The 57,095-nt window shown below is 62.5% G+C and carries 53 protein-coding genes and 1 pseudogene (2 of these 54 only partly in view); 25 read left to right on the top strand and 29 right to left on the bottom strand.

The features are described from left to right. From THIVI_RS19285 to cysC, 8 genes are all read left to right on the top strand, one after another. A protein-coding gene (locus THIVI_RS19285; protein WP_014780212.1) for a sensor domain-containing protein crosses the window boundary here: on the top strand, window positions 1–2,087 show its 3' portion. Its footprint begins 1,255 nt before the window's first position; 2,087 of the gene's 3,342 nt are visible here — the last part of the coding sequence; its start codon lies beyond the left edge, outside the window; its stop codon occupies window positions 2,085–2,087. Between the two features lie 96 nt (window positions 2,088–2,183). Continuing rightward, window positions 2,184–2,789 (top strand): V-type ATP synthase subunit D, encoded by a 606-nt coding sequence (locus THIVI_RS19280; protein ID WP_014780211.1) that lies wholly within the window; start codon window positions 2,184–2,186, stop codon window positions 2,787–2,789. Then, window positions 2,786–4,591 (top strand): V-type ATP synthase subunit I, encoded by a 1,806-nt coding sequence (locus tag THIVI_RS19275; protein ID WP_014780210.1) that lies wholly within the window; start codon window positions 2,786–2,788, stop codon window positions 4,589–4,591. Before THIVI_RS19280 ends, THIVI_RS19275 begins: the two co-directional genes overlap by 4 nt. Further along, window positions 4,588–5,034 (top strand): ATP synthase subunit C, encoded by a 447-nt coding sequence (locus tag THIVI_RS19270; RefSeq protein ID WP_014780209.1) that lies wholly within the window; start codon window positions 4,588–4,590, stop codon window positions 5,032–5,034. The genes THIVI_RS19275 and THIVI_RS19270 overlap by 4 nt, the downstream gene beginning before the upstream one ends. Window positions 5,035–5,052: 18 nt before the next feature. After that, window positions 5,053–5,757: a hypothetical protein gene (locus THIVI_RS19265; protein WP_245537313.1), complete on the top strand. Its 705-nt coding sequence runs from the start codon at window positions 5,053–5,055 to the stop codon at window positions 5,755–5,757. A gap of 13 nt (window positions 5,758–5,770) precedes the next feature. Next, window positions 5,771–6,466 carry a DUF2764 family protein gene (locus THIVI_RS19260; RefSeq protein ID WP_014780207.1) on the top strand — a complete coding sequence of 232 codons (696 nt, stop codon included), beginning with the start codon at window positions 5,771–5,773 and terminating at the stop codon, window positions 6,464–6,466. Beyond that, window positions 6,463–8,292, top strand: a complete 1,830-nt coding sequence (locus THIVI_RS19255) for a V-type ATP synthase subunit A (protein ID WP_014780206.1) — start codon at window positions 6,463–6,465, stop codon at window positions 8,290–8,292. Before THIVI_RS19260 ends, THIVI_RS19255 begins: the two co-directional genes overlap by 4 nt. A 41-nt stretch (window positions 8,293–8,333) precedes the next feature. Then, the gene (gene cysC, locus THIVI_RS19250) at window positions 8,334–9,002 is read left to right on the top strand and encodes an adenylyl-sulfate kinase (protein ID WP_014780205.1); all 669 of its coding nucleotides are present in this window, start codon (window positions 8,334–8,336) and stop codon (window positions 9,000–9,002) included. 104 nt (window positions 9,003–9,106) lie between these two features. Here cysC and THIVI_RS19245 read toward each other — a convergent pair whose 3' ends face one another. The 3 genes from THIVI_RS19245 to THIVI_RS19235 all read right to left on the bottom strand — a co-directional run bounded on the left by THIVI_RS19245 (window position 9,107) and on the right by THIVI_RS19235 (window position 13,215). Further along, entirely contained in the window at window positions 9,107–10,180 is a 1,074-nt protein-coding gene (locus tag THIVI_RS19245) for a DUF2333 family protein (RefSeq protein ID WP_014780204.1), read from the bottom strand. A 181-nt stretch (window positions 10,181–10,361) separates the two neighbouring features. After that, complete coding sequence (locus THIVI_RS19240; RefSeq protein ID WP_014780203.1) at window positions 10,362–11,828, bottom strand: hypothetical protein; 1,467 nt, start codon at window positions 11,826–11,828, stop codon at window positions 10,362–10,364. Window positions 11,829–11,859: 31 nt separating this feature from the next. Then, window positions 11,860–13,215: a polysaccharide deacetylase family protein gene (locus THIVI_RS19235; protein ID WP_014780202.1), complete on the bottom strand. Its 1,356-nt coding sequence runs from the start codon at window positions 13,213–13,215 to the stop codon at window positions 11,860–11,862. Window positions 13,216–13,539: 324 nt separating this feature from the next. On the opposite strand from THIVI_RS19235, the gene THIVI_RS23045 reads away from it, so the two are divergent. Beyond that, entirely contained in the window at window positions 13,540–14,010 is a 471-nt protein-coding gene (locus tag THIVI_RS23045) for a DUF2934 domain-containing protein (RefSeq protein WP_014780201.1), read from the top strand. Between the two features lie 213 nt (window positions 14,011–14,223). Here the strand turns inward: THIVI_RS23045 and THIVI_RS19225 are convergent, their stop codons facing one another. The 10 genes from THIVI_RS19225 to THIVI_RS19185 all read right to left on the bottom strand — a co-directional run bounded on the left by THIVI_RS19225 (window position 14,224) and on the right by THIVI_RS19185 (window position 22,141). Further along, window positions 14,224–14,892, bottom strand: coding sequence for a DUF3334 family protein (locus tag THIVI_RS19225; protein WP_014780200.1), 669 nt, complete (start codon window positions 14,890–14,892; stop codon window positions 14,224–14,226). 145 nt (window positions 14,893–15,037) lie between these two features. After that, window positions 15,038–15,760, bottom strand: a complete 723-nt coding sequence (gene ispD, locus THIVI_RS19220; protein ID WP_014780199.1) for a 2-C-methyl-D-erythritol 4-phosphate cytidylyltransferase — start codon at window positions 15,758–15,760, stop codon at window positions 15,038–15,040. Then, complete coding sequence (gene ftsB, locus THIVI_RS19215; RefSeq protein WP_014780198.1) at window positions 15,757–16,056, bottom strand: cell division protein FtsB; 300 nt, start codon at window positions 16,054–16,056, stop codon at window positions 15,757–15,759. The genes ispD and ftsB overlap by 4 nt, the downstream gene beginning before the upstream one ends. A gap of 86 nt (window positions 16,057–16,142) precedes the next feature. Further along, window positions 16,143–17,420 (bottom strand): phosphopyruvate hydratase, encoded by a 1,278-nt coding sequence (eno, locus tag THIVI_RS19210; protein ID WP_014780197.1) that lies wholly within the window; start codon window positions 17,418–17,420, stop codon window positions 16,143–16,145. A 256-nt stretch (window positions 17,421–17,676) separates the two neighbouring features. Continuing rightward, window positions 17,677–17,889, bottom strand: coding sequence for a hypothetical protein (locus THIVI_RS19205; protein WP_014780196.1), 213 nt, complete (start codon window positions 17,887–17,889; stop codon window positions 17,677–17,679). Window positions 17,890–17,917: 28 nt separating this feature from the next. Then, window positions 17,918–18,796, bottom strand: coding sequence for a restriction endonuclease (locus tag THIVI_RS19200; protein WP_014780195.1), 879 nt, complete (start codon window positions 18,794–18,796; stop codon window positions 17,918–17,920). Between the two features lie 139 nt (window positions 18,797–18,935). After that, window positions 18,936–19,151 carry a type II toxin-antitoxin system HicB family antitoxin gene (locus tag THIVI_RS19195; protein WP_014780194.1) on the bottom strand — a complete coding sequence of 72 codons (216 nt, stop codon included), beginning with the start codon at window positions 19,149–19,151 and terminating at the stop codon, window positions 18,936–18,938. Window positions 19,152–19,156: 5 nt separating this feature from the next. Further along, window positions 19,157–19,345 (bottom strand): type II toxin-antitoxin system HicA family toxin, encoded by a 189-nt coding sequence (locus tag THIVI_RS24050; RefSeq protein ID WP_014780193.1) that lies wholly within the window; start codon window positions 19,343–19,345, stop codon window positions 19,157–19,159. A 325-nt stretch (window positions 19,346–19,670) separates the two neighbouring features. Further along, the gene (gene kdsA, locus THIVI_RS19190; RefSeq protein ID WP_014780192.1) at window positions 19,671–20,501 is read right to left on the bottom strand and encodes a 3-deoxy-8-phosphooctulonate synthase; all 831 of its coding nucleotides are present in this window, start codon (window positions 20,499–20,501) and stop codon (window positions 19,671–19,673) included. Next, the gene (locus THIVI_RS19185) at window positions 20,498–22,141 is read right to left on the bottom strand and encodes a CTP synthase (protein ID WP_014780191.1); all 1,644 of its coding nucleotides are present in this window, start codon (window positions 22,139–22,141) and stop codon (window positions 20,498–20,500) included. Before THIVI_RS19185 ends, kdsA begins: the two co-directional genes overlap by 4 nt. Before the next feature lie 241 nt (window positions 22,142–22,382). Here THIVI_RS19185 and fnr point away from each other — a divergent pair, with 241 nt between their 5' ends. Beyond that, window positions 22,383–23,144 carry a fumarate/nitrate reduction transcriptional regulator Fnr gene (gene fnr, locus THIVI_RS19180; RefSeq protein ID WP_014780190.1) on the top strand — a complete coding sequence of 254 codons (762 nt, stop codon included), beginning with the start codon at window positions 22,383–22,385 and terminating at the stop codon, window positions 23,142–23,144. On the opposite strand, the gene dnaQ is transcribed toward fnr, so the two are convergent. Genes dnaQ through THIVI_RS19165 form a run of 3 tightly spaced genes read right to left on the bottom strand, consistent with a single transcriptional unit; the run spans window position 23,141 to window position 25,059 of the window. Next, window positions 23,141–23,860 (bottom strand): DNA polymerase III subunit epsilon, encoded by a 720-nt coding sequence (gene dnaQ / locus THIVI_RS19175; RefSeq protein WP_014780189.1) that lies wholly within the window; start codon window positions 23,858–23,860, stop codon window positions 23,141–23,143. The two genes, fnr and dnaQ, sit on opposite strands and share 4 nt — an antisense overlap. Then, entirely contained in the window at window positions 23,841–24,302 is a 462-nt protein-coding gene (gene rnhA, locus THIVI_RS19170; protein ID WP_014780188.1) for a ribonuclease HI, read from the bottom strand. Before rnhA ends, dnaQ begins: the two co-directional genes overlap by 20 nt. Continuing rightward, entirely contained in the window at window positions 24,295–25,059 is a 765-nt protein-coding gene (locus THIVI_RS19165; protein WP_014780187.1) for a class I SAM-dependent methyltransferase, read from the bottom strand. Before THIVI_RS19165 ends, rnhA begins: the two co-directional genes overlap by 8 nt. 178 nt (window positions 25,060–25,237) lie before the next feature. Here THIVI_RS19165 and THIVI_RS19160 point away from each other — a divergent pair, with 178 nt between their 5' ends. Both THIVI_RS19160 and THIVI_RS19155 read left to right on the top strand, forming a co-directional pair. Next, window positions 25,238–26,677 (top strand): LysM peptidoglycan-binding domain-containing protein, encoded by a 1,440-nt coding sequence (locus THIVI_RS19160; protein WP_041447102.1) that lies wholly within the window; start codon window positions 25,238–25,240, stop codon window positions 26,675–26,677. Between the two features lie 71 nt (window positions 26,678–26,748). Next, a complete protein-coding gene (locus THIVI_RS19155) occupies window positions 26,749–27,339 on the top strand; it encodes a L,D-transpeptidase family protein (protein ID WP_014780185.1) in 591 nt (196 codons plus the stop codon). A gap of 260 nt (window positions 27,340–27,599) precedes the next feature. Here THIVI_RS19155 and THIVI_RS19150 read toward each other — a convergent pair whose 3' ends face one another. The 4 genes from THIVI_RS19150 to THIVI_RS19135 all read right to left on the bottom strand — a co-directional run bounded on the left by THIVI_RS19150 (window position 27,600) and on the right by THIVI_RS19135 (window position 30,625). Continuing rightward, window positions 27,600–28,520 (bottom strand): 5'-nucleotidase, encoded by a 921-nt coding sequence (locus THIVI_RS19150; RefSeq protein WP_014780184.1) that lies wholly within the window; start codon window positions 28,518–28,520, stop codon window positions 27,600–27,602. Window positions 28,521–28,616: 96 nt separating this feature from the next. Further along, window positions 28,617–29,144, bottom strand: a complete 528-nt coding sequence (locus THIVI_RS19145; protein ID WP_014780183.1) for a hypothetical protein — start codon at window positions 29,142–29,144, stop codon at window positions 28,617–28,619. An 8-nt stretch (window positions 29,145–29,152) separates the two neighbouring features. Continuing rightward, window positions 29,153–29,785: a ParA family protein gene (locus THIVI_RS19140; RefSeq protein WP_014780182.1), complete on the bottom strand. Its 633-nt coding sequence runs from the start codon at window positions 29,783–29,785 to the stop codon at window positions 29,153–29,155. Window positions 29,786–29,848: 63 nt separating this feature from the next. Next, entirely contained in the window at window positions 29,849–30,625 is a 777-nt protein-coding gene (locus tag THIVI_RS19135) for a hypothetical protein (protein ID WP_014780181.1), read from the bottom strand. 429 nt (window positions 30,626–31,054) lie between these two features. On the opposite strand from THIVI_RS19135, the gene THIVI_RS24910 reads away from it, so the two are divergent. Beyond that, the gene (locus THIVI_RS24910; RefSeq protein ID WP_157174512.1) at window positions 31,055–31,228 is read left to right on the top strand and encodes a hypothetical protein; all 174 of its coding nucleotides are present in this window, start codon (window positions 31,055–31,057) and stop codon (window positions 31,226–31,228) included. Window positions 31,229–31,519: 291 nt separating this feature from the next. On the opposite strand, the gene THIVI_RS19125 is transcribed toward THIVI_RS24910, so the two are convergent. Together THIVI_RS19125 and THIVI_RS19120 are read right to left on the bottom strand one after the other, a co-directional pair. Continuing rightward, complete coding sequence (locus THIVI_RS19125) at window positions 31,520–35,434, bottom strand: efflux RND transporter permease subunit (protein ID WP_014780179.1); 3,915 nt, start codon at window positions 35,432–35,434, stop codon at window positions 31,520–31,522. A gap of 70 nt (window positions 35,435–35,504) precedes the next feature. Next, the gene (locus tag THIVI_RS19120; RefSeq protein WP_052315138.1) at window positions 35,505–36,614 is read right to left on the bottom strand and encodes an efflux RND transporter periplasmic adaptor subunit; all 1,110 of its coding nucleotides are present in this window, start codon (window positions 36,612–36,614) and stop codon (window positions 35,505–35,507) included. A gap of 562 nt (window positions 36,615–37,176) precedes the next feature. Between THIVI_RS19120 and THIVI_RS19115 the strand changes: the two genes are divergently transcribed. From THIVI_RS19115 to THIVI_RS19080, 8 genes are all read left to right on the top strand, one after another. Then, complete coding sequence (locus tag THIVI_RS19115; RefSeq protein ID WP_014780177.1) at window positions 37,177–38,655, top strand: dynamin family protein; 1,479 nt, start codon at window positions 37,177–37,179, stop codon at window positions 38,653–38,655. A gap of 55 nt (window positions 38,656–38,710) precedes the next feature. Next, window positions 38,711–39,778 (top strand): quinolinate synthase NadA, encoded by a 1,068-nt coding sequence (gene nadA / locus THIVI_RS19110; RefSeq protein WP_014780176.1) that lies wholly within the window; start codon window positions 38,711–38,713, stop codon window positions 39,776–39,778. Window positions 39,779–39,936: 158 nt separating this feature from the next. Beyond that, window positions 39,937–41,073 (top strand): glycosyltransferase family 2 protein, encoded by a 1,137-nt coding sequence (locus THIVI_RS19105; RefSeq protein WP_014780175.1) that lies wholly within the window; start codon window positions 39,937–39,939, stop codon window positions 41,071–41,073. Between the two features lie 2 nt (window positions 41,074–41,075). Further along, entirely contained in the window at window positions 41,076–41,570 is a 495-nt protein-coding gene (locus THIVI_RS19100) for a hypothetical protein (RefSeq protein WP_014780174.1), read from the top strand. A gap of 161 nt (window positions 41,571–41,731) precedes the next feature. Beyond that, window positions 41,732–42,022, top strand: coding sequence for a hypothetical protein (locus THIVI_RS19095; RefSeq protein WP_014780173.1), 291 nt, complete (start codon window positions 41,732–41,734; stop codon window positions 42,020–42,022). Continuing rightward, window positions 42,000–42,461, top strand: a complete 462-nt coding sequence (locus THIVI_RS19090) for a hypothetical protein (RefSeq protein WP_014780172.1) — start codon at window positions 42,000–42,002, stop codon at window positions 42,459–42,461. Before THIVI_RS19095 ends, THIVI_RS19090 begins: the two co-directional genes overlap by 23 nt. 13 nt (window positions 42,462–42,474) lie before the next feature. Further along, window positions 42,475–44,010 carry a sensor histidine kinase gene (locus THIVI_RS19085; protein WP_014780171.1) on the top strand — a complete coding sequence of 512 codons (1,536 nt, stop codon included), beginning with the start codon at window positions 42,475–42,477 and terminating at the stop codon, window positions 44,008–44,010. Window positions 44,011–44,159: 149 nt separating this feature from the next. Continuing rightward, window positions 44,160–45,494 (top strand): sigma-54-dependent transcriptional regulator, encoded by a 1,335-nt coding sequence (locus tag THIVI_RS19080; RefSeq protein ID WP_014780170.1) that lies wholly within the window; start codon window positions 44,160–44,162, stop codon window positions 45,492–45,494. An 11-nt stretch (window positions 45,495–45,505) separates the two neighbouring features. On the opposite strand, the gene THIVI_RS19075 is transcribed toward THIVI_RS19080, so the two are convergent. Next, window positions 45,506–46,189, bottom strand: coding sequence for a DUF2202 domain-containing protein (locus THIVI_RS19075; RefSeq protein WP_014780169.1), 684 nt, complete (start codon window positions 46,187–46,189; stop codon window positions 45,506–45,508). 281 nt (window positions 46,190–46,470) lie between these two features. On the opposite strand from THIVI_RS19075, the gene THIVI_RS19070 reads away from it, so the two are divergent. From THIVI_RS19070 to THIVI_RS19060, 3 genes and pseudogenes are all read left to right on the top strand, one after another. Then, window positions 46,471–46,980 carry a hypothetical protein gene (locus tag THIVI_RS19070; RefSeq protein ID WP_041447100.1) on the top strand — a complete coding sequence of 170 codons (510 nt, stop codon included), beginning with the start codon at window positions 46,471–46,473 and terminating at the stop codon, window positions 46,978–46,980. A 197-nt stretch (window positions 46,981–47,177) separates the two neighbouring features. Beyond that, window positions 47,178–47,795: a recombinase family protein gene (locus THIVI_RS19065; protein WP_014780167.1), complete on the top strand. Its 618-nt coding sequence runs from the start codon at window positions 47,178–47,180 to the stop codon at window positions 47,793–47,795. Window positions 47,796–47,825: 30 nt separating this feature from the next. Continuing rightward, a pseudogene (locus THIVI_RS19060) lies at window positions 47,826–50,822 on the top strand (Tn3 family transposase). 287 nt (window positions 50,823–51,109) lie between these two features. Here THIVI_RS19060 and THIVI_RS19055 read toward each other — a convergent pair. Beyond that, on the bottom strand, window positions 51,110–51,703 hold the full coding sequence (locus THIVI_RS19055; RefSeq protein ID WP_014780166.1) for a YceI family protein: 594 nt from the start codon (window positions 51,701–51,703) through the stop codon (window positions 51,110–51,112). Window positions 51,704–51,779: 76 nt separating this feature from the next. Here THIVI_RS19055 and THIVI_RS19050 point away from each other — a divergent pair, with 76 nt between their 5' ends. Next, complete coding sequence (locus tag THIVI_RS19050) at window positions 51,780–52,466, top strand: nucleoside deaminase (RefSeq protein WP_014780165.1); 687 nt, start codon at window positions 51,780–51,782, stop codon at window positions 52,464–52,466. On the opposite strand, the gene THIVI_RS19045 is transcribed toward THIVI_RS19050, so the two are convergent. From THIVI_RS19045 to hybA, 5 genes are all read right to left on the bottom strand, one after another. Then, window positions 52,453–52,797, bottom strand: a complete 345-nt coding sequence (locus THIVI_RS19045; protein ID WP_014780164.1) for a cupin domain-containing protein — start codon at window positions 52,795–52,797, stop codon at window positions 52,453–52,455. The genes THIVI_RS19050 and THIVI_RS19045 overlap by 14 nt on opposite strands. Before the next feature lie 81 nt (window positions 52,798–52,878). Beyond that, a complete protein-coding gene (locus tag THIVI_RS19040; protein ID WP_014780163.1) occupies window positions 52,879–53,376 on the bottom strand; it encodes a HyaD/HybD family hydrogenase maturation endopeptidase in 498 nt (165 codons plus the stop codon). 4 nt (window positions 53,377–53,380) lie between these two features. After that, a complete protein-coding gene (locus THIVI_RS19035; protein ID WP_014780162.1) occupies window positions 53,381–55,084 on the bottom strand; it encodes a nickel-dependent hydrogenase large subunit in 1,704 nt (567 codons plus the stop codon). 170 nt (window positions 55,085–55,254) lie between these two features. Next, window positions 55,255–56,400: a Ni/Fe-hydrogenase cytochrome b subunit gene (gene hybB, locus THIVI_RS19030; protein ID WP_014780161.1), complete on the bottom strand. Its 1,146-nt coding sequence runs from the start codon at window positions 56,398–56,400 to the stop codon at window positions 55,255–55,257. Further along, on the bottom strand, window positions 56,393–57,095 hold the 3' portion of the coding sequence (hybA, locus tag THIVI_RS19025; RefSeq protein ID WP_014780160.1) for a hydrogenase 2 operon protein HybA. It continues 329 nt past the right edge of the window; 703 of the gene's 1,032 nt are visible here — the last part of the coding sequence; its start codon lies off the right edge, out of view; its stop codon occupies window positions 56,393–56,395. Before hybA ends, hybB begins: the two co-directional genes overlap by 8 nt.

Below are 57,095 nucleotides of genomic sequence, written 5' to 3'. Positions count from 1 at the left end.
CGTCCGCGCTACGCGCGAGCGAGGCCCGCGCAAACAGCATCCTGCGTGCCGCGCCCGTCGGGATCGGGGTGGTCGTCGACCGCCGGTTTCAGGAGGTCAACGACACCATGCTGCGCATGACAGGTTACCGCCGCGAAGACTTGATCGGTCAATCCTCCCGCCTGATTTATCCGTCCGACGCAGAGTTCGAGGCCGTTGGCAGAGAGAAATATATCCAGATCCGCGAGCGCGGCATCGGCAAGGTAGAAACCCACTTTCGACATCGGAACGGCACCCTGCTCAACGTCATCTTGTCTTCGGCGCCAATCGATCAGGACGATCCGAGCAAGGGCGTCACCTTCACCGCCCAGGACATCACCGAGCAAAAACAGGTGGAGGCCGCTTTGCGAGAGAGCGAGGCCAAATTCCATAACATGCTGGACTGGACGCACGACTGGGAGTACTGGATTCTGCCCAACGGCCAATTTGAATATATGACTCCATCGGTCGAGCGTTTCACCGGCTACCGCGTCGAGGATTTCCACCACAATCCGACACTGATCGACGCCATCGTCCATGTCGAGGACGGTCATCTCTGGGAACGACACCTTGCCCATCACGCCTCCGAGAATGCCAGCGAGGAGGTTCTCGAATGCGATTTTCGGATCGTGCAAAAACAGGGGGAGATTCTCTGGGTTACCCACAAGTGCCGCCCGATCTTTCGCGCCGACGGGCATTACCAGGGCCGTCGCGTCACCGTGCGCGATATTAGCGCCCGCAAGGAGGCGGACGAACAGATCCGTCGTCTGGCCTATTTCGATCCGCTGACCGGACTTCCGAATCGCCGGCTGTTGATGGACCGCCTTGCGTATGCGCTGGTCGCCAGCCAGCGCAGTCAGGAATTCGGCGCCCTGATCATGCTCGACCTGGATCATTTCAAGACGCTCAACGACACCCAGGGGCACGACGAGGGCGATCGTCTCCTGATCGAGGTCGCGCGCCGGATGATCGGCTGTCTGCGGGAGGAGGATACGGTCTGCCGACTGGGGGGCGACGAATTTATCGTGATGCTCCAGGGGTTGGGGAAGGAGGAAGCAACAGCGGCTCAGGATGCCGAGACGATCGCGGAGAAGATGCGCCTGGTCCTGAACGAACCCTATGTCCTAACCGCCAGCGCGCAACCCTATTTCAGCACGCCAAGCCTTGGCCTGACCCTGTTCCTCGGTCAAGAGACGTCCGTCGAGGTGTTGCTCAAGCAGGCGGATGTAGCGCTCTATCAAGCCAAGGACGCCGGTCGCAACCGGGTGCGTTTTTTCAGCCCGGCGATGCAAACGGCCATCGATTCGCGCATGGCGATGGAGGCGGCGCTGCGCCAAGCCCTGCTCCAGGGAGAATTCCAGCTTTTCTATCAGCCTCAGTTCGACCAGAACGGCCGCCGCATCGGCGCCGAGGGGCTATTGCGGTGGCGGCAACCCGGGCGTGGGTTGATCTTGCCCATGGAATTCATTCCGCTGGCCGAAGAGACTGGGCTCATCCTGCCGATCGGCCAATGGGTGATCGACACGGCATGCGACCAGCTCAAGGCATGGGAAGACCAGGCGCACACTCGGTTTCTGCAATTGGCGGTCAACGTCAGCGCAAGGCAGTTTCACCAGCCCGATTTCGCCGCACGGATTCGAGCAAGCCTGAAACGCTCGGGCGCCAACCCGGAACGGCTCAAGCTGGAACTGACCGAAAGCGTCGTCCTGGAGAACGCCGAGGCCGCCATCAATCAGATGCACCAGATCAAAGCCTTGGGCGTGAGCTTTTCATTGGACGACTTCGGCACTGGCTATTCGTCGCTGTCGTATCTCAAACGACTGCCGCTCTCTCAGTTAAAGATCGATCGGACGTTCTTGCGCGACATCGGCACCGATCCGAATGACGCAGCCATTGTCCGCGCCATCCTGGCGATGAGCCGATCGCTGGGCCTGGAGGTCATCGCGGAAGGCGTGGAGACCGAAGCGCAACGCCGTTTTCTGCATGAGAGCGGCTGCCATGCGTATCAGGGTTATTTCTTCGGCAAACCCAATCCGATTGAAGACTGGGATACCGCATCAAGGTCGTAGAGACTCCAAATGGGGAGGCTGGTATTCTCGGAACGTCGGATCGCTCTGGACAGGGTTTCATTTAAACATCACACCACCCGATGAGGTCGCCACGCGATGGCCCGCCTGAGCCTGAGTAAATCGTCCCTGACCCGGGAGACGCGCCAGCTTCAGACCTTCGAGCGGTTCTTGCCCGCGCTCGATCTGAAGCGCAAGCAACTGATGGCCGAGCGCGCCAAGGCGCTGGCCGAGCAGGAACGCATCCATGACACCATGACGGCCCTGCGCGACGAGATCCGACAAAAGCTCCCCATGCTCGCCAACCGCGATATCGCACTCGACGGTCTGGTGAAGCTGCGCGGGGTCCGTCTGGGACAGGAAAACATCATGGGGACACGGCTGCCGCTACTGCTCGGGGCGGATCTGGAACGGTGCGACTACGGCTTCATGAGCCGGCCGCATTGGGTCGACCGACTGGTGGACGCCTGGTCGCGGATGCTGGAACTGCGCGTGCGCCTGGTGCTTCAGGCCCGCCGGGTCGAACTGCTGGAAGCGGCCGTGCGCAAGGTCACGCAGCGCGTCAATCTGTTCGAGAAGGTGCTGATCCCACGCACCCAGGCGAACATCAAACGGATCCGCATCGCCCTCACCGACGCCGAGCGGACCGCCGTAGTGCGCTCCAAAATCGCCAAGGGCAAGCGTCTGCGCGAGGGTCTGGCATGAGCATCCTCACCCTGAACCGACTGACCCTCGCCGGTCTCGCCCGCGAGAAGGACGCCGTCCTGGAACGGCTCCAGACGCTCGGCTGTCTGCATCTGTTGCCGCTCGGCCCCGCGCCCGCCGAACCGGAACGCACGCCACCCGCGCACGCGGTCGAGGCCATCAAGGCCCTGCGCTATCTGCGCGACCTGCCGGAGAAACGCCGTCAGGTGCGCGAGGATCCCGCCTTCGACATCGACCGCACCATCCAGACGGTGCTGGACAACCAACAGCGTCTGCGCGACGTGAGCGACCGTCGCGACGCCCTGCGCCAGCGTCTGATCGAACTGGAGCCCTGGGGCGATTTCGAGCTGCCCTCACCCGCCGATCTCGCGGGACGCAAGCTTTGGTTTTATCACGTGCCGCAGCGCCAGATGACTGAATTGGCCGGACTCGATTTACCCTGGCAGGTGGTGCATCGCGACCATCGGCAATCCTGGGTGGTGGTGGTCCATCCGGACGAACCGCCTCGCGACGCGCTTCCTGTACCGCGCGCCCACACCGGCGCGCTCAGTCTGACCGAGGTGCGCCGACGGCTGGAATCCGCCGAACTGGAGATCGAGGAGGTCCAGGCCGAGCGGCACGCGCTCACCCGCTGGATCTATCTGCTGTCGAGTCATCTGGCGCAGGCCGAGGACGAGGCCCGGATGCGCTTCGCGCAAACCCAGACCCTGGATGACGAGTCGCTGTTTCTGGTCCAGGGCTGGCTCGCCGAGCGCGATACCGAGGGTGTCCGCGCGCTGGCCGATGAACAGGGTCTGGCCATGATCCTGGAACCGCCCAGCCCGGAGGATGCGCCGCCGACCCTGCTGGAGAATCCCGCGCCGATCGCCGCCGGTCAGGATCTGGTCGGTTTCTATCAGATGCCGGCCTATCGCGCCTGGGATCCATCGCGGGTGCTGTTTTTTTCCTTTACCGCCTTTTTCGCCCTGATTCTCTCCGATGCCGGTTACGCCTTGGTGCTGGGGCTGCTGCTCGCCGCCTATTGGCGTCGGCTCGGGCGTGGCGATCTGGGGCGTCGGCTACGCATCCTGGCCGCCGCGCTGACCGGCGCCTCGCTGGGCTGGGGCATCCTGGTCGGCAGCTATTTCGGCCTCTCGCCCGCGCCCGAGAGCTTCTGGGGACAGCTCAAGCTGCTGGATGTCAACGATTTCGACAGCATGATGAAGATTTCGGTCGGGATCGGCGTGCTGCATCTGATCCTCGCCAACGCGGAGATGGCGGCGATCAACCGCAAACGCGCGAGCGGGCGCGCCGCCCTGAGCTGGATCGCGACCCTGATCGGCGGTTTCGCGCTCTGGCTGGGCAGCGGCGACGACGCGCCGGTCTGGCTGGCCCAATCCGGCCAGGCGCTGACGCTCGGCGGACTCGCGGGCGTCTTTCTCCTGGGCAGCGACCGTCGCCCGGACAGCCTCAAGGCGGTCGCCCTGCGCGGGCTCGACGGTCTGGCGCAACTGGTCAAGGTCACGCAGGTCTTCGGCGATGTCCTGTCCTATCTGCGCCTCTTCGCGCTGGGTCTGGCCTCGGCCTCGCTCGCCATCACCTTCAACGATCTGGCGCGACAGGTGGCGGCGGACCTGCCCGGACTGGGGCTCTTTCTCGCGCTGCTCATTCTGCTGGTCGGACACGCGCTCAATCTGGTGCTCAGTCTGATGAGCGGCGTGGTGCACGGTCTGCGGCTGAATTTCATCGAATTCTATAACTGGGCCCTCGCCGGCGAGGGTTATCCCTTCAAGCCTTTCAAAAAAGCGGAGTTAAACGAATGAACGAGTTCGTGATTGCCCTGGGTTGGGCGGGGCTCTACGGCGCCATGGCCCTGGCGGCCATCGGCAGCATCGTCGGCTGCGCGGTGGCCGGACAGGCGGCGATCGGGGCCATGGTCGATACCGATTCGGGCTATGGACGTTACATCGGCGTCTCGGTGATGCCCTCCTCGCAGGTCATCTATGGCATCGTCGTCATGTTTACCCTGCAACGCGACGTGACCCCGGAGAACGCGCCCGCGCTGTTCGGGATCGGCATCCTCTGCGGTCTGGCGCTGATGTTCTCGGCGATCCGCCAGGGTCAGGCGTGCGCCTCGGCCATCCATGCCAGCAAGACCAAGCCCGAGATCTTCGGTCTGTCGCTAGCACCGGCAGCCATCGTCGAGGGCTTCGCGGTCTTCGCCTTCGTCTTCGCGCTGGTGCTGGCCGGCAATATTCCAGGCTGACCGGACAGGGGAGCAGACATGATGGCGACACCGGACCGAAAAGCGACCCAGGATCTAGCGTCCTCGGGCGTCGAGACCTTGATCGAACGGCTGCGCGACGAAGGCGTTCTGGTCGGGCGCTCGGAAGCGGAGCGCATCGAGGCCGAGGCGCAACGTCAGGCGGCGCGGATCGTGCGCGAGGCCGAGGCGCGCGCGCAACAGATCGTCGAGATCGCGAGCCAGCAGGCGGAGACGCTCAGAAAGGGCGGCGAAGAGGCGCTGCGGATCGCCATGCGCGACACCGTGCTGCGTCTGAAGGCGGAACTCTCGGATCGTTTCAGCGACGAGGTCAAGCGGCTGATCGCCGCCAAAATGGAACAGGATGCCTTTCTCGAACGCCTGATCCTGGAAGTCGCCGCGAAAGGTCGCGCCGAGGCCGGGCTCGACGCCGGACAGGCGGTCGAGGTCCAACTTCCGAAGGCGCTGATCAGTCCGGAGGAACTGCGGCGCGACCCGCTGGAACTGCGCGAAGGCTCGCTCTCGCATTTCGTGCTGTCGCTGGCCGGCAACATTTTGTCCGCCGGCGTCACCTTCGCGGTCGACCATCAGGAATCGCGCGGGATCCGGCTCTCGCTCAAGGACAAGGACGTGCACATCGACCTCACCGACGACAAGGTCGCGGCCATCCTGCTCGCACACCTGCAACCGCGTTTTCGCGCCATCCTCGAAGGCACCGTGAAATAAGGAGCCCAGGATCGTGACCGACGCCCATCGCTACGCCATGCTGTTGAGCGCCCTGCCCTATCACGGGCCGCTCTTCAGCGCCAAACAGACGCCCCTGTCGCGCATCCGCTTGAATCAACGTCTGGCCCTGCTGGAACCGGAGGACTTCGCGTGTCTGCAAACCCTCGGCGAGCTACAGGATTGGGCGCGGCAGGATCTCGATCAGACCGACACGCAAGCCGTCGCGCGGGCCAACCGGCTCGTCCCGACCATCGCCCATCCCTTCGCGCGCGATCTGGTGATCTGGCGGCTGGAATTGCGCACCCTGGTCGCGGCGCTGCGCCGCCGCCGGCGCGGCGATGCCGCGCCGAGCGACAACCGCTGGGGTTACGGCCGCTGGGCGGCGCAGATCCGGCGCCATTGGCACGAAGCCGGATTTCGTCTCGAAGGCGCCTTTCCCTGGCTGCCCGAGGCCAATCGTCTGCTCGCCCTGGACGACACTGTCGGACTGGAGCGGCTGTTGCTCGGCACCGTCTGGAATCGCCTGGAACGGCTCAGCGACGGACATTATTTCGATTTCGAGGCGGTCGTGATCTATGTCATGCGCTGGGATCTGATCGCCCGCTGGACCCGTTATCGCGGCGAGGCGGCAGTCGAACGCTTTGACGAACTGATCGCCGCCGGAATGACCCCGACCGCGCTCGACACCATCACGGAACTGCGACCATGACATCCGAACCTGCAATGCCGACTCAGCCCGACAGCCCTGCCCGCATCGTCTCCATCCAAGAGAGCCTGGCGACCATCGAGGCCGGCTGGAAGGATGGCGCGCGCCTGCCGCTGAAAAAAAACGAGGTGGCATTCATCCTGCCCGAACGGACCGGACCGGATGGTCGGCACGAGGAGCTGAAATCCGAGATCCTGCGGGTGCGCGGCGATCTGGCCGATATCCAGGTGTTCGAGGATACCCGCGGGGTTTCGATCGGCGATCCGGTGCGCCAGAGCGGCGAGTTGCTGTCGGTCGTCCTGGGTCCGGGACTGCTCGGCGAGATCTACGACGGGCTGCAAAATCCGCTGGAAAAGCTCGCGATTCAACATGGCGTTTTTCTGCCGCGCGGTATCGACCTCGACGCGCTGAACATGCACCGCAAGTGGTCGTTCGTGCCCAGCGTGCAGCACGGCGCCAGACTGCGCGCGGGCGGGGTGCTCGGGACCGTGCAGGAGGGATCGTTCACGCACAAAATCATGGTGCCCTTCGACCAAATGGGCGAGGTCGAGGTGACCTGGATTCAGGAGGGCAGCGTCACCGTCGATACTCCGGTGGCGCGGATTCGCGATCGTCAGGGTCATGAAACCTCGCTTGACCTGACCCAGCGCTGGCCGGTGCGCCGGGTGCTAACCGAGCACATGCTGCGCACCCGCACCGCCGAGCGTCTCTATCCCGACCAACCGCTGACGACCACCATCCGTCTGATCGACACCTTCTTTCCGGTGGCGCGCGGCGGCACCGGCTGTATTCCTGGCCCCTTTGGTGCCGGCAAGACCGTGTTGCAGCATCTGCTGGCCAAGCATTCGGGAGTCGACATCGTCATCGTGGTCGCCTGCGGCGAGCGCGCTGGCGAGGTGGTGGAAACCATCACCGAGTTCCCGCAACTGCGCGACCCCAAGACCGGCGGCTCGCTGATGGATCGCACCATCATCATCTGCAACACCTCCTCCATGCCGGTCGCCTCGCGCGAGGCGTCGATCTATACCGGCATCACGCTCGGCGAGTATTACCGTCAGATGGGCTTTGAGGTGCTGCTGCTGGCCGACTCCACCTCGCGCTGGGCACAGGCGATGCGCGAGACCTCCGGGCGGCTGGAGGAGATCCCCGGCGAGGAGGCTTTTCCCGCCTATCTAGACTCGGCGATTCGCGGACTCTACGAACGCTCCGGCGTGATCCGTGGCGCCGATGGCGCGGTGGGCAGCCTGACCATGATCGGCAGCGTCTCCCCGGCCGGCGGCAACTTCGAGGAACCCGTCACCCAATCGACCCTGGGCACGGTCAAATGCTTCCTCGGACTCTCCTATGACCGCGCCTACAAACGTTTCTACCCCGCCATCGACCCGCTCATTTCCTGGTCGCGCTATCTGGAACAACTCGCCCCCTGGTATGCCCAAAACTTGGATCCGAGCTGGAACGAGCGGGTGCGCGCCATGCAGGATCTCCTGGCGCGCGGCGACGCCGTGCAGCAGATGATGCAGGTCACCGGCGAGGAAGGCATCACGACCGAGGACTATGTCGTTTTTCAACAAGCATTGCTGCTGGATATGGTGTATCTGCAACAGGACGCCTTCGACAAGGTCGACGCCTCGGTGCCGATGGAACGCCAGCAATTGACCTTCAACCTGCTGTACCGGCTGATCGGGCGCGACCATTCGCTTGCCGACAAGGCCGCCGCGCGTCAGTTTTTTACGCGGGTTACCAATCTGTTCAAGAATTTCAACTATGCCGAGCCGGATTCGCCGGATTACAAGCGGTTACTGGGCGAAATCGAGGCGGTTGCCGGATAATCCGTTTTTTATCGAAAACAAGACAGGATCGAGACGAACACATGGCAAATGACACCAATGTTACCTGGCACGAACACCAGGTATCGCGTTCCCGCCGCGAGGCGCTTTATGGACACAAGGGCTGCGTGATCTGGTTCACTGGCCTTAGCGGATCGGGCAAAAGCACGATCGCCAACACGCTCGACCATCGGCTGCATGAACGCCGTATCCATAGCGCCGTGCTCGATGGCGATAACGTCCGCCATGCGCTCAATGCCGGACCCGGCATGCTCAAGGAGAACCATGGCGAGGCGTTTGCGCAGCGCTTCGGGCTCGGTTTTTCCGCCATCGATCGGGAAGAAAACATCCGGCGCATCGGTGCCGTGGCGCAACTCTTCTCGGAGGCCGGCATCATTACCCTGACAGCCTTTATCAGCCCCTATCGACGGGATCGGGACATGGTTCGGCAAACCATGAAGGAAGGCGAATTCATTGAGGTCTTCGTCGATACCCCGATCGAGATCTGCGAAACGCGCGACCCCAAGGGACTCTATAAGAAAGCCCGCGCTGGCGAAATCAAGGGCTTTACCGGGATCGACGATCCCTACGAGGCGCCCGTTTCGCCGGAGTTGACCCTCTATGCCGGCGAGAAAAACCCGGAAACCCTCGCCGACGAGGTCATCGAGTATCTTCAAGTTCAGGGTATCGTTGCTCAGGCGAGGACAGACTGAACGGTTGAAAAACCAGTGAAACATTGGGCGCGGGCGTCTCGCCCGCCAGACGGGCCAGAGGCCCGTCCCCCGTCGCCAAGCATGTCGGCGATTGTTGAACGTGATTAACCCTGCTGCAACAACGCGCGCAGATCGGCGATCGCGGCATTGGCCCGCGAGATATAGGACGCCATCACCAGCGAGTGATTGCCCATCGGCCCGAAGCCGGTGCCATTGAGAATCATCGGGCTCCAGATCGGATTCTGGGTGTTCTGCAACTCGCGGGCGATCTGCTTCAGCGACACCAGCGCATTCTTGTCCTTCAGCACCGACTCGAAATCGATCTCCAACGCCTGAAGGGTGTGCAACAGCGCCCAGGTATAGCCGCGCGCCTCGAAAAAGATATCGTCGATCTGGAGCCAGGGCGTTTTGGTGCTCGCTAGATCCGGGGCCGGCTTCGACTGTCGGGCGCTGGGGTCGCCGGCCAGATCCGTATTCAAATGGGCCTGACCGACCGCATAGGAGAGTCGCTGGGCCAGACTGCCCAAACGCTTCTCGACCGTCTGGAGATAGACGGCCAGATTATCGGAACGCGCGAAAAACTGCCCGTCCAGCGCATTGTTGTCGGTGAGCCGGTTGAAGTAGCGATAGAGCGCATCGACACCCTTGCGATATTCGGACTCGGTCGACGGCAGGATCCAGGAGTCGGAGTTGTAATTGAACTGGGGCTGCGCGATCTGCAGATCTTTGTCCTCGGCCGATTGAGACTGGGCGCGACTAAAGTCATTGCGCAGCGAGTCCGAGAGGTCGCGCAGTTCGGTCAGAGCGCCGAATTCCCAGTTCGGGATATTGTCTAGATAGATTCCGGGCGGGGTCATGTCATTGGTGAGATAACCGCCTGGCTTATCCAGCAGGGTCTCGGCGATGCGGATGGCCGTCGCGGCCGTGGCGGTGCCTGTCACCAGCTTGGTTGTGTCGTTATCGACCAAGGACAACGCCTGTTCGCGCACGTCGAACCTGGCGGGCGAATGGGACCAGACAATCCCCAGGATCGCCACGACGACGAAGTAGGTGACCAGGAACAGACCGATGGTCCACCAGAACCCTTTCTCTTTCCAGACGCGGGGATCGTAGAGCGTCACGACTTGGGTGACCTTCTTGGTCAATGCGGGCTTTTTCCGGGATTCATGAACATCCATCGCTTTCTCCGTGTTGTTTGGCGAGGGTTGAAATCGCCCCCGATTTAAAATCGCGTCCAGTATAAACATGCTTGTGTCGAGTCATCTTCGTCCATCGGAAACCAATGGCGATCCGATGCGCAAACAACGCAAACCATGCTGGACGCGCTTTAAATCGGGGCGAATCGTTCGATTACTACAATCAGGCGAAATCGCGCCGCACGATCTCGCTCGCCCGGCGGCAGATCTCGCGTCCGTAGTCGGTCCACTCGCCCTGCCCCCAGTAGCGATAACAACTGGTTTGCGACGCCATCAGATGAAAGAGCGCGTTGCGGTAACTGGGATGATCGGTCGAGACGCCGGGGCGCAACACCTTTTCGTTAAAGAGCGAACTCGCCTCTTCCATCGGCCCGAGCAGATTGTCGTAGCCCTTGACCCAGGAGAGGTCATTGGTCCAACTACCGCCTTCCATGTGAAAACGCCCGTCTTCCTGCTTGAGTTCCGCGATCGCCTTGGCCAGTTTTTCGGGGCCATCGCCCGGCTGTATCCGCGCCCAGATGCGGTCATGGAAGATCGGCTGAATCTCGGGGAAATCGCTTTCCTTGATGCCCATGGCAAACAGATGTTCCAGATATTCGCTGGCGTTCATCATCGGATTCGCCGAGTGACTGGAGAGCGAAGCAACTTCCATGAACTTGCCGGGGAACTCGTTCATCATGACGCCGCCGTTCTCGCCGTCGGCAATCTGAGTCACCAGCGGCGGGATTGATTTCCCGGCCAGCTCGACCCGATTGAGCCCCTGCGCCTCGTACCAGGGCTGCATCTGGGCCACCAGCTTGGTGTCCGACCCCTGTGTCTTGATGATGGCGACGATGCTCGCCGTCTCGCCTTTTGAATTGGTGCAGACCAGACGGTGCGGAATGTGCGGACGCTCCGGATGACGGGCGTTGCTGACCTGCTGCACCGAATGTTCCTGAATCAGCACCCATTGAAATCCGCAGTCGACCAGGGTCTTGACGAATTCGTAGGCGACATCGGGGTGGTTCGGCAGCGCCATCTCGGAGGGCGAGAAGCCGCGCACCCGTTCCAGCGCCTCCCAGCCGAAGATGGCCGCGAAATGATGCTGGAAGGCTTTGACATGCAGCCGATAATCCTGCACCGGCGTGGACGGCGCCACCGCATGGCCCCAAGGCATGCCGAGCCATTCGGCGGCCCAGTTGTAATCCGGGTTGCAGGTGATGGTCTTGAGCGCGTCGATGACATGATCCTCGCCCATCTTGCGCAGACCGTGCAGCAGGGTGCCGGAATATTCCAGCATGCAGCGCGGCGACTTCCCTTCCCCGACCAGTTGCGGGATGAACTCGCCCATCCGCTTGTAACACCAGACGAAGGCCGGCGCGTTGTAGTTATCGCCGATGTGCTGGTTGTGCATCATGTGCTGGAGATTGCTGATCAGCGCGGCGGTGCGCAGATCGCCCCCGCCGGCCGGAATCAGCGGCTGATGCTGATGCAGCGCGATGGCGGTCGCGGAGCGGATGGACCCGAAGTCGATCCGACCGCTGTCGGCAAACAGGGTGCGCGCGCGTCCCCGCGCGACGACCTGCTCCAGCTCGGCTTCATGGCCGGAGACGTTCGGGACATCGCCGATGTATTCAGGCAGTTGGTTCACGGGAAACTCCTTAAGATGCAATAGATTGTGTTCAATGAGACAATTGATCCGAAGATGGCGTCGCGGGCGCGTCCAGGGTCTTCGAGGTGATCGCAATCCCGGCGTCTTCAGCGTCGACGGACGTTTCCGGCAAAACCGGCGATTCGCTGACCGGCGCGTCGGCAGCAGGCGGTTCCGCGCCGACCGGCGCGGTGTCTTCAGACGTTGACCCGACCGCGACGCCGATCCGCGCGAGCGCCGCCCGGCTAGCCGTCAGGTCGGCCTCGGCGCGCGGCACCCAGTCCTCGCCCCAGTAAAGGTTACAGCTTGTCTCGGCCCGCAGCAGGGATCCCAGCGCGTCGGCGATGGCCTCGGCATGCGGGCCTTCGGTGAGACCGCGCTCGCCGGCAAACCAGCGGGCATCATGGACCGAACGGCTGACCAGGGAAAAATCGGCCAAGGCCCGCCGCTGGCGCTCCGACCCCGTCCATTGGGTGAAATCGCGGCCATGGTGCCAACCGGTATTCCAGGCGCCGGTGCGCACCCGCACCTCGCCATGCGCGCCATGGGTGTCGAGATAGTCGCTGATAAAGGTGGGTACAACCCCCGACTCGCCGGCGGCGACGCGCTCCAGCAGCGGCCGATAAAAGACGCTCCAGAAATTGGCCCCTTCGGTCACGTTGCGGAACCAGCCGCCATTCTCGCCATCGGTGCAGGTTGTCACCAGCGGCGGGAAATCGCACCATTTGGTGCGCTCGGCGACCTCGGCGAGGAACCAGTCCAGATCCATGCCGGATTCCTGGGCGTCCGAGAGTTCGCGATCACGCACGATGACGGTGATTTCGTCGTCTCCGTAGCGGGCGATGTGCGGACGATAGCGGGCCTCCTGCCAACTCATCTCGGTCACTGGCTCGATATGCTCGCTGTCGACCAGGACATAGCGATACCCAAAGGCGCGCAGCAGCGGGATGAGTTCCATCGAGAACCCCATCTCGGGCGGCCAGAAGCCCTGGAAGCGTGGACGCCAGAGCAGATGATGGGCGATCCCGAGCCAGCGCCGCAGATGCTCCTGGCGGTCGGCCTCGGGGATCAGGGGCAGCACCGGATGGTAATAGCCAGTGCCGAGCACCTCGAACAGCGATTGATTCTGCAAGTGCCAGAGCAGCGACCCGCAGTCCACGATGCCATAGACCCGCTGTTGAAACGCCGGATCCGACAGGGTCTCCAGCAGGGTTCCGGACAGGGAAAGATGGACGCGGGCGTGGGCCTCCTGGCCCCAAAGACTGCGCGGAATGCGATCGAGGGCGAACAGGATCTCCTTGGCTTCCCAGGTCTGGTGCTCCAGAAGATCCTGGAGATTACCGGGGGGCTGATGGAGATTGAGCACGAGTGCGTGGTGAGCAATCATCGTTAACGAAACCCGGGCGGTGATGGATCGGTCAAGGATACCAAAGGCCAGCCTCAAGACACACCAGACGCCCCGCGGGAGCGCACCGGGACTTGAGCGCGTTCGCCAGCAACGCCATCCGGGCAAACCGCACGACTGCCCTGGATGTGCCCATGCCCCAAGTCATCGTTGGCCCGGACTCCCTGTCGCCGCCTGAAATTACGTGTATTCTATCCATGTCTAATGTAGATTACCGACGGTTCTGAAGAGATCGCATCACCAATGGGGTGCCAGCGACCATCCCCTTTCCGTAAAAACCAGAATCCAATAGGCGGGCAAAAAAAGATGGCTGATGACAAAATCGTAACCAAGAAAACGGCAGCCAAAAAAACGGCTCAGAAAAAAGCGGCGGACCCGAAGCCGGCTGTCGGTCGCGCGGAAGCGACAGTGGAAAAGCCTGCGGCCACTCAACCGAGCGCGCGGAAGACGACCGTGCCTGCCGCGACCGCCAAGAAGGCGCCCATCGCCAAAAAGGCTCCCGCCGAAAAAGCCGTCTCTAAAACCACGGCCACGAGAACGACGGAAGCCGCCAGGCCCAAGGCAAAACCAGCCGCCGACGACAGTTCGGTCAGCCTCAAGGGAATCGCGAATGTCTCGGCCGAGGCCCGTCAAAAAATGATCGCCGACGCGGCTTATTTCAAAGCAGAAAAACGCCATCGCGCGTCGACTCCCGAGGAACAGGCACAGGATTGGATCGAAGCGGAACACGAGATCGACGAAATCATCAATCGCGCAAAAACCATGACGAGCACGTAAACCGCGTCCGCGGCGGGAGACTTGTTTTGCCTGCCCCAGACTCCGCTGGCAGCCCTAAATCGCGAAGCGCCAGGAGGAATTCGTCACACCGCCGCGCGGTGTGGCGCGAGCGAGAAATCAATACGTTCCGCGCCGACTCCATCCCCGATGGACTCCAACGCAGCCGATACGACACGCCAACCGCGCATGCCGCACCGGCATCGGATCGCATTCCTACAGGCCCAACTCATCCAGCAGCGCCAGATCGACGAGCGATTGGGGATCCGCGAGCGACTCGTTCTGCCGGGCCTGCTCATCGACGATTCTGTCGGGATCCACTTCTTCCAGCTCGAAATCGTGCAGCTTGATGAACTCGGTCTTGTCCATCGCCAGTTCCATGTAAAAAACATTGCGACGCGCCGTGCTGAAGGCGACGCGACGCGACTGGGCGCGATCCAGATTGGTATCGATGCTGACCATGACCTCCTTGTTGATGGTGAGCATCTTCGGCTGATTCTGATTGATGCAGACCTGCAATTCATGACCGACATTGCCGGTGAAATCGCCCACGATCTGATTCATCAGCTCACCGAGCATGTTGCCGACCTCCTCGGACGTATGCTGGGTAGCCAGCTCGGACTCCGGCATGCCCATGGAGAGCATGTAGGCGCGGTAGAGTTCCATGGCGGACTGCGACGAGAAGTTGATGATGACCAAGCCGGAAAAACCGCCGTCGAACAGCACGAAACAGCCGATATCGGGCCTCAGGCAGGTGCGCGTGATCCGCTGCACCATCGGGGAATAGCTGATCTGGGTCTTGGTTGCCGCGGAGAGTACCTTTCGCACGGAATTGCACAACATCACCAGGATGTCATCGGTCGATATCGTTTTTGGCTTTTTCAACGGTCTTGCTCTCGATTTAGGTTGAGAAATCAGGAACGCGGCCAGACACCCGCGCGCCTCGGCGCCGCCCGCCCGCGCGAGTTCATCATCAATCCTTTCCACTCCACGTACTTTAGCACCACCGGTCTTTCACCTGGATTGGCGTCTACGCATCGAACGCTTCGATCCGTCCCTGCTGTCGCAGATAAAAATGGGCGAGCGGAAGATCCTCGGCCCGGGTGATTTTGAGATTGTCGGCGTGCCCCTCGATCAGGCGTGGGGCATGGCCCAGACGCTCGATGGCGGAGGCGTCGTCGGTGACCAGATCGTTCGCCTCCAGGGCGTCATGCAGTGCATGGCGCAAGAGTCCGAGCCGAAACATCTGGGGGGTATAGGCATGCCAGAGACTCGCCCGATCGACGGTGGACGTGATCCGCCCAGCGCCATTGTCGCGCTTCATGGTGTCGCGTACCGGAATCCCGAGCAGACCGCCCACGACATCCCCAAGCAGGGCGTCGATCAGGCGATCGAGATCGGCGGCCCGCAGACAGGGGCGCGCGGCATCGTGGACCAGCACCCAATCGCCCTCCGCCGCGCGACCATCAAGCGCCGCGAGCGCGTTGAGGACGGAATGGCAACGTTCCGCGCCACCCGCCGCGCGCATCACCTTGGGATGACCGGCATGGGCGGTGCTCTCCCAATAACCATCCGCCGGATCGAGCGCAACCACGACCCCACTGATCCGTTCGTCCTCAATGAACAGATCCAATGCATGATCGATTACCGCCCGACCGGCCAGGTCAAGGTACTGCTTGGGGATAGCGCTTCCCATGCGCCGTCCCACGCCGGCGGCGGGCAGGATCGCCCAGAGCGAAGGGGTTTCGTTCATGGCGCGGTCTCCGCGGTGGGCTTGGGTCGCTCGATGACCTGGATGAAGATCTCGCCGGCCTTGATCATGCCGAGTTCGCTGCGGGCACGCTCCTCCAGCGCCTCCTGGCCCTCGCCAAGATCCGCGACCTCCGCCTGAAGCACCTGATTGCGCGCCATCAGACGCGCGATCTCGGCCTCCTGGAAGGCAATTTCCTGCTTCAGCGAATGGAGTTCCGCCAGACTCCCCTGACCGACCCAGAGCCGGTACTGGAGCGCCCCCAGAAGGACGATGAGCACTGCGATCAACCAACGCATGTCGAGACCCGATTAGCCGTAAAAGCCCGGACCAGGCCCGGCCGACCCTTCGGTCAGGCGCGGTGCAGGCCCGGAACGCCGTCTCGTCAGAGCCACCTGAAGGCCGCGCGGCCCGCGTAGATCGCCTCGTCGCCCAACTGATCCTCGATGCGCATCAGTTGGTTGTACTTCGCGACCCGGTCGGAACGCGACAGCGAACCGGTCTTGATCTGACCGGTGCCCGCCGCGACCACCAGATCGGCGATGGTGGTGTCCTCGGTCTCGCCGGAGCGATGCGATACCACCGAGGTATAGCCGGCGTTGTGGGCCATGGCGATGGCTTCCATCGTCTCGGTGAGGGTGCCGATCTGGTTGACCTTGATGAGGATGGAGTTGGCGATATTCTTGTCGATGCCTTCCTGCAGGATCTTGGTATTGGTGACGAAGAGGTCGTCGCCGACGATCTGGACCTTGTCGCCAAGACGCTCGGTCAGACGCTTCCAGCCGTCCCAATCGCCCTCGGCGAGACCGTCCTCGATCGAGAGGATGGGATATTGCGACACCCAGCCAGCGAGCAGGTCGATCATGCCGTCAGCGTCGAGCGTGCGGCCCTCGCCCTGGAGATGATAGCGCCCGTCCTTGTAGAACTCGGACGCCGCCACGTCCATCCCGAGATAGATGTCGGAACCGACCTTGAAACCGGCCTTGCCAATGGCTTCCAGGATCGCCTCGATGGCGGCCTCGTTGGAGGACAGATCGGGGGCAAAACCGCCCTCGTCGCCGACCGCCGTGCCCAGACCGCGGCCATGCAGAACCGCCTTCAGGGCATGAAAGACCTCCGCGCCATAACGCACCGCCTCGCGGATGCTCGGAGCGCCGACCGGCAGGATCATGAACTCCTGGAAGTCCACGCTGTTATCGGCGTGGCTGCCGCCATTGATGATGTTCATCATCGGGACCGGCAGACGGTAGGGACCGGCGGACAGCGATCTGAACAGTGGCAGCGCCTTTTCCTGCGCCGCCGCGTGGGCCGTTGCCAACGAGACGCCGAGCAGCGCATTGGCGCCGAGCCGGCGCTTGTTGTCGGTCCCGTCGAGATCGATCATCGTCTGATCGACCGCCTTCTGATCGGCCGCATCCATGCCGAGCACGGCCTCGCGCAATTCGCCTTCGATATTGGCGACCGCGATCAGGACACCCTTGCCGAGATAGCGGGACTTGTCGCCATCGCGCAGTTCCAGCGCCTCGCGCGAGCCGGTGGACGCGCCGGACGGGACGATCGCGCGACCGATGGCGCCATCGGCGGTGATGACATCGGCCTCGACGGTCGGATTGCCGCGAGAATCCAGCACCTCACGGGCGCGGACATCGACGATTTCGGACATAACTCGTTACTCCTGAAAATGAACGTTTCGTTTCTTGATCACTCAACGGAGGGGTGCACTCTCGTTCACACCCACCTACGCAGAGTCGTTAGCCACGTGCTAAAAATCTTCGCGAAATACAACAGTGCCTTGAGGTATTGTTTTGTCAAACGGCAAGACAAGAACAATTTCTTGTAGAACACCATCATTCTATTGAATTATTTATTTTTTGCGCTAACCGGCTGTCTGAGAAACACAGCGACGGAGACAGTCCAAGTTAAGCGCCTTGTTCGGTACTTTTCTTTCTCAAAGCCATTGCCTTTCGGCTAATGTCTTCCAAACTCAAATTTTCATCCATGTCTTGCCGCCAATTAGCGTAATCTAACGGCTCTCTTTGGATAAGCGCAATGAACTTTTCTACCTCAACATTACCGAGATGCTGCGCAAGCAAATGAAAGCCTTTGGATTTAATTTCTAAATCAGTAATCATTCCAAGGATCGGCAACACATGAAGGCGGCTACCCAATTTTGAATCTGTCAAAATATGCTGGATCAACATCAAAGACTGACCGCTTCTTTACTCCGAGTTCAACACGTTCAAACATTTCCACAAGCTTCACGCTATCAACTAATTCGACCTGCGGCGCTCCTTCGCGATTGGCCTCTTGAATCGCAGCATTGGTAAACGACGACGTGGTGATAATGATGCCCTTTTCAGCACGACCGATCATGGCATTTCGGAAATCCCCAACTTGTGCACGCGACACCAGATTCCCTTTGGCGTAGCGCTTACACTGGAAAAGGACTTTGAAGCTAACGAAAGGATTTATTTCAAGTGTCCCGCGGCCATCAATCCCACCATCGGCTGAGCCACCGGTGATCTCAACATTTGCAAATCCAGATTCCCGAAGAAGTTCCCGGCATACTTTCTCAAAACCAACCGGACTCAATGACCGTAGCGTACTAATAAGATCAAGAATCTCTTCGGAAACCAGTTCTTCGGGAAAAGATTCCTCCTGTAGGGCATCGTTTGTTTCTTCAGCCCGCTTCTGCTTTCTGCTTTCTGCATGAATTGCCACCCACTTCCGAAATATCTCGTGTGCTGTCTCTTCAGAGATGGAAGCATTTCGGCCTTTTTCTGTGAGTGTCCAAGTTCCATGCTTCGATGAATCGAGAAGACCATCCCAAACAAGGTACTGCCGCGCCCATGCGACTTGGTTATGGAATCGGCTAGTTCCAGACTTCAACGTATCGTCAAGAATCCTATCTGGAAGATTCAAATTTTTGGCAATGCGATCATAGACTTCCCGAGGACGACCAGAATCACCAAGATCGCGAAGAGCATCAAGCAGTGGTCCGAACCATTTAGTGAACTCAGCCTTTGACTTACGCGCCATCGTTTCCCTTTTTAACTGTTAACAGCCTGGTAGGGCACGCATCGCATACCTTACTCCTAAAGCCCGTATTTGTTGGATAGGATGCGGGCGAGCTTGCGAACCGCATCTTTCGCTTCAATACACGCCAAACGACGCCAGTCTATGCCGCGAGTTCGATATACTCGACTTTACTGGTTGGCTCCGGAATGACGATTCCATCCTCACGCATCCCTTCAATGTGAAAAGCAATGGCCTCTCGAATTTCGGCCTCGACTTCCTCAATGGTACCCCCTGTGGCGATACAACCTGGAAGGTCAGGGACGTAAGCCGAATAATTACTTTCCGCTCTTTCGATCACGACCGCGTACCGCATCATCGTCTTCACCTCGTCAATCCAGCCTGCTTGAGGATGCTGTTCTCTGTGCCAGGGGCAAGGTCATCGCTCGGCTTTCCGGGCACCGTCACCCGACCTGACTTGGATGGGCGCTTGAACTGGCGGTGACTACCGCGCTGGGCGACCAGAACCCAGCCATCTTGGGCAAGCCGCCGCAGAATCTCGGAAACCTTCAAGTCGTTTACTCCGCCCGACCCGGTAAACGATGCGGTTCGTACCTCGCCGCATGCTACGTCAATTTGCTTGCCGACGAGTCAATCAGTCAAGCGACCTTACCCTCATTGGGTCACTACCATTAAGTTAAGCCGTTCTAAGCCGTTCGTGGTGAGCTTGTCGAACATGAACGGCTTTACGCTCAAAGGTTTAGGATTTTCCGTTCGCCCTGAGCTTGTCGAAGGGCGAACGGAAAATCCTTAACTTAATGGCAGTGATCCTCTTGGGTGGAATGAGCATACTGCGCCCTGCGACTGCGCCCAGGACAGGCTTTGCCCATCCTACGATTTACGCTTCAGCAAAGCCGGCCGCCTTCACCACCCGATCAATCTCAATCAGCGTCGTCAGCAACTCCCGCATCCGTCCCAGCGGCCAGGCATTCGGCCCGTCGCTCAGCGCCTCGTCGGGGCGCGGATGGGTCTCCATGAACAGCCCGGCGACTCCGGCGGCGACGGCGGCGCGCGCCAGCACGGGGACGAACTCGCGCTGTCCGCCCGAACGGTCACCCTGCCCTCCCGGCAATTGCACCGAATGGGTGGCGTCGAAGACCACCGGACAGCCGGTCTCGCGCATCACGGCCAGCGCGCGCATGTCCGAGACCAGGTTGTTGTAGCCGAAGGAGACCCCGCGCTCGCAGACCATGACCTGCTGATTGCCCGTCGAACGCGCCTTGTCGACCACATGCCGCATGTCCCAGGGCGCGAGAAACTGGCCTTTTTTGATGTTCACCGGCTTGCCCTGACTGGCGACGGCGCGGATGAAGTTGGTCTGACGACAGAGAAAGGCCGGGGTCTGGAGCACGTCGACGACGGCGGCGACCTCGTTGAGCGGCGTGTCCTCGTGGACATCGGTCAGCACCGGGACGCCGATGCGCGCGCGCACCGACTCCAGAATCCGCAGCCCCTCCTCCAGACCCGGCCCGCGAAAGCTGCCAACCGACGAACGGTTGGCCTTGTCGAACGAGGATTTGTAGATGAAGGGGATGCCGAGCGCGTCGGTCATCTCCTTGAGCGCGCCTGCCGTTTCTTCCGCCAGAGTCTCGCTCTCGATCACGCAGGGTCCGGCGATCAGAAACAGCGGTCGGTCGATCCCGGCCTCGAAATGGGTCAGGCGCATCATGCGGCCGAATCCCCGACCCGTTCCTGCTGGTCAAGCGCCGCGCGGATGAAGCCGCAAAACAGCGGATGGCCATCGCGCGGGGTCGAGGTGAACTCGGGGTGGAACTGACAGGCGATGAACCAGGGGTGATCCGGAATCTCGATGATCTCGACCAGTTTGTTATCCAGCGACCAGCCGGAGAAGCGCATCCCGGCATCCTTCATGGCGTTGAGATAGCGGTTGTTGAATTCATAACGATGACGGTGGCGCTCGCGTGCCTGGGGCGTGCCATAGACGGAACGCGCCAGGCTGCCGGGTTCGAGACGGCAATTCTGACCGCCGAGGCGCATGGAGCCGCCCAGATCCTGACCTTCGGCGCGCGTCTCGATCTTGCCTTTTTCGTCGCGCCATTCGGTGATCATGGCGATCACCGGATGCGGGGTCTGACGGTCGAACTCGGTGCTGTGCGCGCCTTCCAGTCCGGCGAGATGACGGGCGTATTCGATCACGGCGATCTGCATCCCGAGACAGATACCGAGATAGGGGATGCGCTGTTCGCGTGCATATTGGGCAGCCGCGATCTTCCCTTCGATGCCGCGCTCGCCGAACCCGCCAGGAACCAGGATCGCATCCAGTCCGGCGAGAGAGGCGGTGCCCCGCTGTTCGATCTCCTCGGCGTCCAGGTAGAGAATCTCGACCTTGGTGCTGGTATGCACGCCAGCATGGGCGAGCGCCTCGGACAGCGACTTGTAAGCCTCGGTGAGGTGCATGTACTTGCCGACCATGCCGACGCGGACCTTGTGCCTCGGATGGTCGAAACCGTCCAACACCCGATCCCACTCGCTGAGATCGGCCTCGGGCACGTCGAGCTGAAACTGGCGCACCGCCAGTTCGTCGAGCTTCTGGGCGTGCAGCAGGCGCGGGATGCGATAGATGTTGTCGGCATCCACGGCGGAGATGACGGCGTTCTCGGGAACGTTGGTGAAGAGCGCGATCTTGCGCCGCTCGTCGTTCGGCAGATCCTGTTCGGCGCGACACAGCAGAATGTCTGGCTGGATACCGATCGAGCGCAGCTCCTTGACCGAGTGCTGGGTCGGCTTGGTCTTGATCTCGCCGGCAGTGCGGATGTAGGGCACCAGGGTCAGGTGCATGAAGAGCGCGTTCTCGCGTCCCTCCTCCACCCGCATCTGCCGGATCGCCTCCAGAAAGGGCAGCGATTCGATGTCGCCCACGGTACCGCCGATCTCGACCATGGCGATGTCGGCGCCCTCGGCGCCGAGCCGGATGCTTTGCTTGATCTCGTCGGTGATGTGGGGAATCACCTGCACGGTGCGCCCCAAATAATCGCCGCGACGCTCCTGACGGATAACGCTTTCGTAGATCTGGCCGGTGGTGAAGTTGTTGTTGCGACCCATGCGGGTGCGCAGGAAGCGCTCGTAGTGGCCCAGATCCAGATCGGTCTCGGCACCGTCGTCGGTCACGTAGACCTCGCCGTGCTGAAACGGGCTCATGGTGCCCGGATCGACGTTGATGTAGGGATCGAGCTTGATCATCGTCACGCGCAGTCCGCGGGCTTCGAGCAATGCGCCGAGCGATGCCGAGGCAATGCCTTTACCCAGCGACGAGACGACACCGCCGGTGATAAAAATAAACTTAGTCATAAGAAGCGGGAGCAGAAGAAGGAGGGTCGAGGGCGGTGGCCCGATAACCTCGACAAACTACCAAAATCGCGGCGTTTGCTCAATCGAATCGCCGCCGCCCGCGCAGTCAGCAGGGCAGGGTAATACGTACACGAACTTCTACCCTTGTAATTTGTCATCGATGCGGTTACAAATCACGCATTCTTGATCCAGATCAAATGGCAGACCAAAATCGAGCTGCCGATGGCGAGGGGGCGCTGCCATGAGTCAATTCAAAGTCATTTCATTGGAATCCATTCGAGTCGCGTGCAAGAACTGTACGCTGACCTCGCTGTGTTTGCCCATGGGCCTGTCTCCGGAAGACGTGGAGCGTCTCGACGAAATCGTCAAACGCGCCCGACCCTTGCATCGCGGCGATTATCTGTTTCGCGAGGGCGACCGGTTCCGGGCGCTCTATGTCGTCAAGACCGGATCTGTCAAGACCTTCGCGCCGAGTTCCGAGGGCGGCGAGCAAGTCCTGGGTTTCCACCTGCCGGGCGAGATCATCGGCCTGGACGCCATCGACAAGGATGTACACGCCTGTTCCGCCAAGGTGCTCGAAACCTCCGCGATCTGCGAAATCCCCTTCACCAGACTCGAAGACCTGACCGCGATCACCCCCAGCCTTCAGCACCAGATGTACCGGCTGCTCAGCAAGGAGATCGGTCAGGATACCGACATGCTGCTTCTGCTTGGCAAGAAGAACGCGGAGGAGCGTCTGGCCGCGTTTCTGTTGAGCCTGTCCCAGCGCCTGCACAAGCGCGGTCTCTCGCCATCCGATTTCTATCTCAGCATGTCGCGCCACGAGATCGGCAACTATCTGGGACTCGCGGTCGAAACCGTCAGCCGCCTGTTCACGCGCTTCCAGGAAGACGGTCTGATGTGCGTGGACCGCAAGCATATCCAGTTGCTCGACCTGCCCGCCCTGGAATCCCTGGTGGGCGGCTCCGGACAGGGCCGGCGCCAGCAGCAACAGCAGACCTAATCCGCCTTCAACCACAGACAGCCGTCCGCGCTTGCGGACTGGATGGCCTCCAACCGCGCCGCATGCGCGGCACAACTGGTCTCATCCGCACGTACCACACACAGACGCGCACGCCCAGGATCGATCCGCCCGCGATGCCGAGTGCGCGGATCACGCCCCCCCGCGTCGGATGCATCTCCACCCAGGTGGAACGCGACCTGTCCGCCGGTCATCGCGAGATAGACATCCGCCAGGATCTCGGCGTCGAGCAGCGCGCCATGCAGATCCCGGTGCGAGTTGTCGACTGAATAGCGCTTACAGAGCGCGTCCAGTCCATTGCGTTGTCCCGGATGCAGCCGCCGCGCCATCGCGAGCGTATCGGTCACCTCGCACCGGTCTTGAATACTGGGCGTCCCGTCCCGCCAGCGCCGCAATTCGTGATCCAGGAACCCGACATCGAACGGGGCGTTGTGGATGATCAACTCCGCGCCCTCGACATAGCGCAGAAAATCCTCCGCGACCTCGGCAAAGCGCGGCTTGTCGGCGAGAAAGGCGTTGGTGATGCCGTGGACATTCGCCGCTCCGGCGTCGATCTCGCGATCCGGCTGGAGATATTGGTGGAAAGAATTGCGTGTGAGCCGGCGATCGATCAACTCGACGCAGCCAATTTCGATAATCCGGTGCCCTTCCCTGGGGTCCAGCCCCGTGGTCTCGGTATCAAGGACGACCTGACGCATTCCGTCCTCCCGAACCGGGAACGCCCTGATTGGCCAGTCGGTCGGCACGCTCGTTCTCGGGGTGTCCCGTATGACCCCTGACCCACCGCCAGAGGACTTCGTGACCGCCGAGCGCGGCATCGAGCCGTTCCCAGAGATCGCGGTTCTTGACCGGTTGGCGGTTGGCGGTGCGCCAGCCGTTGCGCTTCCAATTGGACATCCACTCGCCGACCCCGCGCTTGACGTACTGCGAGTCGGTGGTGATCTCGATCCGGGTTGGCCCTTGTAACGACTCCAGCGCGACGATGACCGCCATCAGTTCCATGCGGTTATTGGTCGTTTCGCGCTCGCCGCCGCACAGCTCCTTTTCGGCCGCGCCCCAACGCAACAGCACGCCCCAGCCGCCCGGCCCGGGGTTCCCCTTACAGGCGCCGTCGGTAAAGGCTTGCACACTTTCAGACATGACTTCTACCCCGTGTCGTCGGTCGCACGGCATTGCCCGGCAAAAGGGCGTGCCGCCGGTTCCAGGATGGTTTCAGAGGAGTGAGGGTGGCGACCCGCTTGACCGCCCGGATGACGTAGCCGCCACTCAGCACAGGCCAGAAGCGCCGCCCCAACGACTCGATCGGCGCGCAACGCGCACCCTGCGCGCTCCGCAAGGGCGGGCAGAACAGGATGCGTTCGCAAAACTCGATGGCAAACCCGGCGTCGGCAAGCCACGCCTCGACTTGCGACGGCATTCTGAAACGACCGCACCAGGGCATCCGCCCAGTGACGCTCAAGAGCAATCCCCAGAGACCCCAGGCACTGAACGCATTGAAGCCCACGATGATCACGCGCCCATCGGGGATCAGCACCCGCTCGACCTCGCGCAGAACGGCCTGTGGATCGTCCGCGAAGTCCAGCGTATGCGGCAGAAGGATGGCGTCGATGCTGTCGCTCGCCAGCGGAAGCTGGCTCTCCAGACCGACGATCTCCAGCCCGCTCTGCCCGGACGGCTGCTCGGGAGGGAGCATAACCCGGTGGCGGATACGGCTTGAGTCCAGCGCCTCGCGAAAAATTTCGGTTGGACCAAGCTGCACCAGATAGTACCCAAAGGTCTGATTGAGCAGACGCCGTACACACTCGCTCTCGGCACCCGCCACTTTCCGTCCCAGCGGCGAGCGATACCAGTCTTGAAGCCGATTGAATGGAGATGTCCGGCGTTTGGAAACAGTCATGCGGATGCCTCTCTTTGAGGTGCACATGGTACTCATGATCGCGAACGCTGTCGTGCGGCCGAATGAGGAATATATCCGTACTCAAGCCTGGAATTCTGTGCGCTCTTTGCGTATCATGTGCCGTGAAAAAAATAATATTTCGCTTAAACAAGAAGTTAAAAATTCAAATGGGGTTCCAATGCCTGATGCCAGACTTTTGGGACGCGCCGCTTGTGCGCTCGTCGCCCTTGCCTTGCCGCTGCTGAACGGTTGCGCCAGGCAATCCGATGTCACCGCCTTCAACGAAGTCGATGGCGCCTATTCGGGCATGGTCTCCGCCCGCGAATATGGCTTCGTCAGACCCGCCGAGGATGTCCGCGTCACGGGAAACTCCAGGTCAAGGGCGGCAAACCGTCTCCCGACGGGAGATGTCTGGAGCCGGGTGCGCTCCGGCATGCAACTGAATCTGCACGCCGACTCCCGCATCGACTCCACGCTCGAACGTTTCCGCCGCGACCCCCGCTATCTGGAAAAAATGTCGCAACAGGCGACCCCCTATCTGCCGACCATCGTCGCCGAGATCGAGCGACGCGGGTTCCCCATGGAGTTGGCGCTGCTGCCCCATGTCGAAAGCCGCTATAACCCGGCCGCGACCTCCCCCAAGGCCGCTGGCGGCATGTGGCAGTTCATGCCTTACACCGCCCGCGAGATGGGGCTGCGCATGGATAACGGATACGACGAACGTCGCGATGTCGTCGCCTCGACGCGCGCCGCCATGGACTATCTGGATCAGCTCAGCCGGCGCTTCGATGGCGATTGGGAGTTGGCCATGGCCGCCTATAATTGCGGTCCCGGACGGGTCGAGGCTGCCCTGGAGGCCAACCGCCGCGACGGCAAACCGACCGATTTCTGGTCCTTGAATCTGCCGAACGAGACCAGGCAATACGTCCCGCAGATTCTCGCCACGGCTCGACTGGTCGCCGATTCGCGCAAATACGGACAGCGACTGCCCGCGATCGCCGATCGACCCCGCACCGAGATGCTGCTGACCGACAAACCCATGAATCTGGTCAAGGTCGCGACCGCCGCCGGCGTGGACTTCGCCGAGATCCAGCGCCTGAATCCCGAGATCAAATCGAAATGGGCGGGGAACAAAGACGTCGCCCAACTCATGGTCCCCGGCGGAACGGGCGCCAAACTCAGTCCCGCCGCGGCAAAATCGGTCAGGGTGATGTCGATGACGGTCGGGGCCGACGCCTCGCGAGCCGCTGTCCGTCTCCATCAAAGGCAGCCCGCCGTCGCGAACGTCAATCTCGTGGACGACAAGATCCACCAGGTCAAAAACGGCGAGACCCTGGCGGCGATCGCGCTGCGACATGGGATCGAACGAGACAATCTTGCCGAATGGAATGGCCTGTCGCCGCGCGAACCGCTGCTACCGGGGCAGACACTGCGCATCCCCAAACAGGAAGCCCAGAAGGAAACCCCGAACCTCATCACCTACTGGGTGCGCAAGGGCGACTCCATCGAGACCATCGCCCGCCGCTATGGCGTGACCGTCACGGAGATCCAACGCTGGAACAAGATCACCGACAATCGTCTGAAACAGGGCGAAAAATTGCGCATCTATCGGAGCTGAACGAGGATCGCATCCTAACCAACTCAAAACGCAATGGCCATTGCCCGGATCGCCTTCAAATCGGAGCAGCCATGCATCTGAGTCAACGCGGGGATCGCATGGGAAAGCGATACAGCCTATTAACAGCCTTGTCGCTCGCCATCCTGCTGGCGCCCGCCGCCCCCGCGATGTCCTTCCTTCCCGCGTTCGACCTTCCGGAATCCACGGAAAACAAAACACCGGAATTTCGGCCGCCAAATCCCGGCATGGCCGACCGCGTCGTCGTGAAAAAGGCCGAGCGCCGCCTGTATCTCATGCGCGGCGATCAGCCGCTACGCACCTATCCAATCGCACTCGGCTTCCGACCGGAAGGCCCCAAGCGGCTGGAAGGCGACGGCCGTACTCCAGAAGGGCGCTACGTGCTGGACCGACGCAATCCGCGGAGCAGCTACCGCAAATCGCTCCATCTCTCCTATCCCAACGCGCGGGATCGCCTGCGGGCATACACCAGGGGAGGCCGCCCCGGCGGTATGATCATGATCCACGGACAACCGAATGCGCACGTCGGTGGAACGCCAAGAAAGGGCGACTGGACGTTCGGCTGTATCGCCGTCTCCAACCCTGCGATCGACGAGATCTGGTCATTGACCGCCGATGGCACGCCGATCGAGATCCTGCCGTAATTTAAGGCGATTTCCGTGAAAGATCCTACCCGTAGGTGCCCGCTTGCGGGCGACAGGTGGACGCACGGAAGACATCTTGGCGGGTCACGTCGCCCGCAAGCGGGCTCCTACGGGATTTGACGCTTGGCAAAGTCATTTCCGGAATTCGCCCAAGGCTGACTGACTGGCTGGTTGGTATGCCTGTAGCCGTTCGTAGGGAGGCACTCGAACCACGAACGGTTGCAGGCGGGGCGAATGCCATGAGCTGTTTCGGAAATCGCCTAATCGTTTGCCACGCCATGCGGAACGTGACCGGTGGCCACATGCAAACGCGCGGCGTCGCAATGAACGGACTGGTCGTCGAAGAAAATATCGGCATCGAAGGCCGCCAGGAAGCGCGACTTGCCGAGTCCGCCGAGAAAGAGCGCCTCGTCGATGCGAATGCCCCAGGCACGCAGGGTGCGAATCACCCGCTCATGCGAGGGCGCGCCGCGCGAGGTGACCAACGCGGTTCTCAGGGGAGAGTCATCCGGCGGAAACAGTGCCTGAAGCTGATGAATCGCCACCAACAAACCCTTGAAGGGACCGCTGGGCAATGGCTCGTGAGCCGCCGCCGACTCGCTCGCATTGAAGACCGCGAGCCCCTCCTGTCGATAGACGCGCTCCGCCTCGTCCGAAAAAAGGACAGCGTCGCCATCGAAAGCGATACGAACCCGTTCGTCCTCATGCTCGGCGGTGAGCGGCGAGGACGGCAGCACCGTCGCCGCGGCACATCCGGCATCCAGGGCCAGCCGCACATCTATCGGGTCCGCGGACAAAAAGAGATGCGCGCCAAAGGCGGCGACATAGCGGTACGGACTCGCCCCGCCCGTGAAGGCCGCACGGGCGATATCGAGCCCATGATGGTGGGCCGAGGTCAGCACCCTCAGACCGGTGTCCGAGCTATTGCGCGAGAGCAGAATGACTTCCACGCGCCCGCGCTCGCCGAGCGTGGCATTGAGGCTCATCAGCTTCTTGACCAGCGGGAAAGCCACACCAGGCTCCAGGATGTCGGCCTCGTGGGCAACCTGGTACTCGCGATAGGCGTCGACCCCCTGCGTCTCGAAAAGACGGTGCGATTCGCTCAGATCGAAAAGCGCGCGCGAGGAGATGGCGACGATCAGCCGCACGGTTTCCGAAGCGCAACCAGCATCCGTCGACATCGTTTCCCCCTCAACCGCATCCGGCCTGGCGTCACTTATGCGAACCTCGATCAACCCTGCCCGAACCCAAACGCGCCAAAGACGAGAGGGTTCGGGCTACCAAGGCATGAAGCGGTTCATGAATTGCGCAGGGCGGCTGATACTTTGATTCATGATCGCCATGTCGTCGCGCATGGAGCTGGTGGCAAGGGTCATGTTCTGCATCGAGCGATCCATGTTCTGGATGCTGGTCAGCATGGGCTCCAGCGTATTGACATCGCGCGCCATGGAGTCGACGCTAACCGACATCGCACGGACATTCCGGCTCATCTGGGCCATGTTGTCGGAGACCGACTGCATATTGCTCGCCATCACCGTCATGTTGGTATCGACGCTGATGGACAGATAATGCACGTCCTTGGCGAGACTGAAAATCAGATAAAAGCCATAGGCCGCCAGAATGATGAAGGCGAACAGGCTCGGATAGACGATGAGTTCCCAGCGCTTGGCGCTGGTCTCGAATGCCTGGGAGAGTCGGTCGATGGCAAATGCATTGAGCCTGGAATCGGTTGCATCGGCATCCATTGCTTCCAGATCGGATGCTCCTTTCGACAACGGATCGCCCGTTGGGATCTCAGTATTCATGAAGCCGCCTAGCTGACGAGATTCGGATAAAGGGCCGCCGTCAGACCCATGAACTCGCGCGCGGCCTTGCCGCGCGACTCGAGTTCAAAGACCGCCAGTCCCTCGCTGAAAGAGCGGCGAAAGACGGTCCGCTGGGACAGGCGCGGTTTGATAAAGCGGATTCCGGGCAATGACACCAGGGCGGCGGCGGTTTCGTTGGTCTCCTGAACCGCGTGGTGAGTATCCCCGCGATTGATGAAACCAATGATGTCCGGAGGCGTCTCGCGTTTCACGCTCGCAATCAGTTGGATATAGCGCTGGGTCGACCAAATATCCGCTTGGGAAGGCGGCACCGGCACCACCACTCGATCGCATAATGACAAGGCGAGGCGCATGCTCTCCATGTCCGAGGTGCCGATATCGATCAAGGTCTCGTCCGCGCCCCGCAGGCGATCCTCCGTCAGAACCGCTTTATCGAAGACCTGCAACGAGGGATCGAAGCCCTCCTCCTTGCGCACCCCGACGACGTCGGACAAGGTGGCTTGCGGATCCACGTCCACCAGCATGATCTTGACCTCCGCCATCGCGAGCCAAACCGCGAGATTGAAGGTCAGTGTGCTCTTGCCCGAACCGCCTTTCAGACTGCCGACAATCGTAATCATGACAACGGATCCATCGGAGTGCCAACCCTGGGCGTTTGCGTCCCGTGAGTGTCCAACACGCGCTTATTTCCCCGCTTCCATCGGCGGCATCTCCAGGCGCGTATAACCTGCGGGCACGTTAAAGAGATCGTCCGGCTGCGCGCCGATCTGAATCTTGTCGAGCTCGCGCACATGGCCACCAGGAAACTCCTCGCGCACCGAGAGCTTGAGTTCCGGGTCGTACCACTGGAAGGTGCGAATCGGCTGCTGATTGGGGATGACGGTGGTCATTTCCCATTTTTCGACATTGCGCCCGTCGATGGTCTCGGCGCCCAGCATGTGCAGTTCCATGGATTGGCCGTTGGGCATCTGATACTTCAGCGGCAATCCACGCTGAACGTCGAGCCACTGCGCGCCGGTGAGGGTCTGGCCCTCGTGCGTGACGGTCATCTCCCACTTGACCGCGGCGCGGCCGGCAACCTCTTCTTCTCCGGCACGGCGACAGTTCACCCCCTGCAGGCCCGCGCAGGGATTGGTTTCCGCGGATGGCGCCGGCATGGGCGCCGGAGCGACATCGCCCTCGGGAGCGGCGCGTTCCAGATAGTTTTTCTGATCGGGAAAGAGAATCCACTCGATCCGGCGGTTGTGATCGTTGATCCGCACGATTTCGCGTCCTTCCTGCGTCATCTCGATGCGAATCCGACCGTCGCCAACATACATCCTGCCGGTCGACGGCGGGACATCCGGCCCGCGACTGACCATCTCCGCCGAGAACTGAACGCCAGCAATCTCCGCCTGAGCCGTGATCGCCAGGACAGATCCAAGGATCGCCATGACCCGCATGTGTTGCTGAATTCTCATGATACCTGTCCCCCTGCTCGTGATCGATGATCGTGCTGATCGGATGTTTCAATCCATGCCTTCTTCAAACCTCGGCGGTCCAGCGCGCGGCGTCGGCGTTCATGGCGTAATCGTGCTCGATTCCATCGAACGCTAGCGTTCATACCAGCGATGCGGTTCGACGGACTCGCGACGATCCGGCGCTCTCATGGAGTCGTACAAACCGGGTTGACGACTCGCCCCCGGTCTGGGCTCCAGCGGTCGAAACTCCGGCATTTGTCCCTTGCGCGTCCGTTCAGACTCAGAAAGCGGCCTGAATCGATATTGTCCTTCACTCTCAGTGTCTTGCTGATCGCCATGTCCGGACCAGGAATCGCCACGGAAGCGATAGCGCTGACCGTCGGTTCCCGATGTCTCGCCCCCTCCCCGCCAGTCATCGGGCGCACCCTCTTGACGAAATCGATACTGGTTGCCCAATTGCCCCCAGGGGTCGGACGGCACTCTGCCATCGCCCGAACCATCGCCGTGCTCTCCATCGTCGGACCAACCGCGCTCGGCTCGGCCAGCGGCATCGCCGCGATTCCAGTCCGCCTCTCGATCCGACCAGAGATTCCGGTCGGATGACGGCTCGCCCCAGGTCTGGCGATCATTGTTTCCTGACCTATTCCAGCGACGATCATCATCTGATTGAGCGAACGGGCACCAGGTAACCAACAATCCGGCGACCAGTACTCCGGCCTTTAGCAGCTTGCGCTTCATGGCATCGCCTTCAATCCCTCTCGGGTCACGAACCGGTTCCGTCTGTCGGCAAGGGGCACGTCATCGATTGCCGACAACGTCCCGCAGGACAAAGCGGCGACCGAAATCCGCCACCGATGAGATCAGGACCGGGATGAACGCGGTCAACATCACGGTCTAGCGCTGATCCGGATCCGTGCCATCCTCGATTTTTAGACGAATACCCCGTCGCGGCGATTTTTTCTGGGTCGATGCCGCCGGTTTCGGTGTCGCGTCGTCTCCCTTCCGCGCGGCCGCTACTTTTTTGGCCACGGTCTTCCGGGGAGTCGCGACCTTTTTGCGCGTTGTCTCGTTTGACTGTGCGGCCCGATCCGCTACCGTCGCGGGCATTGGCGGCGATTCTGTCACGTCCGTCCCGGTCTCCACGCCGGCTCCCGGTTCGCGCCGGGTTGGAGCTGAGGGTTCGCGCCGGGTTGGAGCTGAGGGCGCCGAACCGGACGAGGGACGCGGAGATCTGGCGCTCTTGCCCGACGACAGACGACTCTTCACCGCCTCGAACAGCAGCAGAAAGATTCCGCGGATGGCATAGAACACCAGCACGAACACTTCGACGACCTGACCGAGCAGGCGGCTGGATCGACCCTCGCGCGTCGGTCCCGTCGGGGCGACCTGGCCGGGCGCGACATCAAGACGACAGGGAAGCATGACGCCGGGCGGTGCGCTGGCGTTGGCCACCTCGCACATATCCTTGCTCGCCGCCACGCAACCGAGCGGGATCACGACCAGGGTCAGAACGGTCGAGACCAGCACCCCGGACAGGAGCGAGATCGCCATCCCCTGGAAAATCGGATCCGTGATGATGACGCTCGAACCCGCCACCAACGCGAACGCCGTGATCAGGATCGGGCGCGTGCGAATCTTACAGGCCCGGATCATGGCCTCGTCCACCGGCACGCCTTTCTGGATCTCGTGAATCGCGAAATCCACCAGCAGGATCGAGTTACGCACGATGATGCCGGCCAGCGCGATCCAGCCGATCATAGAGGTCGCCGTGAACTCGCCGCCCATGCCCATCGCGAACATCAGCGAATGGGCCGGGATGATCCCGAGCAGGGTCAGGGGAATCGGCGCCATGATGACCAGGGGAATGCGGAAATTGCCGAACTCCCACACCACCAGGATATAGATCAGCACCAGCGCCACGGCAAAGGCCGCGCCCATGTCGCGGAAGGTCTCGTAGGTGACGGTCCACTCGCCGGCCCACTCCCAGGACAGTCGATTGCCGTCCGGCGGCGGACCCAGCCAGAAGAAGGCATCGCCAAAACCGCCGCCCTCGGCGGGCTTGCTGCCATCCGGGGCGATGTAGTTCTGTTCTGCCATCAGATCCTGGATCTGGAACATGGCATAGACCGGTGCCGCCAGACGCCCGCCCACATCGGCCACGACATATTCGACCGGGCGCAGATCCTTGTGGAAAATCAGATCCTCCTCCGCCGTGCGCCGGAACTGTCCAAGCTCGCTCAGCGGGACGGTCTGTCCCTCGCTCGACTGAATCGGCAGATCCCCTAGACGCTGAATCTGCGAACGCTCGGCCAGCGGCACCTGGAGCACGATCTGAATCGGCTCATGACCGCTCTGCCGTCCGGTCTGCTGCTTGATGTCGCCCATGGGCGCGCCGCCCAGGGCCATGGACAGATTGCGGTTGATGGTGTCGACCGAAATCCCGCGCCGCACCGCCTTCTCGGTATCGACATCGAAACGCCAGTAGTCGAAGGCATCGCGCAGATAATTATCCACGTCGCGGGCACTCTCGGCCTGCTCGAAAAAGCCGGTGACATCGCGCGCGAACTGTCTGCGCATCTCCGGCGTCGGCCCATGAATCTCGGCCACCACGGACTGAAGCACCGGCGGTCCCGGCGGCATTTCGACCACCGCGATCCTGGCGCCCGCGCTCTGCGCCAGATTCGCCAGCAGCTCGCGCGCTTCCGTGGCGATTTCATGGCTGGTGCGGTCGCGGTCGTGCTTATCGGTGAGCTGCACCTGCAATTCGCCCTGCCAGGGGTCCGAGCGCAGATAGTAATGCCGGACCATGCCGTTGAAATCGAAGGGGCGCGCGGTACCGGCATAGAGCTGAATGGCGATGACCTCGGGCAGCGATTGCAGCTTGTCGGCCATGCGGCGGGCCAGATTGGTGGTCACCGGCAGCGCGGTGCCCTCGGGCATGTCGATGACGACCGAAAATTCCGGCTTGTTGTCGAGCGGCATCATCTTGACCGCCACCCACTGGAAATAGAAAAACGAGCAGGCGAACAGGAAGGAACCCCAGAGCACCAGACGGAACGTCCGACGCTTCCGGCGATCCTTGATCAGCGGCGTGAGGACGCGCCGGAAAAACCGCTCCATGCGTTCCGCGTCCTTGTGTTCGCGCGTCTCGGCCGACTTCAGATAGCGCATCGAAGGGCGCAGCCAGTTTGAGATCGCTAGATAGGGCGTGAACACGAAGGCGGCGAACAGCGAGATGAACATCGCCACCGAGCCGAGTACCGGGATGGGCGCCATGTAGGGCCCCATCATGCCGCTCACGAACCCCATGGGCAGCAGCGCCGCGATCACGGTGAAAGTCGCCAGAATCGTCGGATTGCCGACCTCGCGCACCGCGTCGACCGCCGTATCCTCGTCGGTGCGTCCCTCTTCCAGCCAGCGCCGATAAATATTCTCGATGACGACGATGGCATCGTCGACCAGGATGCCGATGGAGAAGATGAGCGCGAACAGGCTGACGCGATCGATGGTGAAATTACCCACCCAGGCCACGAACACTGTCATGAAGAGCACGACCGGAATCACCAGCATGACGACGATGGCCGGACGTAGCGCGCGGAACGCCAACAGCACCAGCACCACCACGAAGGAGGTCGCCTTGATCAGCTTGAGAATGAGTTCCGAGACCTTCTGGTCGGCAGATTCGCCATAGTTGCGGGTGACGCTAACCTCGACATTGTCCGGAATCCGGGAACCCTTGAGATCCTCCAGCCGATCGAGAATCGCCTGCGCCACGGTCACGCCATTGGTGAGTTCCTTCTTCGCGATCGCGATGGTGACGGCCGGACGCCCATCGGCCCGAGCCTCGCCCTCCGCCGCCGGCCCCGTGTAATAGGCAACCAGTTGGGACGCATCCTCGGGTCCCAGTTTGACATCGGCCACATCACGCAGATAGACGGGCATCCCGTTAAAGGTTCCGACCACCAGCCGACTGATGTCCTCGACACCGGTCAAAAAGGCGCCGGTCGTCACCATGAAATGCGAGCCGCTCGCCTCGACGCCGCCCGCCGTGGTTTCGGCATTGGCGCTTTTCAGCGTCTGGGCCACCTGATCGAGACTGATACGATACCCGGACAGACGCTCGGGGGAGACATCGATGGTGATCTGCTCCCGACGCCCGCCGACGATGAAGGCGTTGCCCGTGTTCTTGACCTGCTTGATCGCCTGGAGCATATCCTGAGCCAGCAGACGCAACTGTCCGTCATCGACATCCGGCGCCCCGTCGCCGTCCAGATCCTTGGACCAGAGCGTCAGGGTGACGATAGGCACGTCGTCGATGCCCTTGCTCTTGACCAGCGGCGGCATGACCCCCGGCGGGATTTTGTCCATGTTCGAGGATAGCTTGTCGTTTACCTTGACCAGCGACGGCCCCATCTTCTCGCCGACATCGAACTCGATGGTGACGATGCCCTGACCGCGCTGCGAGGCGGAGTAGACATGCTTGACACCGGGGATCTCGCTCATGATCCGTTCGAGCGGCTGGGTCGCGAGATTCGCCACCTGCTGGGACGAGGCGCCCGGATACTGCACCATGATGTCGATCATGGGCACCGAGATCTGCGGATCCTCCTGACGCGGGGTCATGAGCAGACCCAGCATGCCCATCATGAGCATGGCGACATAAAAGAGCGGCGACAGAGGCGAGCGAATGAAAAACTTGGCGGTCCGCCCGGCGATGCCCAGATACTCGTCATCCATCTTGAGCGCCGTCGAAGGCGTCGACGGAGGCTGGCTGTCGCGGGACGATTCAGAGGTGTTGTCTTGACTCATATCGAATCCAGGTTATCCGGGCCTTTGCCGCGCGACCGCGGCATGAAATCCAAGGGACGGGCGTGGGCTCCTAGCGATCCGCGGCAGAGCCCCTGGCCCAACCCGCGGTGACCTGTGGCCCCGGATTGACGAGCACCCGCTCGCCCGCCTTCAGACCGCTCAAGACGGTGACTAAACCGCCGCTCAATTCCTCCCCGACCCGGATCAACCGCAATTGCGGAGCGCCGAGATCGTTGAGGACATAGACCCCTGGCAGACTGCCGTTATAGCGGACGGCGCTTGCCGGAATCGCCGGATTGGCGCGGGTTGGAGCGCTGAGGTCGGGCACCAGCAACTTGGCGTACATACCCGGCTCGGAGACCCCCTGAGGCAGATCGAATTTGATCTTGATGGTGTGACGCTGCGGGTCGGCCATGGGATAGATCTGCGCAACCCGTACCGGCACCCGTCGATTGGAGGGATCGAGTTCGGCCTGGACCATCTGCCCTTCCTTCAAGCCGGGGCGCAATCTGGCGGGGATATCGACCTCGACCTGAAGATACTCGACATCGGCGAAGTTCAGCAGCGGCTGACCCGGCTGCACCGTATCGCCAACCTCGACGAATTTTTTAACGATCACCCCAGTGAACGGCGCGATGCCGCGGGCATCGCGAATTTTCGAGTCCAGCGCCTGCAACTCCGCCTGCAATCTCAACAAGGCGTTCTGCGCCTCCTGGATCTGGATTCCGGACGAAAACAGGTCGGCGGAACGCTCCGCGCCACGATCACGGTCACCGATAAAACCCTCGACCGGGCGCGTGAACATCTGATCGAACAGATTCGGCAACCCCATACCACCGGGAGCATTGCGCGACTGCGGCGACTGGATTTCGCGGCTGTACTGGACGCCGGCGTTGCGCAGTTGAGCATCGGCGCTCGCCATCTGCGCCAGCAGCGCGCGCCGGTTGGCAAGCAGTTCCTCGTCGCCGATGGCCACCAGCAGCTTGCTTTCCTCGAAGGAATCGCCCTCGCGGCCGGCGATAAAGGTCACGCGTCCGGGAAGCTGGGCCGCCAGGGTCACCTCTTTATAGGGGACGACGGTGCCGCCCAGCGAAACCGTGGGCGCGCCCTGCGCCTGCTGAACCACGAAGGATTCGCCAACCTCGCCGCCCGCGAGCCTCTGGGCGATCTCGTCGGCCATGCTCGGCAATGTCAGGAAGAAGAGGACGAGCAGGGACGCGGCGGAAGCGATCTTCATCTGTATTCCCATCGGATTGCACACCAAACGCTGTTTTTGAGTGGAAATGCCCAGCGCGCTTCACCACGGCCGGACCTGAAGTCAGTGACACTCGATACCGGGCTCTCGAGGATTCCGCATCGTCCGCCGTCAGTTCCGTTGCGAGAGTACGGAATCCTTCGAGGTTGAGATCGCCGAGCGTGCCGCCTCATGAAGTTGCCCGGACATTATGGTTATTCTCTACCGGCGCAGTGGTGCAGTATGCCTTCAGCCCCATTCGACATTCAAGCCAAGACGCGCGTTTCGGCAGATCCCGCCTCGGGTCCGGCGCCCATCGGCGGGCTGCGGGATTCGGTCGCCGCGACGTTTCGCGGGTTGGCGCTTTTCGTCAGGTTCGGTGTAACATCGGTGCGCGCTTTTCGTGGGGTCATCCAGGCTCCGCGAAGCCCACCGATCAACACCCAAGGGACGGCATCGCGTCGCAACGCCCTGGCGAACCACCCCCGAGATACTGAGGAATCAAGCAATGACGTCTTCGTCCGACGCCGTCCAGCAGCGACTGCAAGAATTGGAGTCACATCTGGAACAGGAAAATCCAGTCCTGCTGAACGCCGTGCAGAGCTTCCGCGCGCTCGACCGCATCGCCTACCGCATGGAACTCCTGGAGACCAATCAGTCATTCGCAACGCAGATTCCCTGGTGGCCGCTGATCTCCATTCTGGGCACGTTTTCGGCCGGCAAATCCACCTTCATCAACTATTATCTCGGGCACAAACTGCAACGCACGGGCAATCAGGCCGTCGACGATCGATTTACCGTCATCGTCTATAGTCCGGAGCCGGTCAGTCACTCGCTGCCCGGGGTCTCGCTCGACTCCGATCCGCGCTTTCCCTTCTATCGCATGTCCCAGGATATCGAGGAAGTCGCGACTGGCGAGGGCGATCGGATCGACGCCTATTTGCAGCTCAAGACCTGCCGCAGCGAGCGACTGCGCGGCAAGATCCTGATCGACTCGCCCGGCTTCGACGCGGATGCCCAACGCACGGCGGTGTTGCGCATCAGCAATCACATGATCGATCTGTCGGACCTGGTGCTGGTGCTGTTCGATGCCCGTCACCCCGAACCGGGCGCGATGCGCGACACCCTGAAGCATCTGGTGGGCGATACCATCAATCGCCCGGATTCCGGCAAATTCCTCTACATCCTCAATCAACTCGACTCGGCGGCCGGCGAGGACAATCCAGAGGATGTGGTCGCCGCCTGGCTGCGGGCGATGGGCGAGGCCGGACTGACCGCCGGGCGTTTTTACACCATTTACAGCCCGGATGCGACCACCCAGATTCCGGACGAACACCGACGTCAACGTTTCGAGAAAAAACGCGACGAGGATCTCGGAGAGATTTATCAGCGCATGGAACGGGTCGAAATCGAGCGCGCCTACCGCATCATTGCCGCACTGCGCAAGAGCGCGACCGATTTGACGAATAACGCGGTCCCCATTCTGCAAACCGCCATGCGGCGCTGGCGGCGCCGGACGCTGCTCGCCGATGCGCTCCTGCTGGTCGCCCTGGTCACGGGTTTCATGGCCTGGAGCCTGAGCGCCGGCCAATGGCATGGCCTGGTCTACGAAGCGCAATGGTTCGATCTGCTCAAATCCATTCAATGGGGTCTGGAAGGATTCGAGGCATTGCTGATCGCGTTACTCGTCCTGGGTCATTTCGGGATCCGCCGTCTGACCGCCTTGAGCGTCATGCCGTGGTTGCGCAAACGGGTCGAACAACAGAAACCGCCAGGCAATGTCATCGCCACCTTCGAGCGCAATACCCGGTTCTGGCGAACCATGCTGCTCGGCCGCCCGTTCGGCTGGAACGCCCAGGCCCGCACCGAGATCGACGAAGTGCTGCAGGGCTGCGAAAGCTATATACAAACCCTGAACGAACGCTTCACGAATCCGCGGGGCCTGCATGAAACGACCCCGGAATCGTCAAACGAAACGATTGTCTAGGGTCTGATTGACATACCTCAGGACAGGTGTTTTTTATTCGACGCGGAGTGACATCATGTCCAACACGCCTTCCCGAATCCTGCCGCGGCACAGCATTCAAGTGCCGCCGCATCCCGAATGGCCCAGCTTGACCGAAGCGGAGAAATCCGCACTCAAGGCCAGCATCCGCGACCTTCTCGGCGCGCGGAAAGCCGTGCTGGTCGCGCACTACTACACCGACGAAGACCTCCAATCGCTCGCCGAGGAGACCGGCGGCTATGTCGCCGACTCGCTGGAAATGGCGCGTTTCGGCACCGAAAGCGATGCCGAGACCCTGGTGGTCTGCGGCGTGCGTTTCATGGGCGAGACCGCCAAGATCCTCAACCCCGAGAAGCGGGTGCTGATGCCGGACCTCCGCGCCACCTGCTCGCTCGACGAGGGTTGTCCGGCCGCCGCGTTCACCGCCTTCTGCGACGCCAACCCGGATCATGTCGTCGTGGTCTATGCCAACACCAGCGCCGAGGTGAAGGCGCGGGCCGACTGGGTGGTGACGTCAAGCATCGCCCTGCCGATCGTCAAGCATCTCGCGTCCCAAGGCCAAAAGATCCTCTGGGCGCCGGACAAGCACCTCGGACACTATATCGAACGCATGACCGGGGCCGAGATGCTGCTCTGGGATGGCGCCTGCGTGGTGCATGAAGAGTTCAAATCCTTCGCGCTCGACCGGGTCCGCAAACTCCACCCGGACGCGGCGGTCCTGGTCCATCCCGAGGCCCCGGACGACATCGTCGATCAGGCCGACCTGGTCGGTTCGACCACCCAGTTGATCAAGGCGGTCGCCGAACTGCCGAATCAGGAATTCATCATCGCCACCGATGCGGGCATTTTCTGGAAGATGCACCAGATCGCCCCGCACAAAACCCTGATTCCCGCTCCCACCGCCGGCGAAGGCGCCACCTGCGAAAGCTGCGCCCACTGTCCCTGGATGGCGATGAACGCGCTTCAAAGCCTGGAGCAAGCGCTTCGGAACGGCGATCGGGAGATCCTGATCGATCCAGCGATTCGACAACGCGCGGTCGTCCCGATTCAACGCATGCTCGACTTCGCCCGTGCACACGGGATTGGCCAAGTCCGGGCGTTCTGAGCAGGTATCCTCAAAGACCGCATCGAGCGTCGGCGCGTCCAGATCGTCCTCATGGTCGACTCGACGGCATACGCGCGCATGGAAAATATCCCGCGAAACATCTTGCGGTTCCGCCTCCCCCGCCCATCGCATTTCAGTTCCCTTTCAGGTTCGACCCTATGCAAGACCAATCCACCCACCGTCCGCCCTGCCAACCGCCCGAGCTGGCCGTGATCGTACCGACCTACAAGGAGGCCGATTCGGTCGCCGAACTCGCGCGGAGCGTGGAGGCCGTGCTGGATGGCCTTGCCTGGGAACTCCTGTTCGTCGATGACGATTCCCCGGACGGGACCGCCGAACGGGTGCGCGAGCTAGCGCGGCGCGATCCACGAGTACGACTGATTCAGCGGGTGGGGCGCCGCGGTCTGTCGTCGGCCTGTATCGAGGGCATGCTGGCGACCTCGGCGCCATTTCTGGCGGTGATGGACGGCGATCTTCAGCACGACGAAAGGCTCCTGCCACGCATGCTCCAGGCCATCAAGGACGAGGATCTGGAGATCGTCGTCGGCAGCCGTTACGTGGAAGGCGGCGGAGTCGGCGACTGGAACGCCCGCCGCCAGTTCATGAGCCGTCTGGCGACCCGCATCGGGCAGCGCCTGATCGGGGTCGAATTACAGGATCCCATGAGCGGCTTTTTCATGGTGCGGGCAACCGTGATTCAGTCCTGCATGCGGCGTCTGAGCGGTCTCGGTTTCAAGATTTTGCTTGATATTTTCTCATCCGCCGAACGCCCGCTGCGGTTTCGCGAACTGCCCTTCACCTTCCGTCAGCGCCAGGCGGGCGACAGCAAGCTCGAAAAAGCGGTGCTCTGGGAATATCTGCTGATGCTGGCGCAGAAGATTCTCGGGACGACGATTCCGGTGCGCTTCATCGCCTTTTCGCTGATCGGAGGGCTGGGCGTCTTCGTGCACATGGCGGTGCTCTGGCCGATCCTGACCCTGCTCGGCAGCGGTGCCTTTCTGCTGGGTCAGACCGCCGCAACCCTGGTCGCCATGACCAGCAACTTTTTCCTGAACAACCTGCTGACCTACCGCGATATGCGGCTGCGTGGGCGGCAACTGCTGTGGGGCTGGTTCACCTTCGTGCTGGTCTGTAGCGTCGGCGCGCTGGCCAATGTCGGGATCGCCAACTATCTCTTTCTGGAAGGACATTCGGGCTGGTTCCTGTCGGCGCTGGCCGGAATCCTGGTCGGCGCGGTCTGGAATTACGCGGTGACGGCGGTTTATACCTGGAAGCGCTCGCCGCAGACCGCCTAACGATGCGCACTCTCGCCTGTGCGCTGTGTCTTTTCGCGAACGGCCCCGTCATGGCCGATCCGGCACTGCGTCTCGATGGCGAGATCGACGTCGGTTACGACTCGAATCCGGCGCAAAGCGATACCGGTCCGGCGTTGGCGTTTATGCGGTATGCCTTCGACCTCGCACGCCAGACACGCCTCATCGGGGCCGCCCTGACCGTGGGCGCGAGCGGTTGGTATCGCGATAATGAAGCCGACAACGACAGCTCGCGCCTGACCTTGGGCGCCGACTGGTCGCGAACCATCGCCGAAGGCGCCGGTCAGTTAACCCTTGCGCTCGCGGGCAGCGCCTATCGCGACGCGCTCGTTCCGGCGGACAGCCGCAACGAGGCCGCGCTGACGCTACGCTATGATCACACTCTGACCGCCCGCGATACGCTCGGTCTAACGGTCGAGTCACGCCGGCTCGCGTACCGGGATGCCTCGCTCCCCTGGTCCGGACGGCCGGGATCGTAGCCGCGCGGTCGCGCGACCGGACACTCGATGTCCATGCATAACGCACCCTCCGCGGTGCGTCGCGACGACTGGCTCGCCAACCTTGAACTCGACGCCACGCACATTGGTCTCCGACGCTCTCGACCATTTTCAGTCTCGGTGTCGCCCGCTGCGATTCGACGGTGCCTGTCGAAGGCTACGCGCGACACGGCGCGAGCCTGCTGGCGCGGTTCGAGCCGGCTGCGCAGTGGCGAATCGAAGGGTCGCTCGGCTGGGCGCGCAACCTTTACGATCAGGCGCCGCAACAGCGCAAGCGCGATGATCGGAAAGGCTCTGGCGGGCTGGCACTGTACCGCATGATCGGGCGCCACGAATGGTTCTGTCGTCTGGACTGGCTTGACAGCGACTCCACCGCGCCGGGGCAGTCGTTTCGACAGGAAGTGACCGCCTGTGGACTGGCCTGGTCCTTTTGATCCGCGCCCAACGGCGCGCCGTCGCGCCGCTCCCGACCAGGTGCGACCCTGCGCCTACATTCTCTGGCTGCTGGTTCTCGCCGCATCCCTGCCCGCGCGCGCGCAGGAGCCGGTGCTGGCGCGCGTCCTGACGATCGAGGTCGACCGGGTGACGCTCTCGGTGCCGGACGGTGCCAGCGGGGAGAACGCCCGCGTCGGCGTCGCCATCGATCGCTCCGATCTCCCGCCCGACCTGGTGAACGCTCTGGAGCCCGGTCGTCTGGTCCGCCTGTGGCCGGGCGCGGCGCCGGATGCAAGCGGTCTGTCGGCGGGCGCGCGGCTGGATCCGCTCGATCGGGGCGCCAGCATCGCGGACCGCACCGGGGTGCGCTCCCGGCTGATGCGCGGGGCCGCGCGCGGCGGCGGGCGCGGCTCCGGCGGGGGGCGCGGTGGACGCTGACCCTGCTCGCACGATGCCCCTCGCGCGCCGTCTGCCGCCGCCCTGGCTGGGACACCTGCTGGTGTTCGGCCTGCTGTTCGCGCTGGTGTTGGGCTGGTTTTTCGTCCAGACCCGGCAGGCGCAGCAGGTGTTTCTGGATGATGCCGGCGCGCATGCCCGCCTGTTGACCGACGCGGTCATCCTGCACGCGCGCGGCGCGCTGCTCGCCGAACGCGTCACGGCCGACATCTTGACCCGCTTTCTCGGCAACTCGGCGCGTTTCGTCCTCTATCTGGATGACGTCGCACCCTTTCGCGCCGACGAACTCGCCGCCTTCACCGCCGAGGCCGGCTTGTCCGTGATCCGCGTCGTGCGCGCCGATGGCGCGGTGCAGGGACCGGCGGACTGGCAGCCTGGCGAACCGCTTGACTGTGACCGACTCGATCGCCTGATCCGACTGACGACGGCGCACACCATTCTGTTCGGCGTCGCCGACGCGCGCGGCGGCTGTGTGCTGGTTGGACTGGACAGCCGCCACACCGAGGCGCTGGAAGCGGCAATCGGACTTCCCCGCGCGCTGGGCTCCGTGGCCGATCTACCCGGTGTGGTGAACGTGCGTCTGGAGGGCGAGCCGCACGTCGAGGCGGCGACGGTCGCCGAGCCGCCGCGCATCGCCATGCGCGAACTGGCCGATGGCCTCGTCGTGGCCGAGGCCAGCGCGCCGGTCGCCGGGGCGCGTCTTCTGCTCGATCTCGACGCCGGGCCACTGCTGGCGATGCGCGCGCGGCTGTGGCGGCAATTTCTGGGGTTCGTGCTGGTGCTGGGCCTGGCCGGCGGCATCGGCGCCTGGATTCTCCACCGTCATCAGCGCGCGCACGAACGCCAGTTGCTCGATTACGAACGACTTCTGTCGCGTCAGCGCGAGGAGGCCGGACTGGGCCGCGCCGCCGCCGCCATCGCCCATGAGATTCGCAATCCGCTCAACGTCATGGCGATGGGGTTGCAGCGCCTGCAACTGGAGGCGGAGGAGTTGCACGACGAACACCGTCGGCTGCTGGATCTGGTGCGGCAAGCCCTACGACGCGCCAACGGCACGGTCGGCGGGTTACTCGACTATGCTCGACCCCTGCGCCCCCGGCGCGAACGGATCGCGCTCGACATCCTGGTCGCCGAACAGCTCGGTCTGTATCGGCCGCACCTCGCGCCCGAGGTGATCGCGCTGGATCTGCAACCCGCGACCTGGGCCAGCGGCGATCCCGATCTGTTGCGTCAGGTGCTGGACAATCTGCTGCGCAACGCGCTCGAAGCCGCTGGCGACGCTGGTGCGCTGGAGATTCGAGTCTGGTCCGGCGAGGACGGCGCGCATCTGTGCGTGGCCAACGACGGTCTCGAACTGGACACACGCGAGGTGGAGTGCATCCTGGAACCCTGGTTCACCACCAGGGCCACAGGAAACGGGCTGGGACTGGCCATTTCGCAACGTATCGTCATCGCTCACGGGGGGCGTCTGACGCTCGACGTGCCGCGACCGGGGCGGCTGCGCGCGAACGTCGCGCTGCCAGCCAGATAGCGCGGTATTTGCGCGGGTATGGGAAATGCTATATTTGAGCGACGCGGTATCTTCATGGAGTCGACATCATGACGACGATCACCTTCGATACACATGAATTTCTCAATTAAGAAATCCAGGATTGGAACTCCGGGATTGGCAAGGAATCGATGAACATCCTGATCGCCGATGACGACCCCATGCAGCGCGAGCTGCTGGCGGGGTTTCTCGCCAAACAGGGCTATCGTGTACTCGCCGCGGCGGATGGCGAGGAGGCGCTGACCCTGTTTCGGCGGGAATCGATCCAACTCGCGCTGCTCGACCACCGCATGCCCGGACTCACCGGCGACCAGGTGCTGGAGCGCATCAAGGCCAGCAATCCGCTGACGCGGGCAATCCTGATCACCGCCTATGGCGCGGTGGAAACGGCCGTGAACGTCATGAAACTGGGCGCGGACGATTTCATCGAGAAGCCGGTGGATCTGACCGACCTGCTCGCCCGAATCCATCGGGTCGAACAATCGCTAGCCGTCGCGGCGGACGTGGCCGAGGTCGTCGATGCCGTGGAAGCGGGTCCGCTGCCGCTCGCCATCATCGGCGACAGCCCGGCGATGCGCGACACCCTGTCGCTGGTGCGACGCGTGGCCGACAGCCCCTGGAGCGTGCTGATCCAGGGCGAGACCGGCACCGGCAAGGAACTGATCGCCCGCCTCGTCCATCTGCTCGGCCCCACGCCCGCTGCCCCGTTCATCGAGGTCAATTGCGCCGCGATCCCGGAAAACCTGTTCGAAAGCGAGTTGTTCGGTCACGAGAAAGGCGCCTTTACCGGCGCCGACCGGCAGCATCGCGGCTGCTTCGAGCGGGCCGCCGGCGGAACGCTGTTTCTCGACGAAGTGGGCGAACTGCCGCCGGCGCTGCAATCGAAGCTACTGCGCGCGCTTCAGGAAAAGCGCATCAGCCGGATCGGGAGCGAGCGCGATATCGCGGTCGAGGCACGCGTGATCGCCGCCACCAACCGCGATCTGCGTGCTCTGTCTGAGTCCGGCGGTTTTCGAGAAGATCTGTTTTTTCGGCTGAACGTCCTGGATATTCCGGTGCCGCCGTTGCGCCGCCGGCGCGAGGACATCCCCGCGCTGGTGGCGCATTTCGTCGCCCGCGACGCACGCCGTCCCATCCGTATCGCGCCGCAGACCCTCGATCTACTGGTCCGCTACGACTATCCGGGCAACGTGCGCGAGTTGGAGCACATCCTGCAGCGTAGCCTGACCCTGGCGCGCGGCAGTCTGCTCCAGCCGGCCGACCTGCCGGAAGAGGTACGCCATGGTACGACGCTGGCTCAGGGATTGTTGCAAGAGCGCCTCGACATCCTAGAGCGCGATCTGCTGACCGCAGCCCTGGAGGAGACCGACTGGATTCAGACCCGCGCCGCCGAACGGCTGGGCGTCAGCGAGCGGGTACTGAGGTACAAGATGGGGAAATACGCACTGCGACGGCGGTCAGTTTAAGGAGCGGTGACTCAAACGCCGGGGCGAGCGATACGTCCGCCCCCCTGGGTGCCCTGCCCTTTGCCCTGACCGCCACGCTCCATCGGGGTATCGAGAATCGCGTTCAGCTCGGTCGGATCGAGCACCTGGGCCTCATAAACCACGCCCTGACGCTCGATCTCGGAGGCGAAGGCGCGCAGATGATTACGCGAGCCGCGCAGCAGATTGCCGTACAGCGTCTGCAGGGCCGGGTTTTCGGTCGCCGCGCTCACGTTCTGAAGATCCTCGATGTCCACCTCCTCGATCAGAGCGCCAACCCGCAGGGCGGCAAGGTAGGACTCGTCGCCATCGTCGATCAACTGGGAATAGAGCGCCTGCAGTTCGGGATTGGCAAAAACCCCCGGCTCGTTGGGGTTGGACGGATCGGTCAGGTCGTATTTGTCCATCATGGATTTCACGCTATCCATGTGTTTCTGCTCGGATAGGGCGATATTCGCGAATGGCAGCGCCTGCCAGAGTTCGTCCATGACAAGATAGACATCGCGCGCCAGCCGCTCTTCCTCGCGCATGAACAGCAGGGCCTCCGCTTCCGTACTCTCCAGATCCGCCAGGATCGGTTGCACGGGCTGCGCGCTGCGTGGGCCGGCGCCGATGGCGGGCGCGGCGTTCAGAATGGCGGCGAGGGCGAGGGGCAGCAGATGGTATTGTGTCTTCATGGTCATTTCCCGGCAGCGAAGTCTCGACGGATTGTCACGAGACGCCAAGCACATGGAATGCCATAATATTATTCCTATATATATCAAATATTTATTAGATAGAATGCAGAGTAAACTTCGACAAGTGCGGTTTGGCTCGACAAAAATGTCGAATGAAGGGGTTCGAGGCGCAGTGGAACGGAAAACCGGGTTAAGCCAATTTACGTGTACGCAAGGCATTGATGGTTGGCCACCCTTCGGTCAAAGTGGGGTTAGGTGTCACACACAACACTGGCGTTCCTATGCTCGACCTTGAAAGTCCCCGCTGGAGCCAACTGTCGCACGCGTACGGATCTGCGGCCGACATCCCCGCGATGCTCCGCGCGCTCACGACCCTGCCCACATCCGAAGGAAGGAATGAGCCGTGGTTTAGCCTCTGGAGCGCGCTCGCGCATCAAGGCGACGTCTTTGAAGGCTCGTACGCCGCCGTTCCGCACGTCGTCGCGGCGCTCGCAATCGCACCTGACAGGGCCGACGCTTCGTACTTTCACTTCCCGGCGTGGGTTGAGATCTGCCGTGAAAGGAACGGCCCATCAATACCGAAGGACTTGGAGGCGCCGTACTTTGAAGCGCTCCGGCGCCTTCCAGCTCTGGTTGCGGCTGCGGTGCATGCAAGTTGGTCGCCAGAGCACCTTGGCTGCTGTATGGCCGCACTGGCAGTGGCCAAGGGTCAGCCAGCGATGGCCGAGGCAGCGCTTGAACTCACGCCGGCGCTTGCAGAGCGGTACTTGGCCTGGGTGTCCGAGCAGTGACGCCTAACCCTTCGCTCAAGTTGACGCGCAACTTAGCTCAAACGTTCGTGGGCGTTGACGTTTTCTGATTTTTTCAGAACGCCGGCAGCCAACATGGATAGCCAATTAGGGCGCGGCCAAATAACATCGGTATTTGCCATTCTTGGCCACACGCGCGACGGTAGCCAAGTTCGGTACACCCATCTTGGCCAGCGCCGATGAAAGTCGCCCGCATCTACCTGCGCGTCAGCACGGACGAACAGGACCTCACCCGCCAGGTCGAGATCGAGCACAGCACGCGCGCGGCCGGCTACTACGTTGCCGGTGTCTACCGCGAGAAGGCCTCCGGTGCGCGCGCCGACCGACCCGAACTCCTGCGGATGATCGCCGACCTGCAACCGGGAGAGGTGGTCGTCGCCGAGAAGATCGATCGCATCAGCCGGCTGCCGTTGGCCGAAGCCGAGCAACTGGTCGGTGCGATCCGCGCCAAGGGCGCGCGGCTGGCCGTACCGGGCGTGGTCGACCTCTCCGAGGTGGCCGCCGCTGCCGACGGGGTGGCCAAGATCGTGCTGGAGTCGGTGCAGGAACTGCTGCTCAAGCTCGCCCTGCAAATGGCGCGCGACGACGACGAGACCCGCCGCGAGCGCCAGCGCCAGGGCGTGCAATTGGCCAAGGCGTCCGGCAAGTACACCGGGCGCAAGGCCGATACCACGACCCACCAACGTATCCTGGTCCTGCGCCGTGCGGGTCACACGATCCAGAAGACCGCCGAACTGGCCGGATGCAGCGTCAGCCAAGTGAAGCGCATTTGGGCGATGCACCAAGACCCGCGATAACCGGGTCCTCACTGCGCGACGGGGATCCGCATGCCGGTCAGCTTTCTTTCTCAGACGTAGCGCGAACACTATGGCCGCTACCCGGGACCACCTTCACCCCCGGGTCTGATCCGCTACTTCCACTTGGACGAGGCGGACCAGGCGCTGATCGCGCAGAAGCGCGGCGAGCACAACCGGCTTGGTTTTGCCGTGCAACTGGGGACGGTGCGCTACCTGGGCACCTTCCTGGAAGACCCGCTGGCCGTCCCGCTGGTGGTGCTGCAGACGCTGGCCAAGCAACTGCATATCCAGTTCGAGACCATGGACGGCTTGCCTGCCTACCGCGTCGGCGAGCAGCGTTGGGAGCATGCGGCGGAAATCCGCGACCGTTACGACCATGTCGAGATCACCGAGCGCCGGGTCGGTTGGCGCCTGACCCGCTGGCTGTATGCCCTGCGCTGGACCGGCACCGATCGGCCGAGCGTGCTGTTCGAGCGGGCGACCACCTGGCTGGTCATGCATAAGGTTCTGCTGCCCGGTTGCATTACCCTCGAACGCTACATCGCCCGCGTGCGCAGCCGGGTCGAGGAACGGCTGTGGCGCTGGCTTGGACGTGGCATCAGCCGTGACCAGCAGACCCGGCTTGAAGGCCTGCTGGAGGTTCCGGCCGGCAGCCGCCGCTCGCCCTTGGATCGCCTGCGGACCGGACCCGTGACGATCAGCAACCGGTCTCTGGTGCTCGCCCTGCGGCGGTTGCAGGAGGTGCGGGCGTTGGGCATCCAGGTGCCGACGGCGACGCGCATCCCGGCGACCCGGGTGGCCGCCCTGGCGCGGTTTGCGGGTGCCGCCAAGGTCACGGCCATCCTGCGGTTGCCCACACGCCGCCGCCTGGCCACGCTGGTCGCCTTCGTGCATGACCTGGAAGCCACCGCGCAGGACGACGCGCTCGACGTGTTGGATGCACTCCTGCGCGAGGTGTTCAGCGACGCCCGCAAGGCGGACAAGAAGGCGCGCCTACGTAGCCTGAAGGATCTCGATCTGGCGGCGGCAACCCTGGCCGGCGCCTGCCAACTGGTCCTGGACACCGAGGTGGCCGATGTCGACCTGCGCATCCGCGTGTTCGCGACGACCCCGCGCGAGACCCTGACGCACGCGCTCGCGGCGGTCACCGCCCTGATCCGACCGGCCGACGACGTGTACTACCGGGCGCTCGATGCCAAGTACACGCTCATCCGTCGCTTCCTGCCGACGCTGGTCGAGCAGCTGCGTTTTGGTGCAAATGTCGCCGGTGAGCCGGTCGTCGCGGCCCTCGAGTGGTTACGGACCAACCTGAAGCGGCACCTGCCCGACCGCGCGGCCCCGCGCGCCGTCGTCACCAAATCTTGGCAACCGCATGTGCTGCTTGAGGAGGGCGCCGTGGAGCTACGTGCCTACACCTTCTGCGTACTGGAGCAATTGCACACCGCGTTGCGCCGCCGCGAGGTCTTCGTGGCACCGAGTTGGCGCTATGCCGATCCGCGCGCCGGCCTGCTCACTGGCGCCGAGTAGGAAGCCACCCGGCCGGTCATCTGCCGGACGCTGGGGCTGTCGGCCAGCCCGGAACCGACGCTGACCGCCATGGCGGCCGAACTGGACCGCACCTACCGAGCCGTGGCGTCGCGCTTGCCCGACAATCCGGCGGTACGCTTCGAGCTGACCGGCGACACCCCCGAACTGATCCTCAGTCCGCTGGAAAAGCTGGAGGAACCGGCCTCGTTGGTGGCACTGCGCGAGCGGGTCGCCGAGTTGTTACCCCGCGTGGAACTGCCGGAACTGCTCCTGGAGATCGCCGGGCGGACCGGCTTCACCGAGGCCTTCACCCATCTGTCCGAGCGCACGGCCCGCGCGGCCGATCTGCAGGTGAGCCTGTGCGCGGTGCTGATGGCCGAAGCCTGCAACACCGGGCTGGAGTCGCTGACGCGCGGCGATATCCCGGCCCTCAAGCGCGACCGCCTGTCCTGGGTCGATCAGAACTACCTGCGCGACGAGACGCTGACGGCCGCCAATGCAACCTTGGTGGCTGCCCAGAGTCGCCTGGCGCTCGCCAACCTCTGGGGCGGCGGCGAGGTGGCCTCGGCCGACGGCATGCGCTTCGTGGTGGCGGTGCGTTCGGTCCATGCGGGTCCGAATCCGAAATACTTCGGCGTCGGGCGCGGGGTCACCTGGTACAACCTGCTGTCGGACCAGTTCTCCGGTCTGAACGACATCACCGTACCCGGAACCCTACGCGACAGCCTGATCCTGCTGGCGGTGCTGCTCGAACAGCAAGCCGACCTCCAGCCGACCCAGATCATGACGGACACCGGCGCCTACAGCGACGTGGTCTTCGGTCTGTTTCGCCTGCTCGGCTACCGCTTCAGCCCACGGCTGGCCGATGTCGGCGGCACGCGCTTCTGGCGGATCGACCAACAGGCCGATTACGGCCCGCTCAACGCGGTATCGGCCCACCACCTGAGCTTGCAGCGGATCATCCCGCAGTGGGACGACATCCTGCGCCTGGTCGGCTCACTCAAGCTCGGGCGCGTGCCGGCCGCCGGCATCATGCGCACCCTCCAAGTCGGGGAGCGCCCCACCCGCCTGGCCCAGGCCATTGCCGAGTTCGGCCGCATCGACAAGACTCTGCACACGCTGACCTACATCGACGACGAGGCCAAGCGCCGGGCGACGCTGACCCAACTCAACCGGGGCGAGGGTCGCCACAGCGTCGCCCGCACCGTGTTCCACGGCAAGCGCGGGGAACTGCGTCAGCATTACCGCGAGGGCCAAGAAGACCAACTGGGCGCACTCGGCCTGGTGCTCAACATGATCGTCTTGTGGAACACCCTCTACATGGAGGCCGCCTTGAACCAGCTACGCGCCCAGGGTTACCCAGTCAGCGACGCCGACGTGGCGCGGCTGTCGCCGTTGCTGCACGAGCACATCAACATGCTGGGGCGCTACTCGTTCTCCGTGCCGGAGGCGGTGGCCAAGGGCGAGTTGCGACCGTTGCGTGATCCCGCAGAGGGATAGGCGAACTCGCCGCGTGCAGCATGCCGATCGCCACGGCCTTTTCGTACACGAAAATAGGCTTAACCCGGTTTTCCGTTCCACTGCGCTTCGAACCCCAATGAACGGGAAGCGCCGACAGGTTGGCGGCCGAGGCGGTATCGATGCGTGACTGGCGCCTGCTCGTCCGGCTACAAACCGGACTCACCAGGGCCGGCTGCAAACCGGCGCTCCCAGGAAGGCACTCCCGAGAGGGCGCTCCCGGGAGGCGTGTCGCGCGAACGGATGATCGCGGGGATGTCCGGCTCAGATCATGGCGCCGCCGGGGTGTCGACGAAGGTGATGACGAAATTCACCGGCACGGCTTTGCTGATGCTGGCCAAGCCAGCGATTTCGCGCAGTTTTTCGACTCCGTCGCTCATCCCGAATTTGGCCGCGTCGATGATCGGCGGTTTGATGCTCGCCACCATCACGGTACTGGCGTCCAGCTTGGCGGCCTGCATCAAGAGCGTCATGGGCTGTACCTGGCCGTGCAGCGAGAGGCTGCCTTCGGCATTGATCTGGGTGATATCGCCCACGGCCATGTCGGCAACGAGCTTGGGGTCGATCCGGGCCGTGAGCACGGCCTCGCGATAATTGGTCGTCTCGAAGAGAAATTCCCGCATGCGCTCGTTGCGGATCGGAATCAGGGTCTCGACACTGTCGAGCAGGAGCGTAATCGTCGCCTGACCGTCGGCCTTCAGCGTCCCCGCCATCTTGCCGAAGGTATTGACCTCGGCCACATCGTTGGCCTTGATGGAGACGAAGGCGAGGTGCGAACGGGCCGGGTCGAGGGTCCAGTCGGCCAGCGCGGGGGTTGCGGCCAAGATCCCGGACAGGATGAGAGTCAGCATCGAGTTGCGCATCGGTTTCTCCAGATCGGATTGATAAGATGGGACGTTCAAACGAACATCGGCGTTTTCGACAGGCGAGACCGGAAACTTGGACGCAAAAATCCCAGAAACAAGCGCCCCGCGCGACGTCGCCACACCGCCAGCCTGGACAGGGGCGATTCAGATCGCCCTTCCCTGCTGGATCGCGCCCTTTCTGAGCGCGCGCCCGGCGATTTTCCCCGATGACGACCAACGGATGGCGCTGGTGCTGGAACTCACTCGCGAGCAGGTGCGCGGCGGCAGCGGCGGCCCCTTCGGCGCCGCCCTCTTCGCGTCGGACAGCGGTCGACTGCTCGCGGTCGGGGTCAATCTGGTCGTGGCTTCGCGCTGCTCCATCGCCCATGCGGAGATGGTGGCGATCGCCAGCGCCCAACAGATGTTCGGCCAGTACGATCTACGTCAGGCCGTTCCCGGCGGCTGCGTGCTCATCAGCAGTGCGGAGCCCTGCGCCATGTGTCTTGGCGCCCTGCCCTGGTCGGGCATCGACCGCCTAGTCTGCGCGGCGCGGGACGCGGATATCCGCGCCATCGGTTTCGACGAGGGCCACAAGCCGCCCGACTGGGTGGATGGCTATGCGCGCCGTGGCATCGGCGTGACGCGCGATCTGAGACGGGAAGAGGCGATTGCGGTGTTGCAGGAGTATGCGGCGATGGGCGGCGAGATCTATGGGGCGGCCGTCACTTCCGAAACCGGTTCTGATGACCGGGATGCGCTTGAATCTCCTACTCCGCGCTGACCGGGGGATCGAGATGCACCGCCAGCCAGAGACAGGACGGTTCGTGCGAGGTTCGCAGGACGCGATGCGGCGTGTGCGCGGGAATGAAACGGTAGTCGCCGGCGGCGAGCTGAAGCGTCTCGCCGGCGATCCAGAGCGTGGCCTCGCCTTGCAGCAGACAGACCCACTCGTCCTGCTTCTGATCGTAGAGACCGGTGTCAGGCCGGTCACTGCTCAGGATACGCTCGATCCGCAGTTGGCCCAAGCGCAGGAGATCCTCGAAAACTTCGCCCGCGGAGGGGATAGGCCCATGCGCGAAGAGGTTTCCTGGTTGCGTGCTGGAATCGTTCATGGCGAGCTTCTGGTTGTTGGTGGATCCGCATTCTCGATCAGGGATACGGGTCCGCGATTCGAGTGTTCATTCGCGTCCTTTCTAAACCTCGCGCGCCAGAAGGCGCACACCCCAATCCCGCAGGATCGCGCCAGCCCGTCCGATCACGTCCGGTAGCGCATCGCGAACGGTCGACGACAACTCCAGGTCCAGTTCCATCCGCTCGGGGACGATGCCGATCAGGACGATCTCGCTCGGCGGATAATCGAGCAGCTTGGTCATGGCCAGCACGTCGGTCACCCCCAGATGATGCACCGAGAGCTTTTCGGACAGAACAGCCCGGATCTCGTCGTCACGGATCAGGGCGATCGACCCCGGCGGCTGGTCGAGCGCGATGGCGTCGATCATCAGGATGCGCCGATAGTCGGCGAACAGCGGTAGCAGGTCCATCCCGGAGGTGCCGCCGTCGACCAGCGCGACGGCGGGCTCGAACCGATAGTCGGCTTCGAGACGACGCAGGACGTGGACACCCACGCCCTCGTCGCCCAGCAGCAGATTGCCCCAGCCGATCAGCAGGACATCCGACGGGTCGGTACCCACCGTGTCAGAAGGTCTTGACACTGACAATGTGACTGCGTTCGTTATCGTGCAGATGAATGGCGCAGGCCAGACAGGGGTCGAACGAATGCACGGTGCGCAGTACCTCCAGCGGGCGGTCTTCTTCCAGGATGGGATTGTCGATCAGCGATGCCTCGTAGGGACCGCGCGCGTCGTTCTGGTTGCGCGGTCCGGCATTCCAGGTCGAGGGCACCACGGCCTGATAGTTCTTGATCTTGCCGTTTTCGATCACGACCCAGTGCGACAGCACGCCACGCGGCGCCTCGTGGAAGCCATAGCCCATGATCTCGCCCTTGGGGAAGGTGGGCGGATTGAAACTGGTGGTGTCGCCGCTGGCGATGTTAGCGACCAGCGCATGATAGTTCTCGACCATCATGTCGTAGAGCACCTGGGTCCGCACGCAGCGGGCTAGATGACGGCCGAGGGTGGAATGCAGGGCGGTCATCGGTACCTGGCCGCCGGTCAGCGCGCCGACGCGCTCCAGCGCGTGATTGAGATAGCCGATGGTTCCCTCATGTCCGGCCGCGACCATCGCAAGCACGTTGGCGAGCGGTCCGACCTGTGCCGGCTCATTGAGAAACGACGGCGATTTGACCCAGGAATAGGCAGCGTCTTCATGAAAGTCGGTGTAGTCGGGATCGGTTTCGCCTTCATAGGGCGAGCGTGTCCAGTCGCCCTTGTACCAACTGTGCTTGATGCTCTCCTTGACGTTCTGCTCGAAAAAGGGATCGCCGAAGTGCTTGATCGGCTTGAATTGCGCGAGATCCGCGCCGGGAATATAGCCGCCGGGCATGCCGAAATCCGTCCCCTTGGTATCGCGCGGGAAATCGGGCACCGAGAGATAGTTCATCACGCCCGCGCCATAGGGCAGCCAATCGGCATAGAGCGCGCCGATGGCAATAAGGTCGGGCAGATAAACCCGGCGAATGAAGCCTTCCAACTCGTCCATCAAGGTCTTGATATAGGCGAGACGCTCCATGTTCAGGGCCGATTGATCGTCGGGGTTGATGGCGTTCGCCACGCCGCCGACGGCCAGGTTTTGGATATGCGGTGTCTTGGAGCCCAAAATCGCGGTGATCTGATTGGACTTGCGTTGATAGTCCATGGCTTCGAGATAATGCGCGACCGCCATCAGATTGGCCTCGGGCGGCAGCTTCATGGCTTTGTGGCCCCAATAGCCATGGGCGAAGATGCCGAGTTGACCGCTCTCGACCAGCTTCTTGACGCGCGCCTGCACCTCGGCGAAATGGCGCGCGTTGTTATTGGGCCAATCCGACAGACTCTGCGCGAGCTTTTCGGTCGCCATGGGATCGGCGCTCAGGGCCGAGACCACGTCGACCCAATCGAGCGCGGACAGATGATAGAAATGGACGACATGATCGTGGATGCCGTGCGCGGCCACGATCAGGTTGCGGATCAATTGCGCGTTCAATGGGATTTCGAGATCGAGCGCATCCTCGACCGCGCGCACCGAGGCAATGGCATGAACGGTGGTACAGACACCGCAGATGCGTTGCGTATAGAGCCAGGCGTCGCGCGGGTCGCGCCCGATCAGAATGGTTTCGATGCCGCGCCACATCTGTCCGCTCGACCAGGCGTCGACGACCTTGCCATCCTTGATATCGCAATCGATCCGCAAATGACCCTCGATGCGGGTGACTGGATCCACACAAATACGTTTGCTCGACATCTTACCCGCGCTCCTGTCATCTATTGAAACCGCGCCCCGCGACCTCTTGCCTGCAAGAGGTTCGGCTTGGAAGCAGTTAAAACAAAACCATCATTCACAAAACTGAAATCGCGTCTGGCGAAAAGACGGTTGACTCGGACAGCCCCGAGCCAACCCGAACACCGCGCCCGTCATGCCGGATGCGGTCGATGCGTCGCCAGAATCGGTGTTTTCTTGACGAAGAAGAGATAGGCCATGATCTCGATCGCCACGATGCCCAGGGTGATCAGCATTTCGCCCACGCCGGGGAAATAATGCCAGCCCGGCCCGGGGTTATAGGCGATCATGAAGGCGTCGAAGCGATAGAGCGCCCCAGCCAGCACCACGGCGAGCGCGCTCCAGAACAGGACCGTGGGACGCTCGCGCAGCCTGCGGTTGAGCAGCGTGACGATGGCGAATAGAAAGAGCGCCATTTCGGCCGCGAACAGGAAGGGCTCAGATCCCGGACGAGTCAGTGCCGCGAGATTTCCCGTCATCGCGAGATCGCCGATCCGCAGAACCAGATAGAGGATCAACAGCCAGGGAATGACGGCGCCAATTCGCGACAGCATGTCGGTTTCGAGTTCGCGCTTGAGATTGACCGAAGCATAGAGCGACTCGAACACCACCATGCCATAGCCCATGGCGATGGCCGTGATCAGAAAGAGCAGCGGAATGATGTTGGTCTGCCAGAGCGGATGGACCTTATAGCCCGCGATGATCAACAACGAGCCAAGCGACGACTGGTGCATCGTCGGTAGCAGAATGCCAAGTCCAATGAAAAAGAAGAGGACATGTCGCAGTTGGCGCAGCAGCCGATTGGCCTTCATCGCCTCCAGGATCGCCGGCGAAAATTCGATCCAGAGCACGAGCGTATAAAGCGTCACGCAGAGCGCGACTTCGAGCATCACCGAATTGAGGTTCGCGTATTGCGGCAGAAAAACATTGTAGAGCTGCCAATACCGACCGACATCGATGACGATCGAGATGCCCGCGAGCGTATAGCCAAAGACGCTGGTCAGGAGCGCGACCCGAATGATCGGATGGAATTGACCGCGATTGAAGAGATAGACCAGCAGGGCCATCGCGTAACCGCCGCACGCAAGCGCCGTTCCGGTCACCACGTCATAGGTGATCCACATGCCCCAGGGATAACCGTCGCTGAGGTTGGAGACGTCGCCGATACCGAAGATGAACCGGCGGATGATGAAGTAACCGGCGATCAGCGCCAGAACGCCCATGAAATAGAACTGTCTGGTCAAAAGCCGCCCGCCGATAGGCCGATAGACTTCAGTCATGGCCGCGTTCCTCCGCTTCGGTTTCGGACGGATCCTGATCCGCGGACGGATCTTCCCGCTCCTCGTGGGTATGCCGATAGGCGGCATAAACCAGTCCACCCAAGAGCAGCGTTGGCGCCATCATGCCGTGGTAGACCGTGTGCTGGATGGTCTCGGAAAGACGCGCGCGCGAGTCGTCGCCCAGCGCCGGCAGGCCAAGCTTCTCGAAGGGAACGCCCGCCATCAGCAGGTATTGCGTACCGCCGGTTTCGGTCTCGCCATAGACCTTCGGATAATATCCGGTCACCTCGGTCGTGCGGATCTCGCAGCCGCCAAGACGATGCACCGGGTAGTCCTGCCAGTCGCCCGGCTGGAACGTCAGTCGGCGATGGCCTTCCTTCAGCAGATCCGACACGCGCCCGAAGAGACTGGCACCGGTCGGGCAGGCATCGCAACAGGCTGGAATATCCCCTTCGGCTAGACGCTCGGAACACATCTCGCATTTGACGATCTTCGGAAATGCCTTGTCGTATTCGAACTTCGGAATGTTGAATGGACAGGCGAGCTGACAGTAACGACAGCCGATGCAGGCGTCGGGGTTGTAGGTCACGGCGCCGGTCACCGGATCCTTGGTCAGTGCGCTCACCGGGCAGGCCGAGATGCAGTTGGGATCGACGCAATGCATGCAGTTGCGCTTGACGAAGCTGAAGCCATCC

It is taken from the genome of Thiocystis violascens DSM 198, assembly GCF_000227745.2.
In the GTDB taxonomy this organism is placed as follows: Bacteria; Pseudomonadota; Gammaproteobacteria; order Chromatiales; family Chromatiaceae; genus Chromatium; species Chromatium violascens.
The sequence above is the reverse complement of the archived record's forward strand: the minus strand, read 5'-3'. Positions and strand labels throughout refer to the sequence as shown.

What these genes read in the sequence shown, in the direction of transcription:
- THIVI_RS19280 (WP_014780211.1), top strand. Translation starts at nt 2,184, where the DNA reads ATGGCCCGCCTGAGCCTGAGTAAATCGTCCCTGACCCGGGAGACGCGC.
- THIVI_RS19275 (WP_014780210.1), top strand. Translation starts at nt 2,786, where the DNA reads ATGAGCATCCTCACCCTGAACCGACTGACCCTCGCCGGTCTCGCCCGC.
- THIVI_RS19270 (WP_014780209.1), top strand. Translation starts at nt 4,588, where the DNA reads ATGAACGAGTTCGTGATTGCCCTGGGTTGGGCGGGGCTCTACGGCGCC.
- THIVI_RS19265 (WP_245537313.1), top strand. Translation starts at nt 5,053, where the DNA reads ATGATGGCGACACCGGACCGAAAAGCGACCCAGGATCTAGCGTCCTCG.
- THIVI_RS19255 (WP_014780206.1), top strand. Translation starts at nt 6,463, where the DNA reads ATGACATCCGAACCTGCAATGCCGACTCAGCCCGACAGCCCTGCCCGC.
- cysC (WP_014780205.1), top strand. Translation starts at nt 8,334, where the DNA reads ATGGCAAATGACACCAATGTTACCTGGCACGAACACCAGGTATCGCGT.
- THIVI_RS19245 (WP_014780204.1), bottom strand. Translation starts at nt 10,180, where the DNA reads ATGGATGTTCATGAATCCCGGAAAAAGCCCGCATTGACCAAGAAGGTC.
- THIVI_RS19235 (WP_014780202.1), bottom strand. Translation starts at nt 13,215, where the DNA reads ATGATTGCTCACCACGCACTCGTGCTCAATCTCCATCAGCCCCCCGGT.
- THIVI_RS23045 (WP_014780201.1), top strand. Translation starts at nt 13,540, where the DNA reads ATGGCTGATGACAAAATCGTAACCAAGAAAACGGCAGCCAAAAAAACG.
- ispD (WP_014780199.1), bottom strand. Translation starts at nt 15,760, where the DNA reads ATGAACGAAACCCCTTCGCTCTGGGCGATCCTGCCCGCCGCCGGCGTG.
- ftsB (WP_014780198.1), bottom strand. Translation starts at nt 16,056, where the DNA reads ATGCGTTGGTTGATCGCAGTGCTCATCGTCCTTCTGGGGGCGCTCCAG.
- eno (WP_014780197.1), bottom strand. Translation starts at nt 17,420, where the DNA reads ATGTCCGAAATCGTCGATGTCCGCGCCCGTGAGGTGCTGGATTCTCGC.
- THIVI_RS19205 (WP_014780196.1), bottom strand. Translation starts at nt 17,889, where the DNA reads ATGATTACTGATTTAGAAATTAAATCCAAAGGCTTTCATTTGCTTGCG.
- THIVI_RS19200 (WP_014780195.1), bottom strand. Translation starts at nt 18,796, where the DNA reads ATGGCGCGTAAGTCAAAGGCTGAGTTCACTAAATGGTTCGGACCACTG.
- THIVI_RS19195 (WP_014780194.1), bottom strand. Translation starts at nt 19,151, where the DNA reads ATGATGCGGTACGCGGTCGTGATCGAAAGAGCGGAAAGTAATTATTCG.
- kdsA (WP_014780192.1), bottom strand. Translation starts at nt 20,501, where the DNA reads ATGATGCGCCTGACCCATTTCGAGGCCGGGATCGACCGACCGCTGTTT.
- THIVI_RS19185 (WP_014780191.1), bottom strand. Translation starts at nt 22,141, where the DNA reads ATGACTAAGTTTATTTTTATCACCGGCGGTGTCGTCTCGTCGCTGGGT.
- fnr (WP_014780190.1), top strand. Translation starts at nt 22,383, where the DNA reads ATGAGTCAATTCAAAGTCATTTCATTGGAATCCATTCGAGTCGCGTGC.
- dnaQ (WP_014780189.1), bottom strand. Translation starts at nt 23,860, where the DNA reads ATGCGTCAGGTCGTCCTTGATACCGAGACCACGGGGCTGGACCCCAGG.
- rnhA (WP_014780188.1), bottom strand. Translation starts at nt 24,302, where the DNA reads ATGTCTGAAAGTGTGCAAGCCTTTACCGACGGCGCCTGTAAGGGGAAC.
- THIVI_RS19165 (WP_014780187.1), bottom strand. Translation starts at nt 25,059, where the DNA reads ATGACTGTTTCCAAACGCCGGACATCTCCATTCAATCGGCTTCAAGAC.
- THIVI_RS19160 (WP_041447102.1), top strand. Translation starts at nt 25,238, where the DNA reads ATGCCTGATGCCAGACTTTTGGGACGCGCCGCTTGTGCGCTCGTCGCC.
- THIVI_RS19155 (WP_014780185.1), top strand. Translation starts at nt 26,749, where the DNA reads ATGCATCTGAGTCAACGCGGGGATCGCATGGGAAAGCGATACAGCCTA.
- THIVI_RS19150 (WP_014780184.1), bottom strand. Translation starts at nt 28,520, where the DNA reads ATGTCGACGGATGCTGGTTGCGCTTCGGAAACCGTGCGGCTGATCGTC.
- THIVI_RS19145 (WP_014780183.1), bottom strand. Translation starts at nt 29,144, where the DNA reads ATGAATACTGAGATCCCAACGGGCGATCCGTTGTCGAAAGGAGCATCC.
- THIVI_RS19140 (WP_014780182.1), bottom strand. Translation starts at nt 29,785, where the DNA reads ATGATTACGATTGTCGGCAGTCTGAAAGGCGGTTCGGGCAAGAGCACA.
- THIVI_RS19135 (WP_014780181.1), bottom strand. Translation starts at nt 30,625, where the DNA reads ATGAGAATTCAGCAACACATGCGGGTCATGGCGATCCTTGGATCTGTC.
- THIVI_RS19125 (WP_014780179.1), bottom strand. Translation starts at nt 35,434, where the DNA reads ATGAGTCAAGACAACACCTCTGAATCGTCCCGCGACAGCCAGCCTCCG.
- THIVI_RS19120 (WP_052315138.1), bottom strand. Translation starts at nt 36,614, where the DNA reads ATGGCCGACGAGATCGCCCAGAGGCTCGCGGGCGGCGAGGTTGGCGAA.
- THIVI_RS19115 (WP_014780177.1), top strand. Translation starts at nt 37,177, where the DNA reads ATGACGTCTTCGTCCGACGCCGTCCAGCAGCGACTGCAAGAATTGGAG.
- nadA (WP_014780176.1), top strand. Translation starts at nt 38,711, where the DNA reads ATGTCCAACACGCCTTCCCGAATCCTGCCGCGGCACAGCATTCAAGTG.
- THIVI_RS19105 (WP_014780175.1), top strand. Translation starts at nt 39,937, where the DNA reads ATGCAAGACCAATCCACCCACCGTCCGCCCTGCCAACCGCCCGAGCTG.
- THIVI_RS19100 (WP_014780174.1), top strand. Translation starts at nt 41,076, where the DNA reads ATGCGCACTCTCGCCTGTGCGCTGTGTCTTTTCGCGAACGGCCCCGTC.
- THIVI_RS19085 (WP_014780171.1), top strand. Translation starts at nt 42,475, where the DNA reads ATGCCCCTCGCGCGCCGTCTGCCGCCGCCCTGGCTGGGACACCTGCTG.
- THIVI_RS19080 (WP_014780170.1), top strand. Translation starts at nt 44,160, where the DNA reads ATGAACATCCTGATCGCCGATGACGACCCCATGCAGCGCGAGCTGCTG.
- THIVI_RS19075 (WP_014780169.1), bottom strand. Translation starts at nt 46,189, where the DNA reads ATGAAGACACAATACCATCTGCTGCCCCTCGCCCTCGCCGCCATTCTG.
- THIVI_RS19070 (WP_041447100.1), top strand. Translation starts at nt 46,471, where the DNA reads ATGCTCGACCTTGAAAGTCCCCGCTGGAGCCAACTGTCGCACGCGTAC.
- THIVI_RS19065 (WP_014780167.1), top strand. Translation starts at nt 47,178, where the DNA reads ATGAAAGTCGCCCGCATCTACCTGCGCGTCAGCACGGACGAACAGGAC.
- THIVI_RS19055 (WP_014780166.1), bottom strand. Translation starts at nt 51,703, where the DNA reads ATGCGCAACTCGATGCTGACTCTCATCCTGTCCGGGATCTTGGCCGCA.
- THIVI_RS19045 (WP_014780164.1), bottom strand. Translation starts at nt 52,797, where the DNA reads ATGAACGATTCCAGCACGCAACCAGGAAACCTCTTCGCGCATGGGCCT.
- THIVI_RS19035 (WP_014780162.1), bottom strand. Translation starts at nt 55,084, where the DNA reads ATGTCGAGCAAACGTATTTGTGTGGATCCAGTCACCCGCATCGAGGGT.
- hybB (WP_014780161.1), bottom strand. Translation starts at nt 56,400, where the DNA reads ATGACTGAAGTCTATCGGCCTATCGGCGGGCGGCTTTTGACCAGACAG.